40 protein-coding genes, 1 tRNA gene and 10 pseudogenes (1 of these 51 only partly in view) are annotated in these 43394 nt (G+C 64.9%); 29 read left to right on the forward strand and 22 right to left on the reverse strand.

Annotated elements, in window-relative coordinates; all coding sequences use genetic code 11:
* The 8 genes from gspM to pqqE form a co-directional block, all read left to right on the forward strand.
* Nucleotides 1-307: the 3' portion of a type II secretion system protein GspM gene (gene gspM, locus ACI7BZ_RS21830; protein WP_282642963.1), read on the forward strand. It extends 134 nt beyond the left edge of the window; the window shows 307 of its 441 coding nt (coding positions 135-441); the start codon falls outside the window, past its left edge; its stop codon occupies nucleotides 305-307.
* Complete coding sequence (locus ACI7BZ_RS21835; protein WP_414119302.1) at nucleotides 304-984, forward strand: hypothetical protein; 681 nt, start codon at nucleotides 304-306, stop codon at nucleotides 982-984. The genes gspM and ACI7BZ_RS21835 overlap by 4 nt, the downstream gene beginning before the upstream one ends.
* Nucleotides 985-1119: 135 nt before the next feature.
* Complete coding sequence (locus ACI7BZ_RS21840) at nucleotides 1120-1458, forward strand: helix-turn-helix transcriptional regulator (protein WP_282641323.1); 339 nt, start codon at nucleotides 1120-1122, stop codon at nucleotides 1456-1458.
* The gene (locus tag ACI7BZ_RS21845; RefSeq protein WP_282641321.1) at nucleotides 1448-2728 is read left to right on the forward strand and encodes a type II toxin-antitoxin system HipA family toxin; all 1281 of its coding nucleotides are present in this window, start codon (nucleotides 1448-1450) and stop codon (nucleotides 2726-2728) included. Before ACI7BZ_RS21840 ends, ACI7BZ_RS21845 begins: the two co-directional genes overlap by 11 nt.
* Before the next feature lie 417 nt (nucleotides 2729-3145).
* Nucleotides 3146-3271 carry a pyrroloquinoline quinone precursor peptide PqqA gene (pqqA, locus tag ACI7BZ_RS21850; RefSeq protein ID WP_414114708.1) on the forward strand — a complete coding sequence of 42 codons (126 nt, stop codon included), beginning with the start codon at nucleotides 3146-3148 and terminating at the stop codon, nucleotides 3269-3271.
* A gap of 25 nt (nucleotides 3272-3296) precedes the next feature.
* Nucleotides 3297-4202: a pyrroloquinoline quinone biosynthesis protein PqqB gene (gene pqqB / locus ACI7BZ_RS21855; RefSeq protein ID WP_282641319.1), complete on the forward strand. Its 906-nt coding sequence runs from the start codon at nucleotides 3297-3299 to the stop codon at nucleotides 4200-4202.
* Nucleotides 4199-4489: a pyrroloquinoline quinone biosynthesis peptide chaperone PqqD gene (pqqD, locus tag ACI7BZ_RS21860; protein WP_282641318.1), complete on the forward strand. Its 291-nt coding sequence runs from the start codon at nucleotides 4199-4201 to the stop codon at nucleotides 4487-4489. Before pqqB ends, pqqD begins: the two co-directional genes overlap by 4 nt.
* 5 nt (nucleotides 4490-4494) lie before the next feature.
* Nucleotides 4495-5631 carry a pyrroloquinoline quinone biosynthesis protein PqqE gene (pqqE, locus tag ACI7BZ_RS21865; protein WP_282641327.1) on the forward strand — a complete coding sequence of 379 codons (1137 nt, stop codon included), beginning with the start codon at nucleotides 4495-4497 and terminating at the stop codon, nucleotides 5629-5631.
* 425 nt (nucleotides 5632-6056) lie between these two features.
* On the opposite strand, the gene ACI7BZ_RS21870 is transcribed toward pqqE, so the two are convergent.
* From ACI7BZ_RS21870 to pqqC, 3 genes are all read right to left on the reverse strand, one after another.
* Nucleotides 6057-6143 (reverse strand) — tRNA-Leu (locus ACI7BZ_RS21870).
* Nucleotides 6144-6430: 287 nt separating this feature from the next.
* Complete coding sequence (locus ACI7BZ_RS21875; RefSeq protein ID WP_282890862.1) at nucleotides 6431-6868, reverse strand: pseudoazurin; 438 nt, start codon at nucleotides 6866-6868, stop codon at nucleotides 6431-6433.
* A 46-nt stretch (nucleotides 6869-6914) separates the two neighbouring features.
* On the reverse strand, nucleotides 6915-7676 hold the full coding sequence (pqqC, locus tag ACI7BZ_RS21880; RefSeq protein ID WP_282890863.1) for a pyrroloquinoline-quinone synthase PqqC: 762 nt from the start codon (nucleotides 7674-7676) through the stop codon (nucleotides 6915-6917).
* Between the two features lie 533 nt (nucleotides 7677-8209).
* Here pqqC and pedB point away from each other — a divergent pair.
* The 5 genes and pseudogenes from pedB (at nucleotide 8210) to ACI7BZ_RS21905 (ending at nucleotide 11739) form a co-directional block, all read left to right on the forward strand.
* The gene (gene pedB / locus ACI7BZ_RS21885) at nucleotides 8210-8959 is read left to right on the forward strand and encodes a lanthanide ABC transporter ATP-binding protein PedB/LutE (protein ID WP_282890864.1); all 750 of its coding nucleotides are present in this window, start codon (nucleotides 8210-8212) and stop codon (nucleotides 8957-8959) included.
* Nucleotides 8956-9798: a lanthanide ABC transporter permease protein PedC gene (gene pedC / locus ACI7BZ_RS21890; RefSeq protein ID WP_282641315.1), complete on the forward strand. Its 843-nt coding sequence runs from the start codon at nucleotides 8956-8958 to the stop codon at nucleotides 9796-9798. Before pedB ends, pedC begins: the two co-directional genes overlap by 4 nt.
* A 67-nt stretch (nucleotides 9799-9865) precedes the next feature.
* Nucleotides 9866-10482: pseudogene (locus tag ACI7BZ_RS21895) on the forward strand (winged helix-turn-helix domain-containing protein); the annotation flags it as partial.
* A 380-nt stretch (nucleotides 10483-10862) separates the two neighbouring features.
* The gene (locus ACI7BZ_RS21900) at nucleotides 10863-11579 is read left to right on the forward strand and encodes a transposase (RefSeq protein WP_282641314.1); all 717 of its coding nucleotides are present in this window, start codon (nucleotides 10863-10865) and stop codon (nucleotides 11577-11579) included.
* Nucleotides 11580-11589: 10 nt separating this feature from the next.
* Nucleotides 11590-11739, forward strand: coding sequence for a transposase (locus ACI7BZ_RS21905; protein ID WP_394107584.1), 150 nt, complete (start codon nucleotides 11590-11592; stop codon nucleotides 11737-11739).
* Here the strand turns inward: ACI7BZ_RS21905 and ACI7BZ_RS21910 are convergent.
* A protein-coding gene (locus ACI7BZ_RS21910) for an IS3 family transposase (protein WP_414119304.1) occupies nucleotides 11736-12882 on the reverse strand; the annotation gives its coding sequence in 2 pieces (ribosomal slippage) (nucleotides 11736-12648 and nucleotides 12647-12882; 1149 coding nt in all). The two genes, ACI7BZ_RS21905 and ACI7BZ_RS21910, sit on opposite strands and share 4 nt — an antisense overlap.
* A gap of 131 nt (nucleotides 12883-13013) precedes the next feature.
* On the opposite strand from ACI7BZ_RS21910, the pseudogene ACI7BZ_RS21915 reads away from it, so the two are divergent.
* Nucleotides 13014-13517, forward strand: a pseudogene (locus ACI7BZ_RS21915) (IS630 family transposase); the annotation flags it as partial.
* A gap of 146 nt (nucleotides 13518-13663) precedes the next feature.
* Here ACI7BZ_RS21915 and ACI7BZ_RS21920 read toward each other — a convergent pair.
* The 3 genes and pseudogenes from ACI7BZ_RS21920 to pedA1 form a co-directional block, all read right to left on the reverse strand.
* Nucleotides 13664-14599: pseudogene (locus tag ACI7BZ_RS21920) on the reverse strand (IS5 family transposase).
* 142 nt (nucleotides 14600-14741) lie between these two features.
* A complete protein-coding gene (locus ACI7BZ_RS21925; protein ID WP_282890867.1) occupies nucleotides 14742-15719 on the reverse strand; it encodes a PQQ-dependent catabolism-associated beta-propeller protein in 978 nt (325 codons plus the stop codon).
* Nucleotides 15720-15753: 34 nt separating this feature from the next.
* Nucleotides 15754-16974, reverse strand: coding sequence for a lanthanide ABC transporter ABC transporter substrate-binding protein PedA1 (gene pedA1 / locus ACI7BZ_RS21930; RefSeq protein ID WP_414119306.1), 1221 nt, complete (start codon nucleotides 16972-16974; stop codon nucleotides 15754-15756).
* Nucleotides 16975-17218: 244 nt separating this feature from the next.
* Between pedA1 and pedF the strand changes: the two genes are divergently transcribed.
* From pedF to ACI7BZ_RS21950, 4 genes are all read left to right on the forward strand, one after another.
* Nucleotides 17219-17686 carry a cytochrome c-550 PedF gene (gene pedF / locus ACI7BZ_RS21935; RefSeq protein WP_394107466.1) on the forward strand — a complete coding sequence of 156 codons (468 nt, stop codon included), beginning with the start codon at nucleotides 17219-17221 and terminating at the stop codon, nucleotides 17684-17686.
* 10 nt (nucleotides 17687-17696) lie between these two features.
* The gene (locus ACI7BZ_RS21940; RefSeq protein WP_414119307.1) at nucleotides 17697-18506 is read left to right on the forward strand and encodes a substrate-binding periplasmic protein; all 810 of its coding nucleotides are present in this window, start codon (nucleotides 17697-17699) and stop codon (nucleotides 18504-18506) included.
* Nucleotides 18507-18717: 211 nt separating this feature from the next.
* Nucleotides 18718-20493, forward strand: a complete 1776-nt coding sequence (locus ACI7BZ_RS21945) for a PQQ-dependent methanol/ethanol family dehydrogenase (RefSeq protein WP_282641311.1) — start codon at nucleotides 18718-18720, stop codon at nucleotides 20491-20493.
* Nucleotides 20494-20581: 88 nt separating this feature from the next.
* A complete protein-coding gene (locus ACI7BZ_RS21950; protein ID WP_282641310.1) occupies nucleotides 20582-21256 on the forward strand; it encodes a response regulator transcription factor in 675 nt (224 codons plus the stop codon).
* Nucleotides 21257-21315: 59 nt separating this feature from the next.
* Here ACI7BZ_RS21950 and ACI7BZ_RS21955 read toward each other — a convergent pair whose 3' ends face one another.
* The 5 genes and pseudogenes from ACI7BZ_RS21955 to ACI7BZ_RS21975 form a co-directional block, all read right to left on the reverse strand.
* The gene (locus tag ACI7BZ_RS21955) at nucleotides 21316-22698 is read right to left on the reverse strand and encodes an ATP-binding protein (RefSeq protein WP_414119310.1); all 1383 of its coding nucleotides are present in this window, start codon (nucleotides 22696-22698) and stop codon (nucleotides 21316-21318) included.
* Nucleotides 22699-22704: 6 nt separating this feature from the next.
* Entirely contained in the window at nucleotides 22705-23895 is a 1191-nt protein-coding gene (locus tag ACI7BZ_RS21960) for an FIST signal transduction protein (RefSeq protein WP_282641308.1), read from the reverse strand.
* Nucleotides 23896-24353: 458 nt separating this feature from the next.
* Nucleotides 24354-25337, reverse strand: a complete 984-nt coding sequence (locus ACI7BZ_RS21965; protein ID WP_282642458.1) for an FAD:protein FMN transferase — start codon at nucleotides 25335-25337, stop codon at nucleotides 24354-24356.
* Nucleotides 25334-27427 (reverse strand): 4Fe-4S binding protein, encoded by a 2094-nt coding sequence (locus ACI7BZ_RS21970; RefSeq protein ID WP_282642457.1) that lies wholly within the window; start codon nucleotides 27425-27427, stop codon nucleotides 25334-25336. Before ACI7BZ_RS21970 ends, ACI7BZ_RS21965 begins: the two co-directional genes overlap by 4 nt.
* 497 nt (nucleotides 27428-27924) lie before the next feature.
* Nucleotides 27925-28218, reverse strand: a pseudogene (locus ACI7BZ_RS21975) (transposase); the annotation flags it as partial.
* A 183-nt stretch (nucleotides 28219-28401) separates the two neighbouring features.
* Here ACI7BZ_RS21975 and ACI7BZ_RS21980 point away from each other — a divergent pair.
* The 7 genes and pseudogenes from ACI7BZ_RS21980 to ACI7BZ_RS22010 all read left to right on the forward strand — a co-directional run.
* Nucleotides 28402-29238, forward strand: coding sequence for an IS5 family transposase (locus ACI7BZ_RS21980; RefSeq protein WP_282642456.1), 837 nt, complete (start codon nucleotides 28402-28404; stop codon nucleotides 29236-29238).
* Between the two features lie 112 nt (nucleotides 29239-29350).
* Nucleotides 29351-29779 (forward strand): GFA family protein, encoded by a 429-nt coding sequence (locus ACI7BZ_RS21985; RefSeq protein ID WP_282642455.1) that lies wholly within the window; start codon nucleotides 29351-29353, stop codon nucleotides 29777-29779.
* A 1098-nt stretch (nucleotides 29780-30877) separates the two neighbouring features.
* On the forward strand, nucleotides 30878-31432 hold the full coding sequence (locus ACI7BZ_RS21990; protein ID WP_282642454.1) for a peroxiredoxin: 555 nt from the start codon (nucleotides 30878-30880) through the stop codon (nucleotides 31430-31432).
* Nucleotides 31433-31451: 19 nt separating this feature from the next.
* Nucleotides 31452-31997: an alkylhydroperoxidase, AhpD family gene (ahpD, locus tag ACI7BZ_RS21995; protein WP_282642453.1), complete on the forward strand. Its 546-nt coding sequence runs from the start codon at nucleotides 31452-31454 to the stop codon at nucleotides 31995-31997.
* Between the two features lie 20 nt (nucleotides 31998-32017).
* A pseudogene (locus ACI7BZ_RS22000) lies at nucleotides 32018-32330 on the forward strand (IS3 family transposase); the annotation flags it as partial.
* Between the two features lie 192 nt (nucleotides 32331-32522).
* Nucleotides 32523-33179, forward strand: a pseudogene (locus tag ACI7BZ_RS22005) (IS1595 family transposase); the annotation flags it as partial.
* A gap of 54 nt (nucleotides 33180-33233) precedes the next feature.
* Nucleotides 33234-33757 (forward strand): annotated as a pseudogene (locus tag ACI7BZ_RS22010) (transposase); the annotation flags it as partial.
* Between the two features lie 4 nt (nucleotides 33758-33761).
* Here ACI7BZ_RS22010 and ACI7BZ_RS22015 read toward each other — a convergent pair.
* Nucleotides 33762-33992: pseudogene (locus ACI7BZ_RS22015) on the reverse strand (transposase domain-containing protein); the annotation flags it as partial.
* A gap of 162 nt (nucleotides 33993-34154) precedes the next feature.
* Between ACI7BZ_RS22015 and ACI7BZ_RS22020 the strand changes: the two are divergent.
* Genes ACI7BZ_RS22020 through ACI7BZ_RS22030 form a run of 3 tightly spaced genes read left to right on the forward strand, consistent with a single transcriptional unit; the run spans nucleotide 34155 to nucleotide 37355 of the window.
* The gene (locus ACI7BZ_RS22020) at nucleotides 34155-35393 is read left to right on the forward strand and encodes a tyrosine-type recombinase/integrase (protein ID WP_282890676.1); all 1239 of its coding nucleotides are present in this window, start codon (nucleotides 34155-34157) and stop codon (nucleotides 35391-35393) included.
* Nucleotides 35390-36352 carry a tyrosine-type recombinase/integrase gene (locus tag ACI7BZ_RS22025; RefSeq protein ID WP_282642205.1) on the forward strand — a complete coding sequence of 321 codons (963 nt, stop codon included), beginning with the start codon at nucleotides 35390-35392 and terminating at the stop codon, nucleotides 36350-36352. The genes ACI7BZ_RS22020 and ACI7BZ_RS22025 overlap by 4 nt, the downstream gene beginning before the upstream one ends.
* Nucleotides 36345-37355, forward strand: coding sequence for a tyrosine-type recombinase/integrase (locus tag ACI7BZ_RS22030; protein WP_282642206.1), 1011 nt, complete (start codon nucleotides 36345-36347; stop codon nucleotides 37353-37355). Before ACI7BZ_RS22025 ends, ACI7BZ_RS22030 begins: the two co-directional genes overlap by 8 nt.
* Here ACI7BZ_RS22030 and tnpC read toward each other — a convergent pair.
* From tnpC to ACI7BZ_RS22055, 5 genes and pseudogenes are all read right to left on the reverse strand, one after another.
* Nucleotides 37254-38774: an IS66 family transposase gene (tnpC, locus tag ACI7BZ_RS22035; protein ID WP_349237857.1), complete on the reverse strand. Its 1521-nt coding sequence runs from the start codon at nucleotides 38772-38774 to the stop codon at nucleotides 37254-37256. The genes ACI7BZ_RS22030 and tnpC overlap by 102 nt on opposite strands.
* A 2-nt stretch (nucleotides 38775-38776) precedes the next feature.
* Nucleotides 38777-39173, reverse strand: a pseudogene (gene tnpB / locus ACI7BZ_RS22040) (IS66 family insertion sequence element accessory protein TnpB).
* On the reverse strand, nucleotides 39170-39610 hold the full coding sequence (tnpA, locus tag ACI7BZ_RS22045) for an IS66-like element accessory protein TnpA (protein WP_282642208.1): 441 nt from the start codon (nucleotides 39608-39610) through the stop codon (nucleotides 39170-39172). The pseudogene tnpB and the gene tnpA overlap by 4 nt, the downstream one beginning before the upstream one ends.
* 111 nt (nucleotides 39611-39721) lie before the next feature.
* Nucleotides 39722-40075 (reverse strand): type II toxin-antitoxin system PemK/MazF family toxin, encoded by a 354-nt coding sequence (locus tag ACI7BZ_RS22050; RefSeq protein ID WP_282642209.1) that lies wholly within the window; start codon nucleotides 40073-40075, stop codon nucleotides 39722-39724.
* Entirely contained in the window at nucleotides 40072-40482 is a 411-nt protein-coding gene (locus ACI7BZ_RS22055) for an antitoxin MazE family protein (RefSeq protein ID WP_349237858.1), read from the reverse strand. The genes ACI7BZ_RS22050 and ACI7BZ_RS22055 overlap by 4 nt, the downstream gene beginning before the upstream one ends.
* Nucleotides 40483-40625: 143 nt before the next feature.
* On the opposite strand from ACI7BZ_RS22055, the gene ACI7BZ_RS22060 reads away from it, so the two are divergent.
* Entirely contained in the window at nucleotides 40626-40946 is a 321-nt protein-coding gene (locus ACI7BZ_RS22060) for an integration host factor subunit alpha (RefSeq protein ID WP_282642211.1), read from the forward strand.
* A 128-nt stretch (nucleotides 40947-41074) separates the two neighbouring features.
* Here the strand turns inward: ACI7BZ_RS22060 and ACI7BZ_RS22065 are convergent.
* From ACI7BZ_RS22065 to ACI7BZ_RS22080, 4 genes and pseudogenes are all read right to left on the reverse strand, one after another.
* Nucleotides 41075-41472: pseudogene (locus tag ACI7BZ_RS22065) on the reverse strand (transposase family protein); the annotation flags it as partial.
* Nucleotides 41433-41648 (reverse strand): zeta toxin family protein, encoded by a 216-nt coding sequence (locus ACI7BZ_RS22070; protein WP_282642213.1) that lies wholly within the window; start codon nucleotides 41646-41648, stop codon nucleotides 41433-41435. The pseudogene ACI7BZ_RS22065 and the gene ACI7BZ_RS22070, both read right to left, overlap by 40 nt.
* Nucleotides 41649-41650: 2 nt before the next feature.
* Entirely contained in the window at nucleotides 41651-41908 is a 258-nt protein-coding gene (locus tag ACI7BZ_RS22075; RefSeq protein ID WP_282642214.1) for a hypothetical protein, read from the reverse strand.
* Nucleotides 41909-41922: 14 nt separating this feature from the next.
* Nucleotides 41923-43394, reverse strand: a 1472-nt coding sequence (locus ACI7BZ_RS22080) for a BID domain-containing protein (RefSeq protein ID WP_414119313.1), incomplete at its 5' end; no start/stop codon positions are given.

Consider the following 43394-nt stretch of genomic DNA (forward strand, 5'->3'; position numbering starts at 1 on the left):
GACGGTCGCCGGCGCGGCGCTCATCGAGCGTCTTTCATCCGCGGTGGAAAACTCCGGTGGCCGCATTTCCTCCTCCCGCCTCGATGTGGAGGGGCAGCGTTGGGGACCCGGCTTCCTTTCCGCCGAGGCCAGCCTCGACATCGAGGAAGCGGACCTGCAGAAGCTGCTCTACGACATCGAGGCCGGCTTGCCTTTCCTTTATGTGAGCGAATTGGCGATACAAAGCGGAACGGTGGCTTCCGACAGCGCGGGCGGCCGGCTGAAGGTCGGCTTCACCGTCTATGGCCGCTGGCAGGGGGCACCTTGAGTGCGCTCATGGGGGCGCTGCGGATTATCCTTCTGACATTGCTCCTCGCCGCGGCGCGGACCGGCGGGGAGGGGGCAGCGCACGCGGCCGATCTGTTCGACCCAACCCTCGCCTCCGGTCTGGTGGAGATGCGCGCCGGGGCAGAGACCCACGACCTCGCCGAGGCGCTGGGAGGAAATCCGGTGCGGACGGTACCGCTGGAACGCCTCGCCGCGACCCGCGCGCGGCCGCTGTTCACGCCGTCTCGCCGGCCGCCGTCACCCCCGCTCAAGGCGTCGCCGCCCGCCCCGGCGGCCTCTGCCACAGCCACAGCCCCTGACCCGCCCCGTGTCGCCCTCATCGGCACGGTGGTGGGGGTGAGCGACGCCTACGGCATCTTCCGGATCGAGGCGACGGGCTCAGTGGTGCGCCTGCGCACCGGCGAGAGCTACAACGGTTGGGTTTTGCGTTCCGTACGCCGGCGCGACGCCGAACTTGAGAAAGACCACGGAACGGAGGTGCTGGTGCTGTCCGCGCGCGGGCAGGGCAGCGGCGCGATCGTTTCCGTCGGCCGGTCGGTTCCGGTCGAGCGGGCGCCGGACAGTGCACTGACCACAGCACGACCTACCCCACTGACGGGGTCAGCCCTTGAGGGCACGCACCGCGCTTCCCAGCCCGGTCGCAGGCGAGGCAATTAAGATCCATAAACAGATCATTTTATATAGTATGGATTATTTGTGGATCGAGATGGCATTTGACCCTTGCGGTCGATGGCTTTAAGTCATAAACAGATCATTTAATTACATAATGGTCTATTTATGGAGCGTTCGGCGATGGCCAAGCCGATCACCCGTCCTTATTCCCGCTACAGCCACGACGCCGTTCTGCTGCTGGGGCAGCTCATCCGTCGCGCCCGCATCGAGCGCAAGATCACGGCCATGGAACTGGCCGAACGCGCCGGGATCTCGCGTGGGTTGGTCCAAAGGATCGAGAAAGGCGACCCCGGCTGCGCGATCGGCGCCGTCTTTGAAGCGGCGGCCGTGGTGGGCGTGCGGCTCTTCGATGCCGATCAGGGGGCGCTCACAAGCGCGATCGGCGCCAACGCGGCGATGCTGACGCTCCTGCCCAAGGCGGTGCACCCCTCGAAACTGGAGGCCAAGGATGATTTCTAAGGCGGGGCCGACCGAGGCGTTCGTCTGGATCTGGCTGCCGGACGAGACTGAACCGGTCGTCGCCGGCCGGCTCGCTGCGGTGGGCGCTCAGCTGCTATTCAACTACGGACGCAGCTATCTCGCGCGGAAGAACGCCATCCCGCTTTATGCGCCCGAGCTGCCTTTGCGCGCGGGCGTGCTGCCGCTCCTCAACGGACTGCACATGCCGAGCTGCATCCGTGACGCGGCGCCCGATGCGTGGGGACGGCGCGTGATCCTCAACCGGAAGTTCGGCGCGAAAGGAGAGAATATCGACGTCACCTCGCTCGACGAACTCACCTATCTTCTGGAGTCCGGCTCGGACCGGATCGGGGCGCTGGATTTCCAGGCATCAGCGACCGAGTACGTCGCCCGCGACGCGACATCCGCCTCCCTTGGCGAACTGATGAACGCTGCGGCCAGCATCGAAAAAGGTCTCCCGCTCACTCCGGAACTCGACCGGGCGTTGCTGCACGGCAGCTCGATCGGTGGTGCGCGCCCGAAGGCGATGCTCGCGTCGGGTGACCGCAAGTATGTCGCGAAATTCTCCTCGCAAAGCGACCTCTACAGCGTCGTCAAGGCCGAGTATGTGGCGATGCGCCTCGCGGCCGCGAGCGGCATGAATGTCGCTCGCGTAGCGCTGGAGCGCGCAGCCGGGAAGGATGTTCTGCTGGTCGAGCGTTTTGATCGCGCGAAGTCTACGGAAGGCTGGCAGCGCCGTGCGATGGTCTCGGCGCTGACCCTACTTGAACTCGACGAGTTGATGGCGCGCTATGCCAGCTATGAGGATCTCGCGACGATCATCCGCCACCGTTTCGTAGCGCCGAGGGAGACGCTGAAGGAGCTCTTCAGCCGCATGCTTTTCAATGTGCTGTGTGGCAACACCGACGATCACGCCCGCAATCATGCCGCCTTCTGGGAGGGCCATAGGCTGATGCTCACACCGGCCTATGATATCTGCCCGCAGGCCAGGACGGGCGGCGAAGCAACCCAGGCCATGCTGATCGCCGGCAATGAGCGGTGGAGCCGGATCGCTCTGTGTCTCGATGCAGCTCCATTGTTCCTCCTCTCTCGCGAAGACGCGATGGCTTTGGCGGCGCACCAGATCACCGTGATCCGTGATCGGTGGGCGGTGATCTGCGCGGAAGCGGATTTGAGCGAAGTCAACAGAAACCTGTTGTGGCGACGGCAGTTCCTCAATCCCTTCGCTTTCGAGGGAGCGCCGCCTTTGCTCGCGGCGCTGCTGGCATGAGGCGGGCTCCGCGACGAACACAAGGCGTCCTGGCCTCCGTTCTTCAAGCTCGTCGTGGAAAGCCCGTCGTAGCGATGCAGAGCAGCGCCTATGATGCCATCGGAATTGACCGAAAGCGGGTCGTCGCCATGATTGAGTCACCGCCCGTATCAGGCCTTGGAAGCGGCAGCCTTTCAGGCAGCGTTGGCGGAACGTCAGATGGCGCGAGCGCATTCGACGTTTATACCGAAGGTGGCTTCCCCGAGGACTTCCGCGGAACCGTTCGCCTGACGCAGGTCTTTAGACCTTTTGACAGTTGAAGCGCCCGACCGCGAGGAAGAGGATTGGAGCGCCACCTCGGCGCCCGATCCGGAGGCCGGAGACGATCCCAGGCTCCGGCAGCGCCCGGAAAAAAGGGCGACAACACGGAGAAACATGATGACGGAAACGACCCACGTGATCGAAGCCACCGCCGCGGAATGGACCACCCCCGAGGTGGTCGAGATTTGCCTCGGCATGGAAGTGACCAGCTACGAGTCCGCCGATATCGACACCGTCGACTGAGCCGGAAGCGCGCCGGAGCCCTCTGATGCCCCTCACGCTCCATATCCTCGGCTCAGGCGCGGGCGGCGGCGTTCCCCAGTGGAACTGCCGCTGCCCTATCTGCGAACGGGCGCGGGCCGGCGACCCCATGGTCAAGGCCCGCACCCAGTCGAGCATCGCCGTGACCCTCGACGGGGCCCGTTACCTGCTCATCAACGCGTCCCCCGACATCCGCCAGCAAATGGCGCTGCTGCCGGCGCTCCACCCGCGCGAGGGGCTGCGCCACACGCCGCTGGCCGCCGCGCTCGTGACCAATGCCGACGTGGACCATATCGCCGGCCTGCTGTCGCTGCGCGAGTCCGAGCCGTTCGCCCTCTACGCCAGCGCCGAAACCCAGGATGCCCTCGCCCAGAACGGTGTCTTCGACGTGGTCAATCCCACCCTCGTTCCGCGTCGCACGGTGGCACTCGACGTGCCGGTCGAGCCATTGCCGGGACTTTCGGTGACGTTGTTCGCGGTGCCCGGCAAGGTGGCCCTCTGGCAGGAGCGCGGCGAGCCGGTGGTTGGCGAGACCACCGGCACCACGGTGGGCGTGCTCCTCAAAGGCGAGGGGCGCCGCATCGCCTATGTACCCGGCTGCGCCGAGGTGACCGATGCGGTGCGAGAGCGGCTCGCCGGCGGCGACGTGCTGCTGTTCGACGGCACCGTCTATGAGGACGACGATATGATCCGCGCCGGCGTCGGGACCAAGACCGGCCGGCGCATGGGCCACGTGCCCATGACCGGGCCCGAAGGCTCCGTCGCCCGGCTGACCGGAACCCCGCTGGGACGGCGGATCTTCGTGCACATCAACAACACCAATCCGGTTCTCGTTGAGGATTCCCTCGAGAACGAAGCCGTCCGTGCCGCCGGCTGGGAGTTGGCCCATGACGGGATGGAGATCACGCCGTGACGGCGGTGACGGCGGCCAGCGTGCCACGCTTGCCGCGCGGCGTCCGTCTGGAACGTGATTCGGCCCGGGGGATCTGGCTGCTGCTCGCCCCCGAGCGTATCTTCGAGCTTGATCAGATGGCGGTCGCCGTCATCGACGAGGTGGACGGCATTTCCTCCATCGCCGCCATCACCCGACGCCTGGCGCAGAAATATGCCGCTTCTCAGGCCCGCGTGGAGGCCGAGATCATCGCCATGATCGAGCGCCTCGTGGCGCAGCGGGTGGTGGATCTTCAGGAGTCCGCGTGATGTCCATGCAGCCGGAATTGGCACAGCGCGAGCCCGCATCTCGCGGGCCTGCGTATCGTCCCTGGGGCCTGCTCGCGGAACTGACACATCGCTGTCCGCTGGCCTGTCCCTATTGCTCCAATCCCCTCGCCCTCGTCTCCAAGAACGAGGAGCTGGACACCGAAACGTGGCTGCGCGTTCTCACCGAGGCGGCGGCCCTCGGGGTCCGGCAGGTGCATCTCTCCGGCGGCGAGCCGACCACGCGCTCCGACATCGTGGAGATCACCGCCGCCTGTCGGCGCCTCGGCCTCTACAGCAATCTCATCACCTCGGGCGTGGGCGCCGCCCGCGCCAAGCTGCCGGCTCTCGCCGAGGCCGGGCTCGACCATGTCCAGCTTTCCCTTCAGGGGGTGAACCAGACGCAGGCGGACGCCGTCGGCGGCCTTGCCGGCAGCCATCAGGCCAAGCTCGCCTTCGCCGCCGACGTGACCGCCTGCGGCCTGCCTCTGACCCTCAATGCAGTGATCCATCGCGGCAACATCCACGACACCGATGCCATGATCGATTTCGCGCTCCGCCTCGGCGCGCGACGGCTGGAGGTGGCACACACCCAGTTTTACGGCTGGGCGCTGGCCAACCGCGCCGCCTTGATGCCGGCCCGCGAAGATGTCGTCACCACCATCCGCAGGGTGCAGAAGGCGCAGGTGGAGCTGAAGGGGCGCCTCGCCATCGACCTCGTGGTGCCGGATTATTTCGCGCGCTACCCTAAGGCCTGCTGCGGCGGCTGGGGACGGCGTCTGATCAGCGTCACCCCTGCCGGCAAGGTGCTGCCGTGCCACGCGGCGGAGACCATCCCCGGCCTCACGTTCTTCTCCTGCTGGGAACGCTCGCTGGCGGAGATCTGGGCCTCGCCGGCCTTCGAGGCGTTCCGCGGCACCGACTGGATGCAGGAACCCTGCCGCTCCTGCGACCGCAAGGAATGGGATTTCGGCGGCTGCCGCTGCCAGGCATTCGCGCTCACGGGAGACGCCGCGGCCACGGATCCCGCCTGCTCCTTCTCGCCGGAGCATGCGCGGATCAGCGCCCTCGCCACGCAGGAAAGCACCTCGGCGCCGCCGCCGTACATCCCCCGGCGCGCCGCGAAGGACGTCGTCTCGGCGTGACGGCGGGAGATCAGGGACCCCTCCCCGCCTGATCCTGCCGCGACTACCGAGCGCCCGGTCGCGCCGCAGGCTACCCGGATCCCCGAAATCCGCCAGGCCCTACGCCCGATGGACCCCGCCCGCCGGGCCTTCGTGCCAGACAAGCACGTGATGGGTTCCGGACGAGGGCCGCGACGCCCCGCGCCCACACGCAAAGCCGCGCCTACGGCACCGGGACAGGGGAAAAGGATGGTGCAGCGAAACGGAGCGCAGTCGAGCCCGCGTGGCCGCTCAGCGGGTAGCGCCGCGCGCAAACGGAAATGGTGCGCTCTGGCGGAACGGTTTCGAACCCAAGGGGTTGGCAACGCCGAATGGCCGTCGCCGACGGTTCGGAACCCCTCTGGAGCGAAGCGGTCGAAGACCGCGACAGCGTGAAGAGAAGACAGTGGTGCGGGTGGTCGGACTCGAACTGACACTCTGTCACCAAGAACGGATTTTGAATCCGTCGCGTCTATCAGTTCCGCCACACCCGCAGGGCCGCCATCATAGTCCATCATAAGCGCGGACGGCGCGCGATTCCATCCGGCTGCATGGGTGCTCATATGCCTTGAGGTCCACGCCATGTCCAGGTGGCCCTCCCGCCGTCCGCGCAAGAGGGTTATTCCCTTCTCCCCGCTGCGGCGACACCCTGCTCAGGGTCCCCTTGCGGTGAAAAATGGCCGACCGCTTCCAACCATGGTCGCAAGCGGTCGGCCAGTGCCGCCCCCGGGGGGGGGGGGAGGAACGCTGCAGTTCGACGAATGTCTCCCAGGGGGGTCCGTCAATGCAGCTCGGCCAGCGCCGTATCCATGACCTTCTGCGCCTTGCCGGGATGCTTCATCGCCTTCGCTGCATCCAGATTGATCGGCTCGCCGACCGCGATGGCCATCACCATGCCCATCGCGTAGTGCGGCCGGCATTTGACGCCGTAGACGCCCGGCACGGAGAAGGTATGCGAGACGGTCTCACTCGGCTTACCGGCGAAGGGCTCCGCGCCCTCCGGGGCCATATTGCGAATCAACTCGGCATTGTGGCCGGGGTCCACCGAAACGAAGGTCACCGTGTCGCCGGGCGCGATCTTCAGGGCGTCGGGCTGGAACACCATCATGCCCTTCTCGCCCTTGCTCAGCATCTTCACCTGGAAATCGGTGGCCTGCGCGGGCGCCGCCACGAGCAATCCCGCGACAATTCCGAGCCAGGGGGCCTGCTTCCTGATCATGATCATCCTCTCCTTTGGCCCGGCGGTGCCGGGAGCTTGGCATGCGTCAATCGGGGCGGAAGGCGCCGGGCGGAATGTTGCCCGGCGTTACATAGGCGTAGTGCAGCGCGTCTAGCTGCGCCCACAGCACCTCGGTCTTGAAGGTGAGCGCCGCGAGCACCGCGCGCTGTTGCTCGACCGTGACCGCGTGGCGTTTCACATAATCGAGCGCGAACTGGGCATCGCGCGGCGCCTGATCGAGGCGGCGGCGGAAATAGGCGACCACCGTCTCGTCGATGAAGCTGTAGTTCTTCAGCATGCCGGCGATGCGGCGGCGATGGATCGAGGGGGCGAACAGCTCCGTCAGGCTGGAGGCGACGGCCTCCAGAAGCGATTTCTCGCGCACGAAACGCACGTAGGCCTCCACCGCGAACCGCGTGGTGGAAAGGGCGCCCTGCTGCGAGACCACATAGTCCCGGTCGAGCCCGAGCCCATCAGTGAGGATCAGCCAGCGCTCGATGCCGCCCGGGTCCTCGCAGTTGCCGTCGTGATCGGTCACACGATGCAGCCACTCGCGTCGCAGCTCGCGGTCCTCGCAGCGGCCGATGAGCGAGGCGTCCTTGCGCGGAATGGCGGCCTGATAGCAGTAGCGGTTGAGCGCCCAGGCCTGCACTTGCCCCTTGTCCAGATGGCCGCCGTGCAGCAGGTCATGGAAGGGGTGAAGGTCGTGGTAGCGCTCGGTCCCGATGGCGCGTAGCGCCGTCTCCAGATCAGCGGGGCTCATGGGGGCCGATCCCGTGTCGAGCGCCAGGATGAAGTGTTTGTTCATGGCCAGATCTCCCTGCCGTCGCGGGCCGAACACGGCCCGTTGCCCGCGTTCCGTGCCCTGATGCACGGGGGCCACGGTCCTACGCCCGGCGGCAGCGCTCGCCGCGGCTGCTCCGCGCGGCCCGCCTTGGCTCGACCGCTGCGTCTTGCGCATGGGGCCGGGACAAGGGACGCGGTGACGCGCTTTGATCTGTCGCAAGAGGGCCCTCTCGAGCTCCCGTCCGTCTACCTCAGGTCGATCGTGGCCTTCACGGCCCCGACCGCCACGTGTGGATTCGCCGGAATGCTGACAGCCGGTCGAAATGCCGTCAACGCGAACAAGGTCGATTCGACCGAAAGTACAAAATCTATACAGGCCAGGTGGTGCGATCTTCTGGAAGGCTGCGCGATTCTGTTGTTGGCGTGCGTGGAAGGTGTTAAACGCGACGCGCATTGACGATGACGGCGCCGCGCACGCTTGAAAATCCCGGCAGCGGCTGACGGCTCGCGGTGCCGATGAAGCCCGTCGCCGGGCTCGATTGTGCGGAGTGTTCCTTGACCCTAGAGGCTTTGGTCGAAGCAGGTCCGGTGCTCGGCGTGGACGGCGTGAGCTATGCCTATGGAGCCCGGAAGGTTCTGTCAGGGGTGAGCTTTGCGGTGCGCCCGGGCCAATTTCACACGCTCCTCGGCCTCAACGGCGCGGGCAAGACCACCCTGATTTCCCTGATCACGGGGCTGTTTCACACCCGGACAGGACATATGGCAGTGATGGGCCACGACATCGCCCGGACCCCCATCATGGCGCTCACCCGTCTCGGCATCGTCTTCCAGGCGCGCACGCTCGATCCGGACCTGACGGTGCTGCGCAATCTCGCTTATCACGGCGCGCTGCGTGGCCTGCCCCCCAAGGTCGTCCGGGCGCGCGCGCTCGACATCCTCGAGCGCTTTGCCCTCGCCTCGCGCCGGGACGATCCCGTCCGCACTCTCTCTGGTGGTCAGCAGCGCCGGGTGGAGATCGCCCGGGCGCTGATCCATGAGCCGTCCGTGCTGGTGCTCGACGAGCCGACGGCGGGCCTCGATCCGGCCGCCCGGACAGACATCGTGGCGCTCGTCCGCGCGCTGGTGGCCGAGCGGGGCCTCGGCGTCCTGTGGACCACCCATCTGTTCGACGAGATCGTGCCGAGCGACGCGGTGACGGTGCTGCACCAGGGCCGCGTGCTGTTCGACGGCATCGCGCAGGAATTGGCGCAGGCCGGCTCCCTCGGCGAAGGCTTCCGCCGGCTGACAGAAAGGGTTGCCCCATGAGCGATCGGGTCAGCGGTGGGACCAGCGCCTGGGTCCATTGCTTCCTCGGCATCCTGACGCGCGAGATGCTGCGCTTCGTGATGCAGCGCGGACGCTTCCTCTCCGCGCTGGTGCGTCCCCTGGTCTGGCTGTTCGTCTTCGCCGCGGGCTTCCGGACGGTGATGGGGATGTCGATCATCCCGCCCTATGCGACCTACGTGCTCTATGAGGTCTATGTCACGCCCGGCCTCTCGGCGATGATCCTGCTCTTCGGCGGCATGCAGTCATCCCTGGCCATGGTCTACGATCGCGAGATGGGATCCATGCGCGTGCTGCTGACAAGCCCGTTCCCGCGCTGGTACCTGCTGATCGCCAAGCTGGTGGCGGGGGTCATCGTCGCGGTGGCGCAGGTCTATGTCTTTCTCGCCATCGCCTGGTTCTGGGAGGTGAAGGCGCCGGCCTTCGGCTATTTGACGGCGCTGCCAGCCCTCATCCTTTCCGGTGTCATGCTGGGCGCCATCGGCCTGCTTCTTTCCTCCATGATCAAGCAACTCGAGAACTTCGCCAGCGTGATGAACTTTGTGATCTTTCCGATGTTCTTCACTTCCTCGGCGCTCTACCCCATCTGGAAGATCGAAGAATCGAGCCCGCTGCTGGCCTTCATCTGCCGCTTCAACCCATTCACCCACGCGGTGGAGCTGATCCGCTTCGCCCTCTATAATGAGGTGGCGTGGACCAGCCTTGCGGTGGTTGCCGGGGCGAGCCTCGTCGCCTTGGCATGGTCGGTCTCGGCCTATAATCCCGCGCGCAGCGCCGCGACCTTCCGGGCGCTGGCGCGCAATTATACCAACGGCCATTGAGGGTGACTCTCTGGGGCTTTCGGTTGAGTGCGATCGCTGATTCCATGGTGCGGGGAGGATTCGCGCCATGGCCTCTGCGGTGAAGCTTCGGACGGACTACTCGGCTTCGGATTTGCGGCGGCTCGCCGCTGCTTCGAAACACGCCAGCCAGAGCCGGCGGCTGCTGTCGCTGGCAGCGGTCCTTGATGGGATGGATCGCGCCGAGGCGGCTCGGATCGGTGGCATGGATCGTCAGACCCTGCGCGATTGGGTTCACCGCTTCAACGCGCTCGGCCCCGACGGGCTGCGCGACATCCGCTCCAAGGGCCATCCGCCCCGGCTGTCGAAGGCGCAGCTGGCCGAACTCGCTGAGATCGTCGAGACCGGCCCGGATCGCAGGGTCCACGGCGTCGTCCGGTGGCGGCGACTCGACCTGAGGAAGGTCGTCGCGGACCGCTTCGGCGTCGCATACCACGAGCGAACCATCGGCAAGATCCTCAAGGTGATCGGCTTCTCGCACATCAGCGCCCGCCCCCGTCACCCGGGGCAGGACCCCGAGGTCATGGAGGACTTCAAAAAAACTTCCCCCGCACCCTGAACGCTCACGTCGGGCACCTGCCGAAGGGGCGCCGCATCGAGGTCTGGTTCCAGTGTATGGTTCACCTCCGGTTTGCAAGAAGAAACGACGGCCCAGAAGACCCTGCTTCAGCGTATCCGGCTTGTTTGAGGGCAGATCATGCCCGAGCCACAATGGGAGCCGCTGGGATGCGTTCCTTACAAGACGACCAGATCCTTTGATCTTCTGCCACCACCAGGTTTCGCATATCCAGTTGAAGCAGAGAAACAATCTACTGGAACCATCAGGTTGCGCATCTGATCATATCCACGGTGCCATCGTTTTCCTCTCGCAAGTCATTCGAACAAGCCTTATGCAGGGCGCGGTTCGAAAATCGTATTGTGGGTTAAAAGTGCCCAAATGACACGTGCGACCTCATGAATCCCCTCATTTTCGCAGGGACTCATATTGGCCAAATTTCGTGGACAAATGACGCGCATCGAGAATTCCATCCCAGCGAAGCGTGGCCATGAACCATCCGATCAAGCGCGTTGAATTTGTTAAAAAATATCTCGATGGCATATTCGCCGACGATCTTCACGCCAAGCGCGTGATGTCACTTGCCAATGGCGCGCTCGGCGTCATGACGGGCGCGTCGCTTGCGGTGTCGATGATCGGCCAATCCCTGGCCCAAGCGCGGGGCCTGCTGAGCAAGCACGCCATCAAGCAGGTCGATCGGCTATTGAGCAATCAGGGCGTCGTCGTGTGGGACATGTTCGCCTCGTGGGTGGCGGAAGTTGTTGGCGCGCGCAAGACGATTGTCGTTGCCATGGACTGGACGGATTTCGACGCTGACGGTCAGGCGACGCTGGCCTTGAGTCTCGTCACCAACCACGGGCGGGCCACGCCCTTGTTGTGGCTGAGCGTCTTGAAGGACGAGTTGAAGGACCAGCGCAACGACTTCGAGGACCTCTGCCTTGCCCGCCTGGCGCAGGTGTTGCCCGAGGGTGTCGCGGTGACGATTCTGGCCGATCGTGGCTTCGGCGACGCCAAGCTGTTCGACTTTCTCGACACGTTGGGGTTCGCCTATGTCATCCGGTTTCGCGGCAATATCCATGTCAGCGCGGCCGATGGGCAAACGCGCCCGGCCGCCGCGTGGGTAGGCAAGGGAGGACGAGCGCGCAAGCTGCGCGACGCCGAGGTTACGGCGGGCCGGCACAAAGGTTGGGGCGGTCGTCTGTGTTAAGGCCAGGGATATGAAAGAGGCTTGGTGTCTGGCCGCCAGCAACGCCGAGGCGACAGCGCGCGAGATCATGAACTATTACGCCAAACGCTGGACGATCGAGCCGGGATTTCGAGACATGAAGGACCTTCGTTTCGGCATTGAACCGCCCCTAGTTTTCTAGACGCCCTCGGCTTTCACTTTGTGCTGCCGTTCGAACTCGATGGGCGACAGCATCCCGTTCCGTGCGTGCTTGCGGGTCGGATTGTAGAACATCTCGATGTAATCGAACACGTCGCGACGTGCCTCGTCGCGCGAGCGGTAGACCGTGCGGCGGATGCGTTCGCGCTTGAGCAGGTTGAAGAAGCTCTCGGCCACGGCGTTGTCGTGGCAGTTGCCGCGACGGCTCATCGAGGGCTGCAGATCGTGGTGTTTCAGGAACGAAGCCCACTCCATGCTGGTGAACTGGCTCCCCTGATCCGAATGCATCAGCACATGGTCCTTCGGCTTGCGTCGCCAGACGGCGGCCAGCAGCGCCTGAAGCACGACGTTGGTCGTCTGCCGGGCCTGCATGGACCAGCCGACGACGCGGCGGGAGAAGAGGTCGATCACGACCGCCAGATAGGCGAAGCCCTCATGGGTGCGGATGTAGGTGATGTCGGTCACCCAGGCCTTGTCAGGCGCCTCCGCATCAAACCGGCGATCGAGCGTGTTGTCGACCGCCAGGGATGGCTTGCCTCCATATTGACCGGGGCGGCGTCTGTAGCCGATCTGCGCCCGGATTCCGGCGAGCCGCGTCAGCCGAGCAACCCGGTTGGGACAGCAGCTCTCGCTCATGTCCGCCAGGTCGTCGTGGAGCTTGCGATAGCCATAGACCCTGCCACTCTCGCTCCATGCGGCGCGGATCAGCTCGGTCTGCCGTTGGTCTTCCTGCGCCCGCTTGCTCAGCGGGTCCTTCAGCCAGGCGTAGAAGCCGCTGGGCTGGACACGCAGGCACCGACACATGGCGCGGATCGAAAACAGCAGGCGATGCTCGGCGATGAACGCGTACTTCACTTTGCATCCTTGGCGAAGTACGCGGCCGCTTTTTTTTGATGTCGCGCTCCTCCGTCACGCGCTGCAACTCGCGCTTCAGCCGGCGGACCTCAGCGGCCTGCTCGTCATCGCGGGCCACGGCAGCAGGCCTGCCGTACCGCTTCCTCCACTCGTAGAGCGAGTACTTGCTGATCCCCAGCCGCGCAGCCACCTCCGCAACCGGATAACCCCGCTCAGTGATCTGAACGACCGCGTCTTGCTTGAAGTCCTCGGTGAAGTTCGCTTTGCCCATCGGGGCCTCCTTGCCTCAAAATTTAGGGAAGAAGGCGTCCAGGAATCTAGGGGCGGTTCACTGCATGATGTACCTCCGTTGCTGGACTGGACTGATTATCCGCCAGAGGGAGGAGGCGAACCATCCCATAAGATGAGGCCCGGATCGGTCAGAAGAACGGCATCGTCCGGCAATGGGCGCGGCGCGGAACGCGACCCCGCCAGCCCGCCGACCAGCGCTACGACAATGCCTGGCTGTTCGGGGCCATCTGCCCGGCGCGCGGCGTCGGTGCCGCCTTGACGCTGCCCTATATCGGTACCGAGGCCATGCAGATGCACCTCGACGAAATCTCGACCATGGTCGCTCGGGGATCGCACGCCGTGCTGCTGCTCGATCGCGCCGGATGGCACACTACGAGGATGCTCACCGTCCCGAACAACATAACGCTGATCTTCCTGCCGTCGCGCTCGCCGGAGATGAACCCGGTCGAGCAGATCTGGCAATATCTGCGATCGAACTTTCTCTCCAACCGCGTCTTCGAGACCTACGCCGACATCGTCGATGCCGCCTGCGAGGCGTGGCGCAGCCTCACCGAAAACCCAGAAACCATCACATCCATCGGCATGCGCCAATGGGCGCATATCGGTCATTCATAAGGGCCGTTGGTATAACGAGACCTGTGCGCGGTTGGCTTATCGTGCTGATTTGATGAATGGAATGCGGTCTTTGGCGGGTTGCTGGTGAGGATGCCTGCCCTCTGTTGATCACCGACGCCGGAGGTCGGCAACTTCTCGAACCTCCCCTACGCGGCAGCTGCGAGGATGCTCAGGGTTCGTCTCATGTTGGAGGCGATTGCGGTGAGGCGGATCTGCAGGGAAGCCTTCGCCAAACCCAACCATCGGATCCGCCGGAGCCCATAGGATCGCTTCCAGGTCCCGAAGATCTTCTCGATCCGGCCCCGGATCCGGTGGATCGGTTGGTTTCAGGCATCGAGCCGGGCCAGGGTCTCCTGCTCGTCATGCCCCCACATGTGGGTGGCGACGATGCGTGGCGTTCCGCCCTTGCCCCGAACGGCCGCCCGGAACGTCTCGCCGCGGTAGGCGCTGTCGGCGAAGACCTGACCGGGATCGTCGGGAAGGGCGCCGCCGCCGGCCTTGCCGTCATGAACGTTGGCCGGGGTGATGGCGATCTCCTCGACCAGCGCAGTGTCGGCGTCGGCACCGACATGGGCCTTGAAGCCATGAACCGCCGGCTTGCGCTTGTGCTTGACCCACCGCGCTTCCTCGTCGCCCTTGCTGGCGGAAGCGATGATGGTGGCGTCGACGAGCGTGCCGGTCTTCACCCGCACCGCATTGGCCTTCAACTGGGCCGTCACATCGTCGAACAACACCTCGTCGAGCCCTCGGGTGGTCAACGCCTTGCGGAAGCGAACGAAGGCGGTGCGTTCCGGCGTCGGCTCGGCGCCGGAGAAACCACAGAACCGGCGGAACGACGCACGATCGTCGAGAGCCTCGGCGAGCTTCACGTCCGACAGGTCGTACCAGACGGCGAGCAGCAGCGCCTTGAACAGCGCCAGAGGCAGCCAAGCCGGCTCGCCCTTCGCCGCGCAGGAGATATCGGCGAGCCGCAGATCGACGCAAGCCCAGTCGATCAACGTCGCCAGATCGTCCAAGGAAGAATGCCGACGCCCCGCATCGCCGAACCCGAAGCTCTCCTGCCCGATCCGCCGCCGCGACATGGAACACCTCAATCCATTGCGTTGATTGAGTGAATCATGTCAGCTGGCTATCGTCGAGAACTATCCGCGCACAGGTCTCATAACGTAACGCGCGATCCAGCCGCCGAGAGGCCTCCTCTGCCCCGCGTCGCAGGGAGCCGCCCTACTTGGTTGGCCGGATCGCCGCGCCCCAGGGATAGCGCCCCACCTTCACCGTGCGCACCGCCGTCAGCGAGGGCACGTCGATCTCGGTGACGTCGCCCGAGACGCCGTTGGTGACCCAGAGTCGGTCCTCCTCCGGGGTCAGATCCATATGCCACACGCGCCGACCCACCAGGATGTACTTGATGACCTCGTAGGTCTTGGCATCCACTACTGCCACTTGGTTGGCCGGGCCGAGCGCGACGAAGACATACTTACCATCGCGGGTCATGCGCATGCCCACCGGCTGGACCTTGTCCTTGGACACGCCCGGGATCTTGAAGGAAATCTTCCGTCGGATGGCGCGGCTGGCGGTCTCGATCACCGCCACCGCGCCACCGATCTCCGAGGAGACCCACAGCTCCTTATCGTTGTGACTGAAGATAGCGAAGCGCGGGCGGGGACCGACGAGAATGTTGTCGGTCACGGTGAGGGAGGCGAGATCGATCCAGTGGGCCATGTTGGTGGTCTCGGAGGTGACTATGGCGAAGCGCCCGTCGTGGGAGACGGCGACGCCCTCCGGCTCCTCGCCCACCTTCACCTGGCCCGCGACAGTGCGGCTGTCCACATCGACAATGGTGGCGATGGCATCGTTCTCGTTGGCGATGATCAGGCGCCTGTTGTCTGGATGTAAGGCGAACTGCTCCGGATCGGCACCGGACGGCAGGTTGTGGATGACCTTCCTGGTGGCCACATCGACCACCTGGACCGTGTCGCCGTCGGAGGCGCAGACATAGAGCTTGGAGAAGTCCGACGAAAAGGTGATGCCGCGCGGCCGGCGGCCGACCGGAATCTCGTCGATAACCTTCCCGCTGGTGGTATCGACCACGGAAATCTTGTTGTCCTTCTCGCTGGAAACGTAGAGCAGATGGGCGGACGCAGGCGGGGCGAGCGCAGTGAGCGCAGCAATGAGGGCGAGGCAGCGGATCGGCACGGGCATTCCTCCAGAGATCTTGCGGTCGTCGACCGGGCTGTTATTCGGGTGACGGGAACGGACACTTCGTCTCCGGCGCGTCGCGCCCGAGGGTGTCTAGCTCCGTGACCCGATGCTCGAAGCCAGGAATTGGGGCGAAGGCCGTAACGCCCTCGCCGTGGGTCAGCGCGATGGGCTGGCGCAGCTGCCGGTTCCACGGCCGGAATGTGGCCATGGCCCCCTTGTAGCCGCCGAGGGCAAAGGCGGGCGCGGTCAGCGCTGCGGCGATCGTTCCCGGCTCGGTCGAGCCGCTGCGGGTGACCGCCTCGCCGAGGGCGCGTACGGCCATGAAGGCGGCGTAGTCGTAGGCATCCATCGCCCGGCCGTTGATCTTCATGAAACGGTCCTGTATCTGCGCTGCTGCCCAGCCGCGGACGCGGTCGTTCCAGGCCGTGGGCGTCAGGCCGGTCGAGCCGGCCACTGGCCGGGGCAGCCAGGTGGCATAGGGGAACTGGCGACCAAAATCGCGGGTCTCGTCGGCGACCACCACCACGTCATAATCGCCGGCCTGGGTCAGCACCGGGATCTCCTGCGAGGCGGTGCGTCCATCGGTCGGGTCGGCCCAGATCTTCTCGGCGACGACCTTGAGCCTGAACTTGACGGCGGAGGCGCGGAAGGCATCGGCGAGCAGGCCGTCGCCCGCCTCGGGGCCGCGCACCAGCAGGAGATGGCTCCAGCGTTTCTTCGCGAGATATTGCATCAAGGCGTCGGCGAGCATGTCGCGCGAGGGCAGCGTGTGGAAGAGGTTCGCCCGGCAGTCCGCCTCCCGGAGGCGCGTGTCGGGGGCGCCGGAGTTGAACACAAGCCCGCCGGCGGGCTTGGCGAGATCGGCCGCTGCCAGCACCTCGTCGGCCGGTGCATCGATGATCAGGTAGCGCTCACCGGCGTCTAGCGCCGCCTTGACCGCGTCCAGCAGACGGCCGTCCTCGGGAACGCTCCGCTCACCGAGGACCCAGCTCTGGCCGGAAAACCGGCCCGTCGCCGCGTTATCGAGAAATCCGAGCCGGGCTCCTTCCAGCCCTCCCTTCGGCGGTGGGGGCGGGGTTTCGGCCTCGAATCCAAGGGCCGGCACCTCCCGCGTGATGAACGACACGCGAATGTCGAGCTGGGCTGCTCCTACGCGACTGCCAAAAAACGGGAAAGCAGCCAGCGGCAGTGCGGCTCCTGCCACGCAGCAAAATCGAAGGCAGCACATAAAAATAAAAAAGAGTATCTTCTGCATTATTGTTTATCCGAGGTCTTTCTCCAGCCACAGCCTAGCACCGGCGCGCCTCCGGTTCCAGGGGACAATTATCGACCCAAGCACAAGTTGTGATGCGTGAATTTTGTACCAAAGAACAACTTTACGCCGAAGGGGTGATGGCGATAGTTTCCAGGTCTTCACAAACTAAAGGCAAAAGAGCCGCCCCGGGGCATCCCGGGAAGGAAAATTGAAAGCGGTCATTGTCCTCGGGAGGAGGCATTTAATGTTCACTCGTGTTTCCGCATGGCACCTTGTCCGGATCGGCGCTGTCATGGCCGCCGTTTCCGTCGGCCTTCTGGTGGGCGTTGGCCCGCGGTCGGCTGGCGCACACGGCGATGTGATCCCGCAGCCGGTCGACACCGCCGGCCTCAACAACGTCGGAGCTAGCTGGCTCAAGGAAAACCCCTATCGCCTGAAGGGCGGCGAGCAGTACAAGAAGGCCATTGAGGTTGGCGAGCACGGTTATGCTGCCAATTGCGCGCGCTGCCATGGGCTTCAGGTCATCTCCGGCGGTATCGCTCCGGATCTGCGCTACCTCGACGACGGCGCAGAGGGCGATGAATGGTTCATGAGCCGCATCCGCGGGGGCTTTTCGCAGAACGGTACCTATAAGATGCCGCCCTTCGAGAACGTGCTGAACCAGGAGGCGATGTGGGCTATCCGTTCCTATATCGAAACCCGTGAAAAATAGGTTCTGGCTCGTGGCGCTGCTGGCGCTTGTCGCCGCGCCGGCCGCCGCCCGGCCGCTCGATGACGTTCTGAGTTCGGGCACGCTGGTCATAGCTGTCTATCGGAATTTTGCGCCTTGGTCGTTCGAGGAGAGCGGCACGCTCACCGGAATCGACGTAGAGATTGGCCGTCTTCTCGCTGAGCATCTTCATGTGGCGCCGAAGTTCCTGGCGCGCATGCCCGGCGAGGACGTGGACAGCGATCTGCGCGCCAACGTCTGGCGCGGCGACATCGTCGACCGCGTGATGGCCGACGTGATGCTGCATGTGCCGGTGGACAAGGAGCTTGGCCTCCGCAACGACATGGTGGTGATCTGCTGCGCCTACGAGCAGGAGCGCATGGCGGTGGTCGTCGATCCCGAAGCCGTTCCGGCCGTGAGCTTCGGCGCCTTCCGCAACCGCAAGATCGCGGTGGAGGGGGGCTCCACGGCCGATCTCCTGCTTTCAGCGCTCTACAACGGCGCGATCTCCGACAATGTCCGGCGTGCGACGAGCTTTGAGGCGGCGGTGGCACAGTTTTCCTCAGGCGAGGTTCCGGCCCTGATGGCGACGCGGGCGCAAGTGGAATGGGCGGCGGCGAAGGCCGGGCGTCGGGTTTCGGTGGAGGAATGGCCGCTCCTCGGCGTCGTGAAGACCTCTTGGCCGGTTGGCCTCGCGACGCGGGTGGATGCGCACGACCTAGCCTATGCGCTGGAGGATGCGCTGACCGAAGCGGCCAAGGACGGCCGGCTTGCCGCCATCCATGCGCGGTTCAACGTGACTTGGCAGCCGCCCGCGAATTGAGCTCCGGAGAGGTTCTACCACTAAGCATTGGCAGCCAAACCGCCAGTGTTCCGATGATCGCAGGAGGCTGCAGATTAGCACCTATTGGCAATAAACTCGGTGCGGCAGGGCGCGTATCATCGTCAGGCTATCGATGAACGCCCGGAGAGGCGCACCGGACAGGGGCTCGCCCGCGGCAGGGAAGAGAAACGCACCAGGAGGAACGCATTCCATGACGATCAGAAAATTCGCACTCGCGGCCCTGAGCATAGTTTCGCTCGTGGCCGGCGTCGGATGGGTGCACGCCGAGGGGCCGACCATCGCCGACTTGCTCAAGGATCAGGACAATCCGAAGAGCGTGCTCACCAATGGCCTCGGAGTCCAGGGCCAGCGCTTTTCTCCCCTCGACAGGCTGAACAGGAACAACATCAAGGGACTCGTTCCCGCCTGGGCGTTCTCGTTCGGTGGCGAGAAGCAGCGCGGGCAGGAAGCCCAGCCGATCGTCTATGACGGCACCATCTACGTCACGGCCTCCTACTCGCGCATCTTCGCGGTCGAATCGCGTACAGGCGAGAAGCTCTGGGAGTACGAGGCCCGGCTGCCGGAGGGCATCCTGCCCTGCTGCGATGTGGTCAACCGCGGCGCGGCGATTCTCGGCGACAAGGTATTCTTCGGTACGCTCGACGCCCGGCTCGTCGCGCTCGATGCCAAAACCGGCAAGGTGGTGTGGCGCAAGAAGATCGACGATTTCGAGGCGGGCTATTCCTATACCGCCGCGCCCCTGATCGTCCCCTCCAAGCGCGGCCCGCTGCTAGTAACCGGGGTCTCGGGCGGCGAGTTTGGCGCGGTGGGCCGCGTTGAGGCGCGTAACCCTGAGAACGGCGAGCTTGTCTGGTCGCGCCCGGTGATCGAAGGCTTCGTGGGCCTGCTGGACGGCAAGCCCTCCACCATGACCGGCAAGGCGGGCGAGACCTGGCCAGGCGAGATGTACAAGACCGGCGGCGGCGCCACCTGGCTCGGCGGCACCTATGATCCGGAGACCAACCTGATCTTCTTCGGCACCGGCAATCCGGCGCCGTGGAACTCCTACACCCGTCCAGGCGACAACCGCTGGACGGCGTCGCGGCTTGCCCTTGATCCCGACACCGGCGAGATCAAATGGGCCTTCCAGACCACGCCCCACGACGGCTGGGACTTCGACGGTGTGAACGAGTTCATCTCGTTCGACCTCAAGAAGAACGGCGCCACCGTCAAGGCGGGCGCCACGGCCGATCGCAACGGCTTCTTCTACGTGCTCGACCGCACCAACGGCAAATTCCTCTCGGCGACGCCGTTCGTAAAGCAGATTACCTGGGCCAAGGGCATCGGCCCGGACGGCCGGCCGATCTACAATGAGGAAAGCCGCCCCGGCGATCCCTCCAAGGCCGAGCCCGGCAAGCCCGGCAAGTCGGTGTTCTCGGTGCCGTCGTTCCTCGGCGGCAAGAATTGGATGCCGATGGCCTATTCGAAGCAGACGGGGCTGTTCTACGTGCCGTCCAACGAATGGGGTATGGACATCTGGAACGAGCCGATCACCTACAAGAAGGGCGCGGCCTTTCTTGGCGCCGGCTTCACCATCAAGCCGATCTTCGAGGATCACATCGGCTCGCTGAAGGCGATCGATCCGGCGACCGGCGAGATCAAGTGGGAGTATAAGAACAAGGCGCCCCTGTGGGGCGGCGTTCTGACCACCGCTGGCGGCCTCGTCTTCATGGGCACGCCGGAAGGCTACCTCAAGGCGTTCGATGCGAAGACCGGCGAGGAATTGTGGAAGTTCAACACCGGTTCCGGTATTGTTGGGTCACCAATCACCTGGGAGCAGGACGGCGAGCAATGGGTCGGCGTCGTCTCCGGGTGGGGTGGCGCAGTTCCGCTCTGGGGTGGCGAGGTCGCCAAGGTGATCAAGAACATCAGCCAGGGCGGCTCTATGTGGGCCTTCAAGCTGCCGAAGACCGTTGCTGCGAAATGAGGGTAGCCGAGAATGCTTCCTAGCGGAGGCGATCGATTGGGTCAATGCGGCGCCGGACAAGCTCCGGCGCCGCACCGGAGCAGGCGCTATGCACAAGTTCCTAATCATCGACGACCATCCGCTGTTCCGTGAAGCGATCCAATTGGTCATTCAGTCGGTCTATCCCAAGGCCGAGATGCACGAGGCCGCCAGCGTCGATGCCGCCATCGAGGTGATTTCGGGCCAGCGGCGCGGCTATGATCTTGCGCTGCTCGATCTCTCGATGCCTGGAACCAAGGGTTTCGACGGCCTCCTGATGATCCGCTCACGATTTCCCCGTCTGCCGATCTTGATGATCTCCGGCCTTGATGACCAGGGTGTCGTCCGCGAGGCGCTGAGCTATGGCATTTCCGGCTTTGCCTCGAAATCCGCGAAGAAGGCGGAACTGGCCCAGGCGGTGCAGAAAGTCATCGGCGGGTCCGTCTATCTGCCGGACGGGTACGAAAGTGGGGCGACATCCTCCGGCAGACCGGAGAATTTGGAGCTTATAGCGCGGCTCTCCAGCCTGACATCCCAGCAGATGCGAGTGCTGCAAATGCTCCGGCAGGGCAAGTTCAACAAAGAGATCGCCCATGAACTCGACGTGGGCGAGACGACGGTGAAAGCGCACATCTCCGGGATCCTGCGCAAGCTCAACGTCCTCTCGCGCACCCAAGCGGTAATCGAAACGTCCAAGATTAATTTCAATCAGATCCTCGACGAGGACGCTGGCCACCAGCACTGAACGACGCCGGCGCAAAGCTCGGGGTGCAGGCCGGCACCTGGTGGGTCTTCTTTCCGCGCCTACTCCAGCAAATGGGCCATGAGCGCGCGCAGCTCGGCTGGTTTGACCGGCTTGCGCAGCAGCTCGATGCCGGCGGCAGCGACACGGGCCTCGGTTTCCTCGCTGTAGTCAGCAGTCACGACGATGGCCGGCACATCGACCCCGCAGCTTGCGTGGACAGCAGCAATGGCGTCGAGGCCGGAGCCGTGGTCGAGATGGTAATCCACCAGCAGCAGATCGGGTGCGCGGCCACGCTGGGCGACCACCTCCTCCATCTCGCTCAGGTCGCAGATGGGAACCGCCTTGCAGTCCCAGCGCTTGATGAGCTCCGCGGTGGCCTCGCGCACCGCCGAATCGTTATCGATCACCACGACAAGGGCGCCGGACAGGCCCCTGCCCTGGCTTGGATGATCCTCGAACGGCTGGGCGAGGGGCAGCGGCAACCCTTCGGTCCGCGGTAGCTCCACGGAGAACTTCGAGCCCCTACCCACCTCCGACTCCAGCGCCAGGCGGTGCCCGAGGGTGCGGATGAGGCGCTGTACAATGGAGAGGCCCAACCCCAGCCCCACCACCTCCGGTTCGGATGCCGCGCCCTTGCCGCGGTGGAATTCGTCGAAGATGGCGCAATGCTGGTCTTTGGGGATGCCGGAGCCGGTGTCGATCACCTCAATGCGGATCCAGTCGTGCCGGTGTCTGACCCCCACCAGCACGCGCCCCTTCTCCGTGTAGCGCAGGGCATTTGAGACGAGATTCTGCAGGATCCGCTTCAGCATCAGCGGATCGGTGGAGACGTGGACGCTGGATGGCACCACCCGGAGGTCGAGATTGCGAAGATGGGCGATAGGTGCGAAGTCGTTGGCAAGATCTGACAGCAATTGCCCGAGCGCCACCGTGCTCACCTGCGGGATCACCACGCCGGCATCGAGCTGGGAGATGTCAAGCAGCGACTTCAGCAGGCTTTCACTGGTGAAGAGCGCGCGTTCGACCCGTAGCGTCAGGCGGTGCCCCTCGTCACTGGTCTGGACCTCGTCGAGGGCCGAGAGGGTGAGGCGCGCGGCGTAGAGGGGCTGCAGCAGGTCATGGCCCGCCTGGGCCAGGAAGCGCGTCTTGGCGCGGCTCGCCCGCTCGGCCAAGTTCTTCGCATCGGCGAGCTCGGCGTTGACCTGCTCCAGACGGCGCAGCGTCCGCGAGAGCTGACAGGTGCGCTCGCGCACCTGTCGCTCAAGGCCGATGGCGGTCTGGAATAGGGAGAAGGCGCTTCCCTGGCCGTTGTCCACCGCCCGTTCTGCGCGATCGATCAGGACCGAATTGATCTTCTCGAGCTTCGCGACGCGCTGCTCAAGCTCGGCAATCCGCGCTTGCAGATCGGGAGTAGATGCCGGATCGAGAGCGGAGTGACGCATCTCACACTATTGCCGGCGGCCGAATGCAACTCCAGAGAACGTATGGTTCAGGTGCATGGCATTATACTGCTCTCCGTAAGTGCTAAAACCGAACACACGGAAACGCCTAAAGATGTCTGAAATCTGATGGACGATCTGGCGATTTTCCGCTTCGAGCCGGCGATGGATGCAGTCGAAGCCCAGCACGAAGTCCAACCCGCCGAGCCTGTTTTCGAGACTTGACAGAGTTTCCTCAAGTGTCGCGACCATGTCCTTCGTCTTCGCGACGGTCAGGATCACGCCGGTATCGATTGCGCAATAGAACGACAAACTGTTGTCATCGTTCAGTTTCTGGATCGAACGGCAATAATATTCGCCCCCCACCCGCACCAGCAGGGGGTGAGCCGCAAAGTTTATGCCGATGCGGACATCCGGATCGACATGGGCGGCCTCGGCGAAGGCGAGCCATGCGGACTCGGCATTGAGTTCGGTCACCACCCGAAGGTCGGGATCGCAGGCGGTCACCACCAGCTTGCTCGAGGTCGGCAGGAAATGGTCGGACTTGAAGAGCTCGAAGGGGCGATCGGTTCGAATCAGCAGCACCAGGTTCGCGCCGCGGAAGGTGCGCCCGTCGCAGAAGGCAAAAGTTGAAGTGAAGGCGAGGTCATCGCCGAGTGATCCGCCAACCATCGGGATGTCGTCCAGCGCCCCCTGCAAAGCGGCAAGAACCAGCTCCTCATGCCGGCCTAGGCCGTCGAGAAGGGTGAGCGCGAACCCGTGCCCCGCTTCCGCCGTCCGGTCGAGATCGAGGCGGTGGCAGAGCTCGGCGACCAGCTCGGCGACCAGCTCGACGCTGAAATCGTCAGTGGTCTCGAAATAGGAACACGCGATGTCGAAGTCGTCCTTGGGGAAGGCCAGGGCCACAAGGCTGCGATCGGCGATGCCGGTGGGCCCGATCTCCCCCGCTGTTGAGCAACCGGCGTGAGGCACATCTGGAAAGTGGGCGGCAAGACCGTCGACGATGTCGCGGGGGTCATAGTAGGACGAGGCGAAGATCAGCAGGAATCCGACGTCGTGCACCCGCGCCGCGCCCGCAATCTCAGCGATGGCGTCGCGCCCGTTGGCGCGATTGGACCAAGCCGCAACCACACCTCCATCCCATACGACCGGAACGGACGCGCCACACTTCTCCGCCCTCAGGTGAGTGAGCATCACCATGCGTTCCTCCCAATTGCGGGCCAATCTTGCCGGCCCATTCTTATTAGTTGGCCGAAGCCAAAGGGAATTATCCCTGATGCGCCATAGGCAGGCAAGGAAATTGAACCGGTGGTAGTGGGTCAGTTTGAAAATCTGTTGCGATGACCGGGGGCGGTGGAGAACCCTCTCCCGCTTGCGGGGGAGGGCAGGGAGGGGGAAACCGGTGCTTCCTCCAGATCCATCGGCGTCAGTTGGAGAGGATTTGCCCCCTCCCCAACCCTCCCCCGCGCCGAAGCCGGATGTTTCCGGCTTCGGCTCGTCGCAACCGAACTCGGCAAAAGCCGAGTTCGGGCGGGAGAGGGAGTTTCGCTGGCTTCAATTCAAACTGACCCACTACCGAACCGGTGCCGATGTCGCCACCGCCCCAGTTCCGCCCCTGCTCACACGGCATGTCAACCGCCCTTGAAATCTTCAAGCTCCTAAAATCCAAAGGTTTCCACCGCTCCCCCCTTGTCGATTAATACCGCCCCTGCGGTCGAGTCCAGCGCCAGGAGGCGGCGGGCGCCCGCCGTACCAGTAACCATCAAGGCGGTGGCAAGACCGTCTGCGGTCAGGCCGGAAGCCGCCTCCACCACCACCTCGGACAGCCCTTTAGGGCTGTGGCCCGACCAGGGCTCGACAATGTGATGCTCGGCGAAGTCGGGGGTCCACGCGCATTTCATGTCGCCCGAGGTGGCGAGAAACCGCTGCGGGCCGAGATCGCACATGCCCGTCAGCGTCGCGGCCTTGCGGGGATGGGCGATGCCCACGCGCCACGGATGCCGGTCGGCCGCGTGGCCGAGGGCGCCGATCTCGCCCGTATCGATGAAGGCATCGGTCAGCCCCGAGGCTGCTGCCGCCGCGCAGACGCGATCGGCAGCAAGGCCCTGGGCCAGCGCATTGAGGGTGAGCGCCATCCCCGGGCGATCGAGCACGACGGCTCCATTCGTTAGACGCACCGCGCGGTGGTCCACCTTCTCGCGCGCCGCCCTGAGCGCCGCCTCGCCCGGCAGGCGGCCCTGGCGAGCGGCGTCGTGCCAGGCGCACCAGAGCGGCTGCACCGTGGGATCGAACGCCCCGCCGCTCACTTCGGCAAGATGAAGAGAGAACCGGATGAGGGTCGAAAGGTCATCCGAAGGCGCCTCCAGCCGTCCAGCGGCATTCAGGCGGCTGATCTCCGAGGTGGGATCGAACAGATTAGCGGCCTTCTCCACCTCGCGCAGGGCGCGGAAGCAGGACACGAAGGCCGCCTCGATCTCCGGCACGTGCGGACCCACGAGGGTGAGCGAGACCGTCGTGCCGAAGGCGACGGCCGGGCGCCGCCGCGCGATGCGGGGCTCCGCCCGCGTCTCGGTTGATCGGCCAGAGAGGCTCGCGGCGGCAAGGCCGATCAATCCGGCCACCACCGACCTGCGGGTGGTCATCGGGTATTCTCCTCGCGTTTGGTGGATCGGGCGGCCAGCACCAACGGGACGCATGTTTTCAGGTCCTCGTAGATCACCACGCACTCCATGCATTGGAAGCACTCGGAATATTGAACGGCGCCCGAGCGCTCGATGGCGCCGTAGCGGCATCGGCGCTCACAGAGCCGACAGGGAGAGCCACATTCCACACGGCGGGCAATCCAGTCGAACCGGCGCAGCAGCCCGAGCAGCGCCATTAAGGCGCCGAGGGGACAGAACCAACGACAGAATGCCTTGAAAACGAACAGGTTGGCCACGAGCAGCAGCCCCGCGTAGAGCACCGCCGGCCAGGCTCGCTGGAACACCAGCGTGATGGCCGTCTTGAACGGCTCCACCTCCGCCGCCATCTCGGCCTTCGCCGGCGCGAAGACCGCCACTGCGATGAATCCGGCGAGCACCACAAATTTCAGCCCGCGCAGCCGCCGGTCGAGAGAGGGCGGCATCCGCACCTGCCGCAGGCCGATAGGCCGCGCGATGCGCTCCACTAGCTCCTGCAGGGCGCCGAAGGGGCACAGCCAGCCGCAGAAGGTACCACGACCCCAAATCACGGCGGTGACGATCGCCACGCCCCATAGGACGAGGCTCGGCGGATCCCACAGCAGGAAGGTGAGGTCGCGTGTGACGATCGCGGACTTCACGAGGCCGGCCAGCGTCACGATGGAGAGCTGCGCCTGATAAATCCAGCCGATCACCACTAGGCAGAACGTGAGGAATCCCCAACGGAAGCCGGTCACCAGCCGCTTACGACGCATGGTTGCGGGCTGGAACGCCAGGACCCCGCCGAGCAGCGCGAGCGCGCCGCCAAGGACCGCCAGGTCCCGCCTCCTGTCTTTCCAAAGGCCGCGCCAGCCTTTGACCTCGTCAGTCTCCTCCCGCTGGAACCACTTTTCTGGGAAGTGGACATCGAGCGCGAAATCGCGGGTAACGTGGACGGGGTAGATCTGCCCCTTTTTCCGGGTAACATGGAAGCTGATCTTGAAAGGATCGGCGGGGTCGAAGCCTGCGCTACCGAAGATGCGCAGGATGACGAAGGGCGCCTTCGGCGTGTCCTTGAGCGCGAGGGGTTCGTCATAGACGGCATCGCGCAGGTCGAGCGCCAGTCTCCCCTGGGTGAGGGCGATCATATCCGGGGTGGCACCGTGGACAAAAGCCTCGCCAAATGGCTTCCACCGCCCGCCCATCCAGACGATGAGCGCATGGCCGCCGTCCAGCCGCTCGGCGAGGTGGGCTGCCTGAGCCGGGCCGAGGAGGTTCTGCCCCACGGTGGGAATGTTGAGATAAGCGACGTGGATATCGACGAAGGTCGCATTGAGATGGGCCAGGGCCTCGGGGTCTGTGCCGGCCACCTCGGACCCCGCGAAGGCCTTCTCCACCTCGCCTTCGGTCAGCTTGAGATGCACCACGAGCCCCGCCTTTTGGAGGCCGGCGAAATCCTCGGTCACCTTCTCCGGCCGGACGGTGGCCGCCGCATGGGGTAGCCCACCCCCCCCGAGCTTGGCGCGCGCCGCCGCCAACGCCGCCGCCAGCACGCTTTCGTTGATGATGCGGACTGACGCGGTTGCCTTGGCGACCCCGTCGATGCGGGCATTGGCGCCATCCCGCGGCACGCCGCCGCCCGGCGGCCCGACCTTCACGTTCTGCGCCAGGGATTTGCCCGCATATTGCTCTACGAACCGGTCGAGCGGCTCCGGCCCCAGCCCATCAACGAACACCGGCTCATGCTGAGAGATGACGGAAACCCGCTGGAAGGTGCCCTCAACGCCGAGGGTGATGAGAAGGTTGGGTGGTGTGCCTGAGAAGCCCGGAATGGGCGCAAGGTCCGCGCTCTCGAAGATGTAGCCGACCAGCCGATCCTGGGTACCTTCGGTACTGAAGATGGGATAGATGGGCAGGTCCGCATCCCGCTCACCGAGCACGAAGGGCGGCGAGAACTTGGCGACGAGTTCCTCACGGCTCAGCTCTCCCGCTTGGCTGGCACTGGCGGCTGCAACAAGCGCCAGCACGAGCGACAACAGGCTCCGCAACACGCCGAGCATCTCGGCAGCGGCCATAAGCAAATCTCCCTGAGTCCTATTTCTTGAAAGTATGCTAAGGTGACAGCTATCTCCGCAACGGTACTTTGGGTCGGCTTTTCGACCAGATTCAGCCGGTCTACGATTACGTGGCAAGCGTTGCGGCGCGCTTTTTTGTTCGTCATATCAGAACTTTATCTGAACGAGGAGTTCGCCCGCCCCGGCAGGGTGCGCATTGGTTGGCAAGGCAAGGCCAAGAGCTGAAAGGCCGGACCGTTGCGCGCGGCCGGTCGGCAATCTTGGTCTCTCAACACCCGGCGCCACCAGACCCGAGAGCCTGCCAGAAAGGCAACCGAAACGCGCAGCAGGGCGCAATGTGGCGCCCTCTCCCGGGCGGCGGCAAAATTCCGTGTTTGGGTCATACGCATCACCTCGCGAGAAGCTGTGCCGTATATTTGCCCGCCGATCCAAGGCGCGCCCGCAGCGAGCGGGGCAAAAATTGCGCAAATGAAAGAGTTCTGATATGTGCATAAGGCTCATCCCTGAGTCTCCGATGCTATCAACATCTCGTAGGTTGCGGGCGTGATGGCGACGCCGATGGCGAGGATGGAGCGGAAGGCGGCGTGTCGGGTCCGGCGGCGGTTGAACCGGAACACGAACTCGTCGAGGTAGGCTTGCAGGTGCTGGGGTCGCAGGCCGTGGTAGACGCCGAGTGCCCAGGTCTTGAGGTTGGAGAACACTCGATGGACCCAAGGCAGCTCGATATGGGCGGCCATTTTGCCGACCACGCGGGGGTCGTGGGTGAGGTCGGGAGCGCCCGGGTAGGCGGCCGCTCGACGAGCGCATTTGAAAGCCAAAATGCAACTGTAATGCTAACCGCTCACTCTCCACTCCCGCGACGGCGGGTTCGTTCAATCCGTCTCAAACGCCCGCTTAGAGGCCGATTTAAAAGGAGTTGAGCGATATCAGCAGGTTGTGCTTCCCGTTTGGTGTTGAATCAAATGGGGTTTCTGATGGCCTGGACCGATATCTCTCGCGCCGAGCATAACCGTGACCGTCTGCGTTTTCCAAGTGATCTGACGGACCGGGAATGGGCTGTCGTCGCGCCGCTGATCCCCGGTCCCAGGCACGGCGGGCGGCCGCGTACGACGGCGATGCGCAATGTCATGGAAGCGATCCTGTTCATCGCCTCGAGCGGCTGCCCATGGCGCATGCTGCCGGGGGAGTTTCCGCCGGTTTCGACCGTGCGCGGCTATTTCTATGCTTGGCGCGACAGCGGCCTTCTGGCGACGATCAACCAGCTTCTGGTGATGACGGCGCGCGAGCTCGCAGGCAAGCACGCCCAGCCCACCGCCGGCATCATCGACAGCCAGAGCGTCAAGACCACCGAAAGCGGCGGGGTTTGCGGATATGACGCGGGCAAGAAGATCAAAGGGCGCAAGCGCCACATCATCACCGACACGCTCGGCTTCCTGATCTTTGTGCGGGTTCACCGGGCCGATATTCAGGATCGCGACGGCGCTCCCGACCTGCTCAAGGCGGTCCGGTTCCGCCATCCATGGCTGCGCCACGTCTTCGCCGACGGCGGCTATGCCGGCGACAAGCTCAAGGGCGCCATGCGCGGCCATGGCTGCTGGACCATCGAGATCGTCAAGCGCTCCGATACGGCCAAGGGCTTCGTCGTCCTGCCACGCCGCTGGGTGGTCGAGCGGACATTCGCATGGCTCGGACGCTGCCGCCGCCTCGCAAAGAACTGGGAGAAATCCATCGAGAGCGCGACCGCATTCGCTCACATCGCCAGCATCCGCATGCTCACGCGACGCATCGCAAGACATTGCCAAAACGTGTGAACTTTTGAATCCGGCTCTTAGGTCAGCCAACTTACCCGATTCACTCCGGGACATTGTTGACTTTCCGTCCACCCATCGTCACCATCCAGGCCCAAAATAAGCGAGGAAACTCATGTCGCAGACTTATAGAGGCGCGTGTTTCTGTGGTGCAGTGACGCTAGAGGTCACTGGTGCACCAGAAGCGATGGGCTATTGTCATTGCGGTTCCTGCCGCTCCTGGTCGGCGGGACCGGTGAATGCCTTCACCCTCTGGACGCCGGACGCGGTGAAGGTGACGCATGGCGAGACGGAGATTGCCACCTACGCCCAAACTCCGGCCAGCGAACGTAAATATTGCCGTAGATGCGGCGGGCATTTGATGACGATGCATCCCGGTTTCGGGCTCATGGACGTCTACGCAGCTACACTCCCTGACCTTGAATTCAAACCCAGCGTGCATGTGAATTATGCCGAGACTGTGTTGCCAATGAAGGATGGGTTGCCGAAGTTAAAGGATTTTCCAGCCGAGCTTGGTGGCACCGGTGAGACGATAGGCGAGTAATGTGATTTTCTCCCGAATATAAGTGTTTCATCTCGGCTAGTAGTGATGAATGATTTGTTCCTGCTGAGCGAACGGCAGATGGAGCGGATCGCGCCGTCTCCCCTTAGTCCCACGGGGTGCTGCGGGTCGACGATCGCCGGGTGGTCAGCGGCATCGAGTGCGTCATCTGGCATGGCCACCGGTGGAAGGATGCGCCGAAGGCTACGGTCCGCACAAGACCCTCTGTACCGCTTCATCCGTTGGAGCCGGCTCGGCGTCCTCGACAGGAACTTCGCGGCGCTCGCAGGCGAAGGGCCGAAGCCGGAACACATCATGATCGATGCCGCGTACCCTAAGCTCATCGCACGGCGGCAAGCCAGCTCAAAAGGGGCTATACCCAGCCATATCGGGCGCAAAATGGGCGTGCTTAACTCCAAACCCCACACCGTCTGCGATGGCGAGGGTCCCTGATCGTGATGCTGCTGTCGGAAGGCCAGATGAACGACCACAAGGCGTTTCGCCTTGTCTTCGACGCCCTGCCTGCGGCCAGAAGCCTGATCGCTGACCGGAGCTATGACAGCGTCTGGCTCCGAGACGCGCTCCCCGCCAAGGCATCGCCCCCAGCATCCCTTCAACCAGGAGCCGCAAGCGGCCCTTCGCCTACGGCAAGGACCTCTATCGACAACGGCACAGGTCGATCACGGGGCAGCTTGAACCATAGGATAGCGTTTTCTGGATCTGCGACGTGCGGCAAACAGACCATCGCCTTCGCCGACTGCGGCCTCAACCTCATCCACCCGGGACAGGTTCCCTGCGTCGGAGCCGCAGGAAGCTGAGCGCGACCTTGGCCGGAACTTGCCGTCGCGCCGGCAAAACGCCGGCGAGGGCGCACAGATCCAAACTCCAGCCATTTTGCGGTAAAATAGAACTTGCCGCTCGGGAAGCCAGTAGATTGACGTGTCGACTTTCTAGCGTTAGAAAAAATCTTCCAATAAGATTAGCGTTGATTCTCCATTCGAGAATTTGGAACACATCGTTGGATCCGAAAAATCTGACAAGCTCGACGCACAATGGTAAAATTTCAATGTCTGAGGTCTTTAACTTGGGAGAGACGACTCCATGCTCGGTATCGGTAGCACCCTTCCTGCTTTCTCGGTAGTCGGCGTGAAGCCCGGCTTCAACGTCCATGAGGAGAATGGGCAGTCGGCCTTCGAGACGATCACCGAGGCGAGCTTCCCCGGCAAGTGGAAGGTGATCTTCTTCTATCCGAAGGATTTCACCTTCGTGTGCCCCACCGAGATCGCGGAGTTCTCCCGCCTCGCCAAGGACTTCGAGGATCGCGACACGGTCGTGCTCGGCGGCTCCACCGACAACGAGTTCGTGAAGCTCGCCTGGCGCCGCGACCACAAGGACCTCAACAGGCTCCCGATTTGGTCGTTCGCCGACACCAATGGCTCGCTCATCGACGGCCTCGGAGTGCGCTCTCCTGATGGCGTGGCTTATCGCTGCACCTTCGTCATCGATCCGGACAGCGTGATCCAGCACGTCTACGCTACCAATCTGAACGTGGGCCGCAACCCAAAGGACACGCTGCGCGTTCTCGACGCTCTGCAGACCGACGAGTTGTGCCCCTGCAACCGCGAAGTCGGCGGTGACGTGCTGAAGGTGGCCTGAGCCAGAAGGGACCGACGGGATGTCCATTGACGCCCTCAAGGACCGGATTCCCGTCTTCGCCAAGGACGTGAAACTGAACCTCTCCACGCTGACTCGCGAGGAGAGCCTTACGCCCCAGCAGCTTTACGGGCTGTTAGTGGCGTGCGGGATCACGACCCGCAGCCCCACGGTGGCGAGTGCGCTAGAGGCGGAGGCTGCCCCTCACCTCTCGCCCGCCGCCATGGATGCTGCCAAGGCGGCGGCGGCCATCATGGCCATGAACAATGTCTACTACCGCTTCACTCACCTCGCCTCCAACAAGGCTTACGAGACGCTCCCCGCCAAGCTGCGCATGAGCGTCATCGGCAATCCGGGGGTGGACAAGCCCGACTTCGAGCTATGGTCGCTGGCGGTCTCCGCCATGAACGGCTGCGGGCGCTGCATCGATTCCCACGAGAAGGTGCTGCGCGACGCGGGCGTTCTGGAGGTGCAGATCCACGCGGCGGTGCGTATCGGCGCCATCGTCGCCTCCACCGCCGTGGCGCTGGAAGCTTCCCGGGAGGAGTTTCCCGTCACTGTCAAATAAGCTGGACTGATCCACCAGTCGGCATCCGATACGCCGCCCGAGGTTTACGTGTGGCTTTGGCCGCCCTCGGGCATCACGCCGTCCAAGAGGCGCGCAACAGGGATTGCTGGGACAATGCGCCCCTGTAGAGCTTCTTCCATACCCTGAAAACCGAGCGGGTCTGTCATTGCATCTATGCCACCAGGGCGCGAGGTGCGACGGGACCTGTTCGGCTACAATAAAAGCTTCTACAATCCCCGTCGGCTGCACTCAGAGCTCGGCTACATCAGTCCGGCCAAGAAGGAATGCAGTGCGCCTGAACCACGTCCACTTTCTCGGGGCACAATCACCTAACTTTTCCTGCATAGAATGAAAAATTCGTTTGGGCGTGGGCAGCAAAGGAACACAGCATTGCCGCGCCTACAGTAGCCAATTATATGCACATAAGGCTTATCCCTGAAGCTCCGGCGCCACCAGATGTGGTGACGCGGCGCGAGGCGCGTGGTAGAACATACCGCGAACATCACAGCCTCGGAGTGTCCAGCGATGACCGACTTCCCCCGCTCGCTGCTGGAGTTCCAGCGGCGCTTTCCCGACGAGGCGGCCTGTGCCGCCTACCTGCGACACCTGCGCTGGCCGGAGGGATTCGTGTGCCCGACCTGCGGCAGTACCCGGGGCTGGGCGCTGGCGACCAAGGCGCACACCCACGAGTGCGCCGACTGCCGCAAGCAGACCTCGGTGACGGCCGGCACCATGATGCGCGGCTCCAAGCTGGCGCTCACCGTCTGGTTCTGGGCCGCCTACCTGATGGCCACCCACTCCAACGGCAGCTCGGCCCTGCAGGTCCAGAGGCAGCTCGGCCGCGGCTCCTACAAGAGCGCCTGGCTGCTGTGCGCCAAGCTGCGCCGCGCCATGGTCGCGCCCGAGCGCTCGCCCCTGGCCGGCCTGGTCGAGGTCGACGAGGCCACGATCGCCTGCCGCACCAAGGACGACCCGCCGGCCGGCGGCGGTGGCCGCAGCCACCAGGGCAAGCTGCTCATCGCCGGCGCCGTCGAGGTCGGTGACGGCGGCCCCAATGGCGGCCCAGGCCGCATCCGCCTGGCGCAGATCCCGGACTTCTCCGCCCGCAGCCTGCACGCCTTCCTTGCCGCAAACCTCGCCGCCGGCGCCACTGCCAAGACCGACGGCTGGGCTGGCCTGCCCCCTGAAAAGTGGTCCTCCGTGAAGTAGGCTTTCGGGCCTTTGGAGGATGGCGCAATGGCGCAGAAGAAGCACAAGCCGGAAGAGATCGTCGGGAAGCTTCGGCAGGTTGACGTTCTGGTGTCGCAGGGGCGATCCGTTGCCGAAGCGATCCGGGCGATCGGGGTGACGGCGTTCACGTATTACCGCTGGCGCAAGGAGTTTGGCGGGCTGAAGAGCGACCAGGTCAAGCGGCTGAAGGAACTCGAGAAGGAGAACGAGCGGCTGTGCAAGGCTGTCTCGGATCTGACGCTCGAGAAGCTGATCCTGAAGGAAGCTGCGGCGGGAAACTTCTGAGCCCCGCCCGGCGCCGTCGCTGCGTCGAACACGTCGTGAGCAAGCTCGGCGTGTCGGAACGGCTGGCGTGCCGGGTTCTGGGGCAACATCGATCGACCCAACGCAAGGTGCCGGTGAGCCGTGCCGACGAGGCGGCCCTGACCGCGGACATCGTCAAACTCGCCACCCGGTACGGACGCTATGGCTATCGCCGGATCACGGCCTTGCTGCACGCCGCCGGGTGGCCGGTGAACGGTAAGACCGTCGTCTTCAGGCCACGGCGCTGAGGGCGAGCCGTGCCGGATAGGCCCATGGCATGAGGTCGTCGATGCGGCTGTTTGGATGGCCGTTGACGATGCGAGTGATGACGTCCGCGAGGTAGGCCTGGGGGTCGACGCCGTTGAGCTTGCATGTCTCGACGAGTGAGGCGATGACGGCCCAGTGCTCGGCGCCGCCGTCGGAGCCGGCGAAGAGCGCATTCTTCCTTTTATGCAGAGGTCTCCATAAAAGGAATTATGCGCAGCACCTGATTATGCGCAGTTCGTCGCGGGGCGCGCCGCGTTTTCCGTGGCTGGGCTGGGCGAAGGCGGGCGCTCATACGGTTCCGCTCTGTACATAATCCTGATCTCCTTCCGGGCTGGTTCAGCCTGACAGGAGGTCAACATGTCCAAGGAGATCGTCGTCCAGCCGCAGCCCCGCGCTTGGCTGGAGGATAGCGTTCTTCAGCCCTATGTTTCGCGATATGGGGCACACCTGCGCCGCGGGCGGTATGCCCCAAGCACCCAGCGCATTTATTTGTGCTGCGTTGCGCACTTCGCCCATTGGCTGACCGGGGAGCGGTACGGTCTGAACGCAATCGGCGAGGCCGTCGTCGCCTGCTTTCTGTCGGAGCATATGCCGGCTTGCGCTTGCCCCTATCCGGTCCGCCGATTGCGCCACGAGTTGCGAGCCGCACTCGCCCGGTTGTTGGAAGTGTTGCGGGCCGATGGCGTAGGGACGCTAGATCCGGCCTTGGACTCCGTCGTTTCGCAAGAGTTGGCGCGTTTCGACGCCCACATGCATGATGTCTGGGGCCTGGCAGACACCACCCGCCGGCGGCGCGGTCGGGTTGTCGGCGAGTTTCTGCTCGCGCATTTCGGCGATCAGCCGATCACGATGTCGACGATCGGTGCCGCATCCGTCCGGCGTTTTGTTATCGGCGAGCAGGGGCGCAGCGCTGGCTCCATCGGCGTGATCGGCGGCGCCATTGGCTGGTTCCGCAGCATGTCCGGCGATCGGGTCAGCGAACTGGCGGCCGCCATTCCGCGGGCGGCCCACTGGCGATTGGCGTCCTTGCCGGAAGTGCTCACCGACGCCGAGATCGACGAACTGCTGCGATCGTTCAATCAATCCTTTCCGTCGCGCCGGCGAGCTTATGCGATGGTGCGGTGTTTGATCGATCTCGGCCTGCGAAGCAGCGAGGTCGTCAAGCTACGCCTCGAAGACATCAACTGGGCCGACGGCACGATCACCCTCGTCGGAACCAAGAGTCGGCGCGCCGATGTCCTTCCCTTGCCCGCTGCGACCGGCAGCGCGATCGCCGCCCATCTGCGTAAGGAGCGGCCCCAGACATTGAACCGGGCCATATTTGTCCGCCACGTCGCCCCGTACGATGAGCCGATTGAGAAGGGCGCCGTCAAGCGAGCGGTTGTGGCAGGCTACCGAAGATGCGGATGGACCCGCACAGGGGTTCACATTCTCCGGCACAGCATGGCCAGCCGGCTGCTGCGCACCGGCGCGCCGATGAAGGATATCGCTGACGTCCTGCGGCACCGCTGCCTCGATACGTCGGCGATCTACGCCAAGGTCGATCTGAACCGGCTCACCGCCGTCGCCTTGCCCTGGCCGGGGAGCGCGTCATGACCGAGGTGCGCACTATGCTCTCACTGGCCGAGGATTACCTGACCGAGCGCCGCGCCTTGGGGTTCGACCTGCGGATTCCGGGCGACCAGATCACCGCATTCGCCCGCTTCGTCGACGAGGCGGCCCATACCGGCCCGCTGACGACCCGCATCACACTGGATTGGGTGCAAGGTCAGGCGAAGCACGCCGCGCCGTTTTCCTGGGCGCGACGCCTGGATGTCCTTCGACCATTCGCCAGGTATCTGACGCGGCTCGATCCAGCCACCGAGTTCCCGCAGACGGCAATCTTTGGCCGCTCCCATCGTCGCCTGGCGCCACACATCTACTCGGAGCAGGAGATCTGCGATCTCCTCGCCGCCGCCAGGCGCCTTGCCCCGTATGGTGGATTGCGACCAGCCACCTACGAGACGATTTTCGGGTTGATCGCCGCCACCGGCCTGCGCCTTTCGGAAGCGCTCCACCTGCAATGTGGTAACGTCGATCTCGGTCAGGGCGTCCTGACGGTCCGGAACACGAAGTTTCGTAAGTCCAGACACGTGCCCATGCACGCGACCGCGGTGGCGGCATTGGATCGCTACATGGCCGTGCGGGCGCGTCACGGCGCCACCAACCAGGACTCATTTCTATTCCTCTCGTCGTCGGGCGGGCCGCTGCCGACGCGGACCATCCATTGGGTGTTCCAGAAGCTGAGAGCCGAACTCGCCTGGACGGCGCGCGGCGCCTACGCCCAGGCGCGCATCCACGACCTGCGCCACACCTTCATCTGCCGCCGCGTCCAGCTTTGGCATGAGCATGGGGCCGATATCGACAACGCCATGGCTGCGCTCTCGACCTATGTCGGCCATGCCAAGGTGTCCGATACCTATTGGTATCTGACGGGCATCCCGGACCTCATGGCGGTCACGGGCAAGCGCTTCGAGCTCTTCGCGGCAGGCGTCGGAGGGGATCACCATGCCTGATCCGATCCCGACGCCGTCCTTCTCCACCTTGCTCCAGCGCTTCTTCGTCGAGCATCTGGGCCGCCAGCGAGCCGTCAGCCCCCGAACGATCGCCGCTTACCGCGACACGTTCCGACTGCTGCTAAGCTTCGCCGAAGTCAAGATCAGCAAGTCGCCGGCCGCATTGGCGTTGGTCGATCTCGACGCCAGACTGATCCTGAGCTTCCTCGATCATCTTGAGAAGGAGCGCAACAACGGCGCGCGCAGCCGCAACGCCCGTTTGGCGGCGCTTCGGTCCTTCCTGAAGTATGCCGCCCACCACGATCTTACCGCGCTCCACGTGATCGAGCAGGCGCTGGCCATCCCGATGAAGAGGTTTGACAGACCCGTGCTTGGGTTTTTGTCACGCCAAGAGATGCAGGCGATCCTCGAGGCGCCGGATCCTCGAACGTGGGCGGGCCAGCGAGATCGAGCACTTTTCAGCCTGATGTACAACACCGGTGCACGAGTGTCGGAGGCCATAGGCTTGCGCGTCGGTAACGTCGTCATCGACGGCTCCTCGGTCGCGCACCTGCACGGCAAGGGGCGCAAAGAACGAAGCGTGCCGCTTTGGCGATCAACCGCATCGCTGATCCGGGCCTGGAAGCGCCAGATGGAGAACGCCGGTGATGACAAGTTCCTGTTTCCGAACCGGGGCGGAGGAAGGATGGCCCGATCGAATGTTACCCAGCGTCTCGACCTCGCTGTCTCGGCTGCTGCAGAACGACACCCCCAACTCGCGCACCGATCAATATCGCCGCATACTATCCGCCACACCACGGCGATGCATCTCCTTCAGTCGGGCGTCGACATCACCGTGATCGCCCTCTGGCTGGGCCACGAGAGCCCCGCCACGACGCACATGTACTTCGATGCCGATCTCTCAATGAAGGAGCGCGCCCTCAATCGGTTGCAGCCAATCGGAGCGCGCCCCGGGAGGTATCGTCCCCCCGACCAACTGATGCAGTTCCTTCAAAGCCTTTGAATTATGCGCAGTTCGTCGCGCGCGAGAAGTCGTCGATGAATAAGTCCCGCAGGCGCTTTCCGCAGGTGAACTGCGCATAATCAGGTGCTGCGCATAATTTCGGGTCAGCGCCAGGGGCCGGATCGACCGCTCGACGATGTTGTTGTCCAGCTCGACACGGCCGTCGTCGAGGAACAGGGTCAGCCCCTGCCAACGCGAGAGGGCGTAGCGGATCGCCTCGGCGAGCTTGGTCTTCTGGCTGATCAACGCCAGCTTCGCCCGCAGCCACGGCTCGAGGGCGTTGATGATCGGCCTGCTCTTCTCCTGGCGCGCGGCCCGGCGCTCATCCGGGGTCCGGCCGCGGATCGCAGCCTCGACGTGGTAGAGTTCGGCGATGCGTTGCAGGGCCTCGCTGGCGATCGGCGCGGGACCGCTCTGGGCAAGCTCGTAGAAGCGCCGCCGCGCATGCGCCCAGCAGAACGCCAGGTTCACGGCGTTGCGTCCGGCCAGTGCCTTGTAGCCACCATAGCCATCGACCTGCAGGATGCCGCTGAAGCCGTCGAGGTGGGCGACGGGCCGCTCGCCCTTGCGGTCCGGAGCATAGACATAAGCGACGGCGGGCGGATCGGCGCCGACCCAGAGCCGGTCATCTCGGGCATAGGCGAAGAGCTGCCCGGTCTTGGTCCGGCCGCGGCCGGGATCCAGCACCGGCGCCGTGGTCTCGTCGGCGAACAGCTTGGGCGAGGTCTTCAGCACCGCCAGCAGCCGGTCATGCACGGGCCGCAGCAGGAAGGCCGCCCGCCCGACCCAGTCCGCCAGCGTCGAGCGGTCGAGCGCGATGCCCTGCCGTGCATAGATCTGGGCCTGGCGGTACAGGGGCAGATGGTCGGCGTATTTCGAGACGAGGACATGGGCGACGGTTGCCTCCGTCGGCAGGCCGCCCTCGATCAGCCGTGCCGGCGCCGGGGCCTGCACCACCACGTCCGCGCAGGAGCGGCACGCATATTTCGGCCGCCGCACCGCCAGGACGCGGAACTGGGCGGGCACCATGTCGAGCCGCTCGGCCACATCCTCGCCGATGCGGTGCAGCTTGCCGGAACAGCACGGGCAGATGTCGCTCTCGATATCGACCACGGTCTCGATCCGCGGCAGATGGGCGGGCAGAGCCCCGCGGTTCGCACGGCGCTTCGCGACCCGCTCCGCCTTCTCGGCCGGCCCCTTCTCCTCGGACGCGGCGAAGCCGGCGGCCTCGACCTGCTCGGCCTCTTCCAGCGCCAGCAGCAACTGGTCCTCGGGCAGGCTCTCCGCCCGCCGGCCGAAGCGGTGGCGCTGCAACTCCTTGATGATCTGGCGCAAGCGCTCGATCTCCGCGTCCCGCGCGATCAGCATCGCCTGGAGCGTCTCGGGATCGCGGGGAAGCTCGGTGGAGAGCGAGGCCATGATCAAGATAGAATCATATTCGCCGGGAGCCGGTGAGCCTCTTCAACTGGCGGCGACCGGGGTCGTCGTACGCTGTGCCTCGTGCACCCGCCGCCAGTCGAGCCCCTCGAGCAAGGCCTGGAGCTGGGCCGATGTCAGCTGCAAGATGCCGTCGGTGATCTTCGGCCAGCGGAACGCACCGTCCTCCAGCCGCTTCGCCACCAGCACAACCCCGGTGCCGTCCCAGAACACCAGCTTCACCCGGTCGGGTCGCTTGGCCCGGAACACGTACACGGTGCCGGAGAACGGATCGGCGCCCATGGTCTCACGCACCAGTGCCGCGAGGCCCTCCGCCCCCTTGCGGAAGTCCACAGGCCGGGTCGCCACCATGACCCGGACCGCGCCGGTCGGGCCGATCATGATCTGGCCTTCAGCGCGCCGATCACCGCCGCGATGGTGGCCGGCGAGGCCCCGTTCTCGATCCTCACCCTGACCCCGGCGACGTCAACCTCGATGGCCGCCGCCCGGCGTTGCCGGCCACGCCGCTTCGGCTGTGACGGTGGGGCGGACGGCTCAGATGCGGGAGCCGGTTCCGGCGCGACCACGGCCGGCACGAACGCCGGGATCATCTCGCTCGCCTTACGCGCCTCCCGGCGCCACGTGAACAACTGCTGCGGCGACAATGCATGGCGCCTCGCTACGGCACTCACCGTGGCACCAGGCTCGAGGCTCTCGGCGACAATCCGCGCCTTGTCCTCGGGAGCCCACTCCCGGCGGCGCCCCACTCCGGTGAAAACCTCGAACCGCCGGACCGGCTCTTCGGCGCTCGATTTAAGCGTAAGCTCTGAAATCGTCATATGCCCAAGCCCTCCAGGCTCGGAACATCACCCCCTCAGCCGCGCCGACGAAAAGTGGGGTCAGGACGCCGCTTACGAAGCTGTAGCGGGAGAGGACTGCTCACGCCGGTTCTATGACCGCCGCTTCGCCCCAGAAGTTGCGGCCAATCCGAGGAAGACCACGATGGCCCGGTTGAGGCGCAGGACATCCTCATCGTCCAGGCGCCCGATGCGCGTCCCGACCTTGGATTTCGGGACGGTGGTGATCTTGTCCACCATCAGGCGGCACGTGGTCCTGAGCCCGTTGCGCGCGTTGGGCGCCACGGGAAGACGAAACAGTGGTGCCTCGGTCTCGTCGGTGGTGAAGGCGCAGATGGTGATCGAATCCGTGGCGTCAAAGGTATCATCCTGCACGATGACGACGGGACGCGGCTTGCCCGCATAGTCCTTGCCGCCGGCGACGGTCCAGATGTCGCCGCGCCTCATTCATCACCCCAATCCGATACCGCATCGATGAAGGCCTGATCCCCACCGGCATGAGGGCTCGTCGCAACGGCCAGCGACTGGCGATGCGCCTCCGACCGGAAGGACGGTGCGCGCACATCGGGCACCCAGATCTGGATGGGCCGCAAGCCCTGGGACCGCAGACGGGCGCGATAATCCCGGACCTTCACGCGGGAGGACTTGGGCGTCGATGCCGTGGGCACGTGGTTGGACCTCGCCATGGTTACATGTAACCTAGCAGGAAGGCCCGCCTGCAACCAGCGCTTTCGATGCGGAGTGGTTCGAACTGCACCATCGACGAGAACGCAAATGGCCGCCCGCCGCCCTGCCGTTTTAGGCACCTTTGCATTGACCTTCCCGCGTGTGCATAGCTCGTTTGCGAGGAACATTGCTCACCGATACAGGGGCGCGCAAAAGCGTGGCGTTTGTCCTCATATCCATGGGTCCTGCTCCGCTGAAATCGATCGGGGTCTGGTGCCCCCCGGGGTGGTGGGTTGCGGAGTTGCGTGAGTTTTCTGGGGCTGGAGGACAAATGGCCGGTCGGACCATAACGCGGATGGATCTGTGTGAGGCGGTCTATCAACAGGTGGGACTGTCTCGCATCGAGTCCGCCCGGTTCGTCGAAATCGTCCTGAAGGAGATCGCCGACTGCCTCGCCCGCGGCGAGACAGTGAAATTGTCGTCCTTTGGCTCCTTCGTCGTCCGCGAGAAGGGTCAGCGCATCGGCCGCAATCCCAAGACCGGGCAGGAAGTGCCCATCGAGCCGCGCCGAGTGATGGTCTTCAAGCCGTCGAGCATCCTCAAGCACCGCATCAACGGCACACCTTCGGACGAGGCGGCCGACGAGGATTGATACGAACTCCTTCAGGCACGGCGGTGTGGCCGGAAGGAACTGCAGCTTTCGTTCAAAACCTACTGCGAAGAAGCTCCTTTTCAGAAGACACACCACGCTCTCGATCCAAGCCTATGCCTCCTCGCATGGCCGCGGCGCCGCACCACCCGCAGCAGGATGTCATTGCTGACCGGCAGCATCAGCCTGCGGGCAAAGCTCGCCGCGGGCCGTCCACCCAGCGCCAGCCCCAGGTGGTGGACGATGTGGTCGAGCCGGGCGGTCCGCCGCGCCCACGGCGCCAAAACCTTATCGTCGAAGCGCTCCGCAAAGACGCGCAGCCGCAGAGCACCGTGTCGCAGTGGAAACGCCGCGCCCGGACGACGAGCCGAACCGGTTTGCCCGCCATCGGCAGATCCGCCAGATGCCGATGATAGCGACTGTGTATCCGCTCCGACGTTCTCCCGCATCCCGGGCACGAACTCGCCTTGCCAACCGCGCGAACCGCAATCAGCGTGCCCGTGCTGTCGCTGCTGACATCGTCCAGCACGAATCCGCCGTCAGCACGGCGGTCTTGCCCGACCCCGGCTGGCCTCCGAGGAGGATCAGGCGCGGGCGCGCGACAGACGCGAGCTTGTCGGGCAGGTAGTCGCGCATGATGTCGCGGCGGAAGATCTCTTCGTTCCGCTCGGGCGACAGCTGACCGGCGATCGCGTCCGACGACATGGTCAGAACTCCCGCCAGAACAGGCTCTCGTCCCTGACCCAGGGGCCCCAGGTGGCGATGACGGCCTCGCAGTCCTCCACCCGGAGGCAGTGCTGGAGCTCGACGAGGGTGCGCCGGCGGACGCGCAGCGCCTCGGCGGCCTCCGGATCCTCCGCCTCGAGGTCGTGGATCCGGCTCGTGACGATGGCGCGCGCCTGGTTGAGGATCTCGAGCGCGACCTCGGTGCGCAGGACCGCGTCGTGCGGCGTTTCTCGGTCCATGGCCTTCCCCGTCCCTACTTGGTTAATCCTCGAGTTTGATTGATCGTCCGTATCCGCCGCTCGGACAGGATCTTCTCGCCGGCGTCGATCCGGACCGACTGCTGCAGGACGCGCAGCGCGGGACGCAGCGCCTCAAAAGCATCCCGCTGCGCCGGCGGCACGCGCCGCACGGCGTCCGTCTCTCCGCGCGCGATTGCATTTCGTCCAAAGCGCACGTCGAGGGCCTTGCTCACGGCGGCGAATTCCTCCCGGATCTTCGGCTCGAGCTCAAGAACCATGGCGTTCAGGCCGCGCGCATTCGTCTTCGCCTCGGCGCTCAATCGCTCCAGGGCCTGATGCGCCGGCCGGGAGAGACCCGGAATGGCGATCGCCATCAGCCGCCGCTCCTCGGCGATCGCCGCGCGCTCGGTCTCCATCGCCCCGACATAGGCCGAGCCGAGGGTCCGCAGCTCCGCCGCCGCGGCGGGGAGCGCGGCAAGGGCCTCCTTGCGCTCGCGGCCCGTGGCGAGCAGGCGGTCCATCATTCTCCCCGAGCCGCGGACGGTGCCATAAGCGTCGGGCGCATTGGCAATGGCCGCGGCGATGCGCCCGGCCGCGAAGCCTTTGACGATGAGGTCCTCGATCTTCCCGACGGCGGCCGCCGGATCCCGCCAGATGCGCGTCGCGATCGCCCCGAGCCCTGCCCGCTGCTGCCGATAATGAGCGCTGTCCAAGGCCCGCCGCCGCGCCTCGTCCTCCACCGGCTGCCGGAACTCGGTCGCCGCGGCCAGCATGGGCGGACTGGTGGCCGCTGCCTCGCCAGCATACGGCGCCGGCGCGACGATGCGCGAGCGATCCTGCCGCTCCGCCTGGTGCTGCGCGCCGGCGAACCTGTGCACCGACTCGAACAGGGTCTTCAGCTCCGCCCGCTTCTGCGGGTCCATGTCCTCTGGCATGCGAACGGCCATGTTGCGCTCCGCGATGGCGTCGGCTTTTTCGGTGAAGGCGCTCCAGCCAAAGCGCGCGGTCAAGGCCTCGGCGGCGGCCTTGACCTCCTGCACGACCGCACGGTCCTCGGCGGCCAGGGCAGAGGCCGCCTTGTAGGCGTCCGGCCCACCCTGCACGCGCACGGTCTCGATCTCGCCGAGCCGTGCCAACGCCTTCTCCGAGAGGGCGGGCACCGACATCGTCATGGAGGCGCGCCGCCGCTCCTCGCGGATCTCGAAGGATGCCGCGCTTTTCTTGAACGCCGCAGCGTGGCCGCGGGCCAGCGGCACCAGCTGTTCCACAACAGCCTCCAGCGCACCGGCGCGCTCGCGCCGGCCCACGCCATCGCGGAGATGATCGCTGCCGCGCAGCGTGCCAAGCTGCTCCGGGCTCCGGGCGATGGCCGCGCCGAGCGCCCGCGAGTCGGCCTTCGGCGACGTGGCCAGATCGTGGAGCTTCGCCATCGCGGCATCCGGATCGCGATAGATCCGCTCCAGCACCGGCCTGAGCGCCCCTTCCC

The organism is Xanthobacter sp. AM11 (assembly GCF_047444035.1).
GTDB lineage: Bacteria > Pseudomonadota > Alphaproteobacteria > Rhizobiales > Xanthobacteraceae > Xanthobacter.

What these genes read in the sequence shown, in the direction of transcription:
- ACI7BZ_RS21840 (WP_282641323.1), top strand. Translation starts at nt 1,120, where the DNA reads ATGGCCAAGCCGATCACCCGTCCTTATTCCCGCTACAGCCACGACGCC.
- ACI7BZ_RS21845 (WP_282641321.1), top strand. Translation starts at nt 1,448, where the DNA reads ATGATTTCTAAGGCGGGGCCGACCGAGGCGTTCGTCTGGATCTGGCTG.
- pqqA (WP_414114708.1), top strand. Translation starts at nt 3,146, where the DNA reads ATGACGGAAACGACCCACGTGATCGAAGCCACCGCCGCGGAATGGACC.
- pqqB (WP_282641319.1), top strand. Translation starts at nt 3,297, where the DNA reads ATGCCCCTCACGCTCCATATCCTCGGCTCAGGCGCGGGCGGCGGCGTT.
- pqqE (WP_282641327.1), top strand. Translation starts at nt 4,495, where the DNA reads ATGCAGCCGGAATTGGCACAGCGCGAGCCCGCATCTCGCGGGCCTGCG.
- ACI7BZ_RS21875 (WP_282890862.1), bottom strand. Translation starts at nt 6,868, where the DNA reads ATGATCAGGAAGCAGGCCCCCTGGCTCGGAATTGTCGCGGGATTGCTC.
- pqqC (WP_282890863.1), bottom strand. Translation starts at nt 7,676, where the DNA reads ATGAACAAACACTTCATCCTGGCGCTCGACACGGGATCGGCCCCCATG.
- pedC (WP_282641315.1), top strand. Translation starts at nt 8,956, where the DNA reads ATGAGCGATCGGGTCAGCGGTGGGACCAGCGCCTGGGTCCATTGCTTC.
- ACI7BZ_RS21900 (WP_282641314.1), top strand. Translation starts at nt 10,863, where the DNA reads ATGAACCATCCGATCAAGCGCGTTGAATTTGTTAAAAAATATCTCGAT.
- ACI7BZ_RS21905 (WP_394107584.1), top strand. Translation starts at nt 11,590, where the DNA reads ATGAAAGAGGCTTGGTGTCTGGCCGCCAGCAACGCCGAGGCGACAGCG.
- ACI7BZ_RS21925 (WP_282890867.1), bottom strand. Translation starts at nt 15,719, where the DNA reads ATGCCCGTGCCGATCCGCTGCCTCGCCCTCATTGCTGCGCTCACTGCG.
- pedA1 (WP_414119306.1), bottom strand. Translation starts at nt 16,974, where the DNA reads ATGCAGAAGATACTCTTTTTTATTTTTATGTGCTGCCTTCGATTTTGC.
- pedF (WP_394107466.1), top strand. Translation starts at nt 17,219, where the DNA reads ATGTTCACTCGTGTTTCCGCATGGCACCTTGTCCGGATCGGCGCTGTC.
- ACI7BZ_RS21945 (WP_282641311.1), top strand. Translation starts at nt 18,718, where the DNA reads ATGACGATCAGAAAATTCGCACTCGCGGCCCTGAGCATAGTTTCGCTC.
- ACI7BZ_RS21950 (WP_282641310.1), top strand. Translation starts at nt 20,582, where the DNA reads ATGCACAAGTTCCTAATCATCGACGACCATCCGCTGTTCCGTGAAGCG.
- ACI7BZ_RS21955 (WP_414119310.1), bottom strand. Translation starts at nt 22,698, where the DNA reads ATGCGTCACTCCGCTCTCGATCCGGCATCTACTCCCGATCTGCAAGCG.
- ACI7BZ_RS21960 (WP_282641308.1), bottom strand. Translation starts at nt 23,895, where the DNA reads ATGGTGATGCTCACTCACCTGAGGGCGGAGAAGTGTGGCGCGTCCGTT.
- ACI7BZ_RS21965 (WP_282642458.1), bottom strand. Translation starts at nt 25,337, where the DNA reads ATGACCACCCGCAGGTCGGTGGTGGCCGGATTGATCGGCCTTGCCGCC.
- ACI7BZ_RS21970 (WP_282642457.1), bottom strand. Translation starts at nt 27,427, where the DNA reads ATGGCCGCTGCCGAGATGCTCGGCGTGTTGCGGAGCCTGTTGTCGCTC.
- ACI7BZ_RS21980 (WP_282642456.1), top strand. Translation starts at nt 28,402, where the DNA reads ATGGCCTGGACCGATATCTCTCGCGCCGAGCATAACCGTGACCGTCTG.
- ACI7BZ_RS21985 (WP_282642455.1), top strand. Translation starts at nt 29,351, where the DNA reads ATGTCGCAGACTTATAGAGGCGCGTGTTTCTGTGGTGCAGTGACGCTA.
- ACI7BZ_RS21990 (WP_282642454.1), top strand. Translation starts at nt 30,878, where the DNA reads ATGCTCGGTATCGGTAGCACCCTTCCTGCTTTCTCGGTAGTCGGCGTG.
- ahpD (WP_282642453.1), top strand. Translation starts at nt 31,452, where the DNA reads ATGTCCATTGACGCCCTCAAGGACCGGATTCCCGTCTTCGCCAAGGAC.
- ACI7BZ_RS22020 (WP_282890676.1), top strand. Translation starts at nt 34,155, where the DNA reads ATGTCCAAGGAGATCGTCGTCCAGCCGCAGCCCCGCGCTTGGCTGGAG.
- ACI7BZ_RS22025 (WP_282642205.1), top strand. Translation starts at nt 35,390, where the DNA reads ATGACCGAGGTGCGCACTATGCTCTCACTGGCCGAGGATTACCTGACC.
- ACI7BZ_RS22030 (WP_282642206.1), top strand. Translation starts at nt 36,345, where the DNA reads ATGCCTGATCCGATCCCGACGCCGTCCTTCTCCACCTTGCTCCAGCGC.
- tnpC (WP_349237857.1), bottom strand. Translation starts at nt 38,774, where the DNA reads ATGGCCTCGCTCTCCACCGAGCTTCCCCGCGATCCCGAGACGCTCCAG.
- tnpA (WP_282642208.1), bottom strand. Translation starts at nt 39,610, where the DNA reads ATGACGATTTCAGAGCTTACGCTTAAATCGAGCGCCGAAGAGCCGGTC.
- ACI7BZ_RS22050 (WP_282642209.1), bottom strand. Translation starts at nt 40,075, where the DNA reads ATGAGGCGCGGCGACATCTGGACCGTCGCCGGCGGCAAGGACTATGCG.
- ACI7BZ_RS22055 (WP_349237858.1), bottom strand. Translation starts at nt 40,482, where the DNA reads ATGTTCCTCGCAAACGAGCTATGCACACGCGGGAAGGTCAATGCAAAG.
- ACI7BZ_RS22060 (WP_282642211.1), top strand. Translation starts at nt 40,626, where the DNA reads ATGGCCGGTCGGACCATAACGCGGATGGATCTGTGTGAGGCGGTCTAT.
- ACI7BZ_RS22070 (WP_282642213.1), bottom strand. Translation starts at nt 41,648, where the DNA reads ATGTCGTCGGACGCGATCGCCGGTCAGCTGTCGCCCGAGCGGAACGAA.
- ACI7BZ_RS22075 (WP_282642214.1), bottom strand. Translation starts at nt 41,908, where the DNA reads ATGGACCGAGAAACGCCGCACGACGCGGTCCTGCGCACCGAGGTCGCG.